Source organism: Spirosoma humi (genome assembly GCF_054776575.1).
This window is the reverse complement of sequence record NZ_BAAHBR010000003.1, coordinates 1-56248: the sequence shown is the minus strand read 5'-3', so window position 1 is coordinate 56248 and position 56248 is coordinate 1. Positions and strand designations below refer to the sequence as shown.

The 56248-nt window shown below is 50.9% G+C and carries 57 protein-coding genes (1 of these 57 cut by a window edge); 21 read left to right on the top strand and 36 right to left on the bottom strand.

Annotated features, from left to right (window positions below):
* From ACYU8Y_RS03865 to ACYU8Y_RS03850, 4 genes are all read left to right on the top strand, one after another.
* On the top strand, window positions 1–319 hold the 3' end of the coding sequence (locus ACYU8Y_RS03865) for an ROK family protein (RefSeq protein ID WP_460934388.1). It extends 602 nt beyond the left edge of the window; only the last 319 of its 921 coding nucleotides appear in the window; its start codon lies beyond the left edge, outside the window; the stop codon is at window positions 317–319.
* A 180-nt stretch (window positions 320–499) separates the two neighbouring features.
* Window positions 500–745: a hypothetical protein gene (locus ACYU8Y_RS03860; protein WP_460934386.1), complete on the top strand. Its 246-nt coding sequence runs from the start codon at window positions 500–502 to the stop codon at window positions 743–745.
* Window positions 746–832: 87 nt separating this feature from the next.
* Window positions 833–2275 carry an amino acid permease gene (locus ACYU8Y_RS03855; protein WP_460934384.1) on the top strand — a complete coding sequence of 481 codons (1443 nt, stop codon included), beginning with the start codon at window positions 833–835 and terminating at the stop codon, window positions 2273–2275.
* A gap of 148 nt (window positions 2276–2423) precedes the next feature.
* Window positions 2424–4124, top strand: a complete 1701-nt coding sequence (locus tag ACYU8Y_RS03850) for a M28 family metallopeptidase (protein WP_460934382.1) — start codon at window positions 2424–2426, stop codon at window positions 4122–4124.
* A 283-nt stretch (window positions 4125–4407) separates the two neighbouring features.
* Here the strand turns inward: ACYU8Y_RS03850 and ACYU8Y_RS03845 are convergent, their stop codons facing one another.
* From ACYU8Y_RS03845 to ACYU8Y_RS03835, 3 genes are all read right to left on the bottom strand, one after another.
* Entirely contained in the window at window positions 4408–5205 is a 798-nt protein-coding gene (locus ACYU8Y_RS03845) for a hypothetical protein (protein ID WP_460934380.1), read from the bottom strand.
* Between the two features lie 363 nt (window positions 5206–5568).
* Window positions 5569–8217 carry a TonB-dependent receptor gene (locus tag ACYU8Y_RS03840; RefSeq protein ID WP_460934378.1) on the bottom strand — a complete coding sequence of 883 codons (2649 nt, stop codon included), beginning with the start codon at window positions 8215–8217 and terminating at the stop codon, window positions 5569–5571.
* Window positions 8218–8373: 156 nt separating this feature from the next.
* Window positions 8374–9117 carry an SOS response-associated peptidase gene (locus ACYU8Y_RS03835; protein WP_460934376.1) on the bottom strand — a complete coding sequence of 248 codons (744 nt, stop codon included), beginning with the start codon at window positions 9115–9117 and terminating at the stop codon, window positions 8374–8376.
* 199 nt (window positions 9118–9316) lie between these two features.
* Between ACYU8Y_RS03835 and ACYU8Y_RS03830 the strand changes: the two genes are divergently transcribed.
* Window positions 9317–9955 carry a pyridoxamine 5'-phosphate oxidase family protein gene (locus tag ACYU8Y_RS03830; RefSeq protein WP_460934374.1) on the top strand — a complete coding sequence of 213 codons (639 nt, stop codon included), beginning with the start codon at window positions 9317–9319 and terminating at the stop codon, window positions 9953–9955.
* 351 nt (window positions 9956–10306) lie between these two features.
* The gene (locus ACYU8Y_RS03825; RefSeq protein ID WP_460934372.1) at window positions 10307–10807 is read left to right on the top strand and encodes a DUF4385 domain-containing protein; all 501 of its coding nucleotides are present in this window, start codon (window positions 10307–10309) and stop codon (window positions 10805–10807) included.
* On the opposite strand, the gene ACYU8Y_RS03820 is transcribed toward ACYU8Y_RS03825, so the two are convergent.
* Window positions 10804–11259 (bottom strand): VOC family protein, encoded by a 456-nt coding sequence (locus tag ACYU8Y_RS03820; RefSeq protein WP_460934370.1) that lies wholly within the window; start codon window positions 11257–11259, stop codon window positions 10804–10806. The genes ACYU8Y_RS03825 and ACYU8Y_RS03820 overlap by 4 nt on opposite strands.
* Window positions 11260–11293: 34 nt before the next feature.
* The gene (locus ACYU8Y_RS03815) at window positions 11294–11905 is read right to left on the bottom strand and encodes a DUF6624 domain-containing protein (RefSeq protein ID WP_460934368.1); all 612 of its coding nucleotides are present in this window, start codon (window positions 11903–11905) and stop codon (window positions 11294–11296) included.
* Between the two features lie 252 nt (window positions 11906–12157).
* Between ACYU8Y_RS03815 and ACYU8Y_RS03810 the strand changes: the two genes are divergently transcribed.
* Window positions 12158–13036 (top strand): bifunctional 5,10-methylenetetrahydrofolate dehydrogenase/5,10-methenyltetrahydrofolate cyclohydrolase, encoded by an 879-nt coding sequence (locus ACYU8Y_RS03810; protein ID WP_460934366.1) that lies wholly within the window; start codon window positions 12158–12160, stop codon window positions 13034–13036.
* A gap of 59 nt (window positions 13037–13095) precedes the next feature.
* Here ACYU8Y_RS03810 and ACYU8Y_RS03805 read toward each other — a convergent pair whose 3' ends face one another.
* The gene (locus ACYU8Y_RS03805; protein ID WP_460934364.1) at window positions 13096–13251 is read right to left on the bottom strand and encodes a hypothetical protein; all 156 of its coding nucleotides are present in this window, start codon (window positions 13249–13251) and stop codon (window positions 13096–13098) included.
* A gap of 4 nt (window positions 13252–13255) precedes the next feature.
* On the opposite strand from ACYU8Y_RS03805, the gene ACYU8Y_RS03800 reads away from it, so the two are divergent.
* Window positions 13256–16210 carry a glycosyltransferase family 117 protein gene (locus ACYU8Y_RS03800; protein WP_460934362.1) on the top strand — a complete coding sequence of 985 codons (2955 nt, stop codon included), beginning with the start codon at window positions 13256–13258 and terminating at the stop codon, window positions 16208–16210.
* Between the two features lie 67 nt (window positions 16211–16277).
* On the opposite strand, the gene ACYU8Y_RS03795 is transcribed toward ACYU8Y_RS03800, so the two are convergent.
* From ACYU8Y_RS03795 to ACYU8Y_RS03785, 3 genes are all read right to left on the bottom strand, one after another.
* Entirely contained in the window at window positions 16278–17876 is a 1599-nt protein-coding gene (locus tag ACYU8Y_RS03795) for a Na+/H+ antiporter (RefSeq protein WP_460934360.1), read from the bottom strand.
* A 221-nt stretch (window positions 17877–18097) separates the two neighbouring features.
* Window positions 18098–19267, bottom strand: a complete 1170-nt coding sequence (gene dnaJ / locus ACYU8Y_RS03790) for a molecular chaperone DnaJ (RefSeq protein WP_460934358.1) — start codon at window positions 19265–19267, stop codon at window positions 18098–18100.
* A 99-nt stretch (window positions 19268–19366) separates the two neighbouring features.
* Entirely contained in the window at window positions 19367–19987 is a 621-nt protein-coding gene (locus ACYU8Y_RS03785) for a nucleotide exchange factor GrpE (RefSeq protein ID WP_460934356.1), read from the bottom strand.
* A 198-nt stretch (window positions 19988–20185) separates the two neighbouring features.
* On the opposite strand from ACYU8Y_RS03785, the gene queG reads away from it, so the two are divergent.
* Window positions 20186–21142 (top strand): tRNA epoxyqueuosine(34) reductase QueG, encoded by a 957-nt coding sequence (gene queG, locus ACYU8Y_RS03780; protein ID WP_460934354.1) that lies wholly within the window; start codon window positions 20186–20188, stop codon window positions 21140–21142.
* Window positions 21143–21210: 68 nt separating this feature from the next.
* On the opposite strand, the gene kynU is transcribed toward queG, so the two are convergent.
* Complete coding sequence (gene kynU / locus ACYU8Y_RS03775) at window positions 21211–22497, bottom strand: kynureninase (RefSeq protein WP_460934352.1); 1287 nt, start codon at window positions 22495–22497, stop codon at window positions 21211–21213.
* Between the two features lie 32 nt (window positions 22498–22529).
* On the bottom strand, window positions 22530–22751 hold the full coding sequence (locus tag ACYU8Y_RS03770; RefSeq protein WP_460934350.1) for a hypothetical protein: 222 nt from the start codon (window positions 22749–22751) through the stop codon (window positions 22530–22532).
* Window positions 22752–22854: 103 nt separating this feature from the next.
* On the opposite strand from ACYU8Y_RS03770, the gene ACYU8Y_RS03765 reads away from it, so the two are divergent.
* Window positions 22855–23973 carry an alpha/beta hydrolase gene (locus ACYU8Y_RS03765; protein ID WP_460934348.1) on the top strand — a complete coding sequence of 373 codons (1119 nt, stop codon included), beginning with the start codon at window positions 22855–22857 and terminating at the stop codon, window positions 23971–23973.
* 73 nt (window positions 23974–24046) lie between these two features.
* Here the strand turns inward: ACYU8Y_RS03765 and ACYU8Y_RS03760 are convergent, their stop codons facing one another.
* From ACYU8Y_RS03760 to ACYU8Y_RS03715, 10 genes are all read right to left on the bottom strand, one after another.
* Complete coding sequence (locus tag ACYU8Y_RS03760) at window positions 24047–24412, bottom strand: heavy-metal-associated domain-containing protein (RefSeq protein WP_460934346.1); 366 nt, start codon at window positions 24410–24412, stop codon at window positions 24047–24049.
* 92 nt (window positions 24413–24504) lie between these two features.
* On the bottom strand, window positions 24505–26046 hold the full coding sequence (locus ACYU8Y_RS03755) for a hypothetical protein (RefSeq protein WP_460934344.1): 1542 nt from the start codon (window positions 26044–26046) through the stop codon (window positions 24505–24507).
* A gap of 142 nt (window positions 26047–26188) precedes the next feature.
* Window positions 26189–26545: a four-helix bundle copper-binding protein gene (locus ACYU8Y_RS03750; protein WP_460934342.1), complete on the bottom strand. Its 357-nt coding sequence runs from the start codon at window positions 26543–26545 to the stop codon at window positions 26189–26191.
* Window positions 26546–26744: 199 nt separating this feature from the next.
* On the bottom strand, window positions 26745–27884 hold the full coding sequence (locus tag ACYU8Y_RS03745) for a glycosyltransferase family 61 protein (RefSeq protein ID WP_460934340.1): 1140 nt from the start codon (window positions 27882–27884) through the stop codon (window positions 26745–26747).
* Window positions 27885–28050: 166 nt separating this feature from the next.
* Window positions 28051–28617 (bottom strand): AraC family transcriptional regulator, encoded by a 567-nt coding sequence (locus ACYU8Y_RS03740; RefSeq protein WP_460934338.1) that lies wholly within the window; start codon window positions 28615–28617, stop codon window positions 28051–28053.
* Entirely contained in the window at window positions 28617–30953 is a 2337-nt protein-coding gene (locus tag ACYU8Y_RS03735; RefSeq protein WP_460934336.1) for a TonB-dependent receptor, read from the bottom strand. The genes ACYU8Y_RS03740 and ACYU8Y_RS03735 overlap by 1 nt, the downstream gene beginning before the upstream one ends.
* A gap of 78 nt (window positions 30954–31031) precedes the next feature.
* Entirely contained in the window at window positions 31032–31478 is a 447-nt protein-coding gene (locus ACYU8Y_RS03730; RefSeq protein WP_460934334.1) for an HYC_CC_PP family protein, read from the bottom strand.
* Between the two features lie 115 nt (window positions 31479–31593).
* Window positions 31594–32112: a DUF4494 domain-containing protein gene (locus ACYU8Y_RS03725; RefSeq protein WP_460934332.1), complete on the bottom strand. Its 519-nt coding sequence runs from the start codon at window positions 32110–32112 to the stop codon at window positions 31594–31596.
* 144 nt (window positions 32113–32256) lie between these two features.
* Window positions 32257–33150, bottom strand: a complete 894-nt coding sequence (locus ACYU8Y_RS03720; protein ID WP_460934330.1) for an SDR family oxidoreductase — start codon at window positions 33148–33150, stop codon at window positions 32257–32259.
* Window positions 33151–33253: 103 nt separating this feature from the next.
* Entirely contained in the window at window positions 33254–34093 is an 840-nt protein-coding gene (locus tag ACYU8Y_RS03715; RefSeq protein WP_460934328.1) for a crotonase/enoyl-CoA hydratase family protein, read from the bottom strand.
* 210 nt (window positions 34094–34303) lie between these two features.
* Between ACYU8Y_RS03715 and ACYU8Y_RS03710 the strand changes: the two genes are divergently transcribed.
* The gene (locus ACYU8Y_RS03710) at window positions 34304–35422 is read left to right on the top strand and encodes a trans-sulfuration enzyme family protein (RefSeq protein WP_460934326.1); all 1119 of its coding nucleotides are present in this window, start codon (window positions 34304–34306) and stop codon (window positions 35420–35422) included.
* 50 nt (window positions 35423–35472) lie between these two features.
* Here ACYU8Y_RS03710 and ACYU8Y_RS03705 read toward each other — a convergent pair whose 3' ends face one another.
* Window positions 35473–35820 (bottom strand): hypothetical protein, encoded by a 348-nt coding sequence (locus tag ACYU8Y_RS03705; protein ID WP_460934324.1) that lies wholly within the window; start codon window positions 35818–35820, stop codon window positions 35473–35475.
* A gap of 142 nt (window positions 35821–35962) precedes the next feature.
* Here ACYU8Y_RS03705 and ACYU8Y_RS03700 point away from each other — a divergent pair, with 142 nt between their 5' ends.
* Both ACYU8Y_RS03700 and ACYU8Y_RS03695 read left to right on the top strand, forming a co-directional pair.
* Entirely contained in the window at window positions 35963–36559 is a 597-nt protein-coding gene (locus tag ACYU8Y_RS03700; RefSeq protein ID WP_460934322.1) for an NAD(P)H-dependent oxidoreductase, read from the top strand.
* A 94-nt stretch (window positions 36560–36653) separates the two neighbouring features.
* On the top strand, window positions 36654–37058 hold the full coding sequence (locus ACYU8Y_RS03695) for a VOC family protein (protein WP_460934320.1): 405 nt from the start codon (window positions 36654–36656) through the stop codon (window positions 37056–37058).
* A gap of 178 nt (window positions 37059–37236) precedes the next feature.
* Here ACYU8Y_RS03695 and ACYU8Y_RS03690 read toward each other — a convergent pair whose 3' ends face one another.
* Window positions 37237–38415, bottom strand: coding sequence for a cysteine desulfurase family protein (locus ACYU8Y_RS03690; protein ID WP_460935179.1), 1179 nt, complete (start codon window positions 38413–38415; stop codon window positions 37237–37239).
* 104 nt (window positions 38416–38519) lie between these two features.
* Between ACYU8Y_RS03690 and ACYU8Y_RS03685 the strand changes: the two genes are divergently transcribed.
* Entirely contained in the window at window positions 38520–39389 is an 870-nt protein-coding gene (locus ACYU8Y_RS03685; RefSeq protein ID WP_460934318.1) for a mechanosensitive ion channel family protein, read from the top strand.
* A 359-nt stretch (window positions 39390–39748) separates the two neighbouring features.
* Window positions 39749–40585, top strand: coding sequence for a nuclear transport factor 2 family protein (locus ACYU8Y_RS03680; RefSeq protein ID WP_460934316.1), 837 nt, complete (start codon window positions 39749–39751; stop codon window positions 40583–40585).
* A gap of 75 nt (window positions 40586–40660) precedes the next feature.
* On the opposite strand, the gene fucP is transcribed toward ACYU8Y_RS03680, so the two are convergent.
* The 4 genes from fucP to ACYU8Y_RS03660 form a co-directional block, all read right to left on the bottom strand.
* Complete coding sequence (gene fucP, locus ACYU8Y_RS03675) at window positions 40661–41908, bottom strand: L-fucose:H+ symporter permease (protein ID WP_460934314.1); 1248 nt, start codon at window positions 41906–41908, stop codon at window positions 40661–40663.
* A 199-nt stretch (window positions 41909–42107) separates the two neighbouring features.
* Window positions 42108–42647 carry a transposase gene (locus tag ACYU8Y_RS03670; protein ID WP_460934312.1) on the bottom strand — a complete coding sequence of 180 codons (540 nt, stop codon included), beginning with the start codon at window positions 42645–42647 and terminating at the stop codon, window positions 42108–42110.
* 92 nt (window positions 42648–42739) lie between these two features.
* The gene (locus tag ACYU8Y_RS03665) at window positions 42740–44281 is read right to left on the bottom strand and encodes an RtcB family protein (RefSeq protein WP_460934310.1); all 1542 of its coding nucleotides are present in this window, start codon (window positions 44279–44281) and stop codon (window positions 42740–42742) included.
* Between the two features lie 139 nt (window positions 44282–44420).
* Window positions 44421–44543, bottom strand: a complete 123-nt coding sequence (locus tag ACYU8Y_RS03660; protein ID WP_460934308.1) for a hypothetical protein — start codon at window positions 44541–44543, stop codon at window positions 44421–44423.
* Window positions 44544–44901: 358 nt separating this feature from the next.
* On the opposite strand from ACYU8Y_RS03660, the gene ACYU8Y_RS03655 reads away from it, so the two are divergent.
* From ACYU8Y_RS03655 to ACYU8Y_RS03635, 5 genes are all read left to right on the top strand, one after another.
* Complete coding sequence (locus tag ACYU8Y_RS03655; RefSeq protein WP_460934306.1) at window positions 44902–45930, top strand: helix-turn-helix transcriptional regulator; 1029 nt, start codon at window positions 44902–44904, stop codon at window positions 45928–45930.
* Between the two features lie 175 nt (window positions 45931–46105).
* Window positions 46106–46708, top strand: a complete 603-nt coding sequence (locus ACYU8Y_RS03650) for a TetR/AcrR family transcriptional regulator (protein WP_460934304.1) — start codon at window positions 46106–46108, stop codon at window positions 46706–46708.
* A gap of 124 nt (window positions 46709–46832) precedes the next feature.
* Window positions 46833–47366 carry a YceI family protein gene (locus ACYU8Y_RS03645; protein WP_460934302.1) on the top strand — a complete coding sequence of 178 codons (534 nt, stop codon included), beginning with the start codon at window positions 46833–46835 and terminating at the stop codon, window positions 47364–47366.
* A gap of 11 nt (window positions 47367–47377) precedes the next feature.
* A complete protein-coding gene (locus tag ACYU8Y_RS03640) occupies window positions 47378–48082 on the top strand; it encodes a DsbA family oxidoreductase (protein WP_460934300.1) in 705 nt (234 codons plus the stop codon).
* A gap of 28 nt (window positions 48083–48110) precedes the next feature.
* Window positions 48111–48743, top strand: coding sequence for an NAD(P)H-dependent oxidoreductase (locus ACYU8Y_RS03635; protein WP_460934298.1), 633 nt, complete (start codon window positions 48111–48113; stop codon window positions 48741–48743).
* 172 nt (window positions 48744–48915) lie between these two features.
* Here the strand turns inward: ACYU8Y_RS03635 and ACYU8Y_RS03630 are convergent, their stop codons facing one another.
* Entirely contained in the window at window positions 48916–49704 is a 789-nt protein-coding gene (locus tag ACYU8Y_RS03630) for a GDSL-type esterase/lipase family protein (RefSeq protein WP_460934296.1), read from the bottom strand.
* A gap of 167 nt (window positions 49705–49871) precedes the next feature.
* Here ACYU8Y_RS03630 and ACYU8Y_RS03625 point away from each other — a divergent pair, with 167 nt between their 5' ends.
* A complete protein-coding gene (locus tag ACYU8Y_RS03625; RefSeq protein WP_460934294.1) occupies window positions 49872–50327 on the top strand; it encodes a response regulator in 456 nt (151 codons plus the stop codon).
* A 57-nt stretch (window positions 50328–50384) separates the two neighbouring features.
* Here the strand turns inward: ACYU8Y_RS03625 and ACYU8Y_RS03620 are convergent, their stop codons facing one another.
* The 8 genes from ACYU8Y_RS03620 to ACYU8Y_RS03585 all read right to left on the bottom strand — a co-directional run.
* A complete protein-coding gene (locus ACYU8Y_RS03620) occupies window positions 50385–51263 on the bottom strand; it encodes an NmrA family NAD(P)-binding protein (protein WP_460934292.1) in 879 nt (292 codons plus the stop codon).
* Between the two features lie 106 nt (window positions 51264–51369).
* Entirely contained in the window at window positions 51370–52284 is a 915-nt protein-coding gene (locus ACYU8Y_RS03615) for a helix-turn-helix domain-containing protein (RefSeq protein WP_460934290.1), read from the bottom strand.
* Between the two features lie 86 nt (window positions 52285–52370).
* Window positions 52371–53126 (bottom strand): CPBP family glutamic-type intramembrane protease, encoded by a 756-nt coding sequence (locus tag ACYU8Y_RS03610; protein ID WP_460934289.1) that lies wholly within the window; start codon window positions 53124–53126, stop codon window positions 52371–52373.
* A 5-nt stretch (window positions 53127–53131) separates the two neighbouring features.
* Window positions 53132–53530, bottom strand: coding sequence for a thiol-disulfide oxidoreductase DCC family protein (locus ACYU8Y_RS03605; RefSeq protein WP_460934288.1), 399 nt, complete (start codon window positions 53528–53530; stop codon window positions 53132–53134).
* 50 nt (window positions 53531–53580) lie between these two features.
* On the bottom strand, window positions 53581–54549 hold the full coding sequence (locus tag ACYU8Y_RS03600; RefSeq protein WP_460934287.1) for a sporulation-delaying protein SdpB family protein: 969 nt from the start codon (window positions 54547–54549) through the stop codon (window positions 53581–53583).
* Complete coding sequence (locus ACYU8Y_RS03595; RefSeq protein ID WP_460934286.1) at window positions 54537–55079, bottom strand: SdpA family antimicrobial peptide system protein; 543 nt, start codon at window positions 55077–55079, stop codon at window positions 54537–54539. Before ACYU8Y_RS03595 ends, ACYU8Y_RS03600 begins: the two co-directional genes overlap by 13 nt.
* Window positions 55080–55295: 216 nt before the next feature.
* A complete protein-coding gene (locus ACYU8Y_RS03590) occupies window positions 55296–55910 on the bottom strand; it encodes a hypothetical protein (protein WP_460934284.1) in 615 nt (204 codons plus the stop codon).
* Window positions 55911–55922: 12 nt separating this feature from the next.
* The coding region (locus ACYU8Y_RS03585) for a hypothetical protein (RefSeq protein ID WP_460934282.1) at window positions 55923–56248 on the bottom strand (326 nt) is incomplete at its 5' end.

Below are 56248 nucleotides of genomic sequence, written 5' to 3'. Positions count from 1 at the left end.
CTATTACAAGCAGCTGAGCGGAGAGGAACGGACAATGCAGGAGATTATGGATCGTTATCAGGAAGGAAATGATCTACTGGCCAGCCAGACCGTGAACCGGATGCTGGAGTATTTTGGCCGTGCGGTATCCGTCATTATCAATATTCTTGATCCGGATGCTATCGTTCTGGGAGGTGGAGTTGGCAATGTGGACTTGTTGTATACTGAGGGCGTCGAACGAGCCAAGAAATATGTTTTCAATAGCCGGGAGATCAACACCAAGTTCCTGAAACCCAAACTGGGGGATAGTGCCGGTGTTTTTGGGGCTGCGTTGTTGTAGGTTATGTGCTATTCGGCGAACGATGAGCCGAAAAACACATAATCATTTGAAATCTGGGTAAGGGTCAGTAGCTTTGTCCTCAATCCGCCCTCTCACCGGGGGCGGATTACTTATTCTCAGACAAACTATTAAATCTATAGGGTTATAGTAATTGGTTTTCATTTTAAAACGAGCTATCCAATGACAGTAAAGATCAGCAACAAACGAGTCAAGATTCGCTCTTTTTCCATAAATACGCATCCCCTGGCCGTAGTGAATCCGACTTCCCGGCAATTGGGTAAGGTACGTCAACGATCGCTTACAGAGCCTGCGTTTTTAGCCGAAGAATCGGACGATATAGCGCTCAACCCGTATTCGAGAGCGTTCTTTGTGCTTTGGTTAGTCGCGTCGCTGGTGGCTATCGGTGGGCATTACATTCCGCTTTAACCACCGATTTCTTACTGGCCCTTTTGCTCATGAGCTGCCCTCTTTGCACGCTTGCAGTACGGGTCGTGCCTTCTTCATCAATTTCTAATGCGTATAAAATCTCTTGACCTGCTACGGCAGGAAGCCGACGAAAGCGGTAAGTCAGCCCTGAAGCGTTCGCTTGGTGCGTTTAACCTGGTAGCCCTGGGTATTGGGGTCATTATTGGAGCGGGCTTATTTTCACTCACGGGCATTGCAGCCGCAAATCATGCCGGCCCGGCGGTTACGCTCTCGTTCGTTGTCGCGGCCATTGGCTGCGCATTCAGTGCGTTGTGTTATGCCGAATTTGCCGCCATGGTTCCTGTGGCCGGGAGCGCCTATACCTATGCCTATGCGACCTTGGGTGAGTTGTTTGCCTGGATCATCGGCTGGGATCTGGTTCTTGAATATTCCGTAGGAGCCGCCACCGTTGCCATCAGCTGGTCACAGTACCTGACGCGCTTTCTGGCCAAATACGATATTCACCTTCCCCCGCAGTTAGTGCAGTCCCCGTTCGAAACGTTGACGATGCCCGACGGTTCGGTGATTAGCGGATTCATAAACCTACCCGCCGTTCTGGTCGTAGTGGCCGTTTCAGTCATCATCATCCGGGGTACGCAGGGCTCCGCCCTGTTCAATGCCATTGTCGTAAGCCTGAAAGTACTGGTGGTCCTGGTGTTCATCGCCCTGGGATGGCAATACATTGACCCAGCCAACTATTCGCCCTATATTCCGCCCAATACGGGTGTATTTGGTGAGTTTGGTATCAGTGGCGTTTTACGGGGGGCCGGGGTCGTTTTCTTCGTATTTATTGGCTTCGACATTGTGGCCACTATGGCACAGGAAACTAAAAATCCGCAGCGCAACATGCCCATTGGTATTCTGGGCTCTTTGATTGTGTGCACCATCCTGTTCGTTTTGTTCGGTTATGTCATGACGGGGCTGGCCAATTATACCGAGTTTAAGAATAGCGCAGCCCCGGTAGCCATAGCCATCGAAAAAACGCCCTATGAGTGGCTCAGCCAGGCCATCATCCTGGCGATTCTAATCGGCTACACCTCCGTTATTTTAGTGGATTTACTGGGGCAGTCACGGGTGTTTTTCTCGATGAGCCGCGATGGGTTGTTACCGCGCGCCTTTTCCGACATTCACCCTCGCTTTCAAACGCCCTGGCGATCGAATATCTTGCTTTGCGTTTTCATCAGCCTTTTTGCTGGCCTTGTGCCGATACGGGTTGTGGGCGAAATGACGAGCATCGGCACGTTGCTGGCCTTCATTATGGTTTGCCTGGGAATATTGATTCTGCGCAAACGACAACCGGACGCCCCCCGTGCCTTCCGAACACCCTGGGTGCCGGTAGTACCCATTCTGGGCATTCTAACCTGCGCCCTCATGATGCTGTCTCTTCCTGCCGACACCTGGCTTCGGCTGGTGGTCTGGCTGGCCGTTGGTCTGGTGATTTATTTCACGTACGGCAAAAAGCGGAGTAAATTACAATCCCCACCTGCCTGAACCTGCTCAACCCTTCTTCTTATCGACATGGCCAATTGGCCAGGCGATAGAATATGCGTTTATCCAGCCGAAAGATAACCGATTCGGTTAATTTCGCGTTAGACGTCGTCGCGGGCGTGGCCATCAACGAACTCTGATCTTGCGTACAATGAAACGATTTATGTTTTTACCAGTAGCCGTACTGGCCGTTGTTACAGCATCGGCCCAATCTCCGGCCCCTTTACCCACTATCCCTGCTGAAGCCCAGAAAGTCGCCCGGAGCGTTCGCCCGGAAGCTATTGAAGCCCACATGCGCTACCTTGCCGACGACAAACTTGAGGGGCGCAAGCCCGGCACGAAAGGCTTTGAACTGGCCGCTCAGTATGTCGAAACGCAGTTTAAACAACTTGGCTTTCGCCCGGCGGGCCAGAAGGGTACGTACCGTCAGGCCGTCCCCCTCCGGCGGGCACAGGTACGCGAAGAAGGCAGTTCAATGGTGTTTATTCAGGATGGTAAAGAGCAGCCCTTGACCTACGGCAAGAACTTTATTCTTACGCCTAATTTTGGGATGGCTGTCAGTGACGTTTCAGCGCCGGTCGTTTTTGTCGGTTTTGGCGTATCGGCCCCCGAACTGGGCTACGATAATTATAAAGACATCGACGTGCGCGGTAAAATTGTAGCCTGTTTCAACGGTGCACCCGCTACTTTTCCATCAAACCAACGAGCGTATAGTGGGTCGGCAAAAGCTGAACTAGCGGCTTCGCGCGGTGCCGTTGGCCTGATCACATTCAGTCTGCCGACCGACGTACGGGCCCGCATCGAGTCGAACTCCCCCCGAAACCGGCAGCCGATCTATCGGTGGACGGATGCCAAAGGCCAGGCACAGCGTACATTTCCGCAGCTACGGGTTATTGCTTCCCTGGGAGATTCCACCGCCCGATCCATCTTCACCGGAGCCAGCAAAACATTTGAGGAAGCCCGGAAAGCCGCTAACCAAAGCCAGCCACAGGCATTTCCGTTAACCATTTCCGTTCGTGCCCATACCCAGACGGAGCTGAGCGACGGGCTGGTGGGCGAAAATCTGGTTGGTTTACTGCCCGGCTCCGACCCAAAGCTGAACGACGAATACGTCGTCTATGTCTCCCACCTGGATCACCTGGGTATCACCAGACCCATCAAAGGCGCATCCACGTCGGTCGAATCCACGCCGGGAGACTCTATTAACAACGGTGCCCATGACAACGCATCAGGCGTGGCTATCAATCTGGAAGCGGCCCGACTGTTTTCTACCTTGCCCAAAGCGCCCCGGCGTTCCATTCTGTTCGTCGCCGTTACGGGCGAAGAAATGGGCTTGCTCGGTTCCGATTATTTTGCCAGCAACCCGACCGTACCTAAAGACAAGATTGTGGCCAACCTCTGCCTGGACATGCCTTTTTTCTTCCACCCCTTGCTCGACATCGTTCCGTATGGATCGGAGCATTCGAGTATGAAGGGGGCTGTCGATGCAGCCGCGCAATTTGTGGGAGTGACCATTGTCAAAGACCCGATTCCGGAGCAGGCCGTCTTCATGCGCTCCGACCATTTTAGCTTCGTTCGGCAGGGAATTCCCGCTATTTACATTAAGAGCGGCTCGACAACTGGCGATGACCGCGACGGAACCAAGCTCAACCTCGACTGGCGGGCTACAGTGTACCACACCCCCAAGGACGATATGAATCAGCCGTTCGACTGGACAGCGGCTGCCCGGCACGTGCAGTTGCAGTTTCTGATTGGCTACCTCACCGCGCAGAATACCGATCGGCCGGTCTGGAATGCGAATGACTTTTTTGGCACCAAGTTCAGCTCGTCAACGGCGACCAAACGCAAATAAAGGGTTGGCCGACATGAAGTTCACTGCCTGAAAACAGGTAGTGAACTTCATGTCGGTACTTGGTTCGTGACTCCGGTTACAGAACGCCGGAGCCACTAGACTTAGGCAAAGAGGCTACGCCAGGATAGCCCTCTCACCTGCCAGACCGGGCGGACATGGGCCACCGGGAAGCGCTTCGGAAGCAAACCAGTCAGCCGCCCTATCACCTGCCGGCTACTTTATTGGGGTCATTCACCGATCCTAATCCGGATAGCAGACTATTCGTTATTCCGGTAATCTTAATTTAATAGGCTTCATACTCGTAGGTATATACGACCCCATCCGCAGCAATAACCTTCGACAACAATCCATTCGTATCATACAAATATTGCTTATCATTTGTCATCACATTGTTTTTGTTAAGGGCGATAAAGGCATCATTCCTTTTTTCCCCGGTAAGTAATCCATAAAAAGGATTGGGTTTGTTATCATATTGATACGTTGTCGTGGCCGACTGGTTGTCACTGCTTTCTACGTTGACAATATTATCTCCGCTATAGGTATACCGCTCGGTCCATTGATGGTTATTGGATGTGGTAGTATGTATGACTTTCACGGGAAACTTAGTACCATCATACTCGAACTGTAAGACCTCAAGTAAATTTGGGCTTTGGGATCGATCCTGTGTTATTGCAAATAATTTCATGACCGTAATGTTCCCATTCCCATCATACGCATAGGTTGTGTTGAATGAAGGACGCCACAAATAAACTACGCCAGAAGCCGTATTGACTAAACCCCGACCTTCCGTAAATATGTTTTCTATTCTTCCCTGCCCATCATAATTTATGACCGTTCTGGACGAATCCCCAATCGGAACAACGGGCTTCGTTTCCGTTCCGGACACGTATTGGATTAAACGCCCTTTGCTATCATAGTTATACGTTTCAGTCGTAAGGCGAGTGTCATCCAGACCAGGAATTATCGTTCTGACTGTCTTGATTCTCAACCGTTGTACAGAGGGAATGCGGTGATCTTCACAGGCGGTGAATAACAGCAACAGCCCGTACATACTAATCCAGTTAATAAAGTTGGGTTTCATTAGAAACATGTTTAAGAAGTAAAATAAGTGTTTGACTAAGCAAGGACTATCAGCAAGCGTATTCACACATTTATGCATGCATTGCCTGTGCTCTTTACGCGGGTTAATAAGCGTAAGGAAGAAAAGGTAAGTGGTCAGGATAATAATTTTTGGTCATTCGGCCAACGCATACACCGCCAATCGGGGAATACTTAACACAGGTAGGTTGGCGCGTTAGTACCTCTTATCAGCAATAGCAATATCGTTTCAGGGTAAAATATCGTTTGCTACGGCTAGACGGTAGCCAATAGCAAATCGGCGCTGGAAACCAGAATTTTCTGATTTTCCAGCGCCGATTTAAAGCGCTACACTGTCCGTTTTTCCCTAGCGGGGTCGGCGAGCGCCACCACCCGCCGGTGCTGGCTGCGGCTGCTGATCGCCACCACCTTCGCCCCCTTTTATGTCGTCGTTGTTGACCGATTTTTTCTGCCGTTGGGGGGCATCAAAGCTGAGTTTGCCCAACTTGTAGCTGAAGTTAACCCGCACCCCGGCGTTGTACAGATTTGTTGTACTGCTCTGGGCAAAAATGGGCGATGACGACTCCGAATTAACCGTAAAGGGGTGATTGAAAAAATTTTCAGCGGCAATACCGAAACTACCCCGTTTGTCTTTCAAATCTTTTTTCAGACCGATGCTGTAGAAAGCAAACCCGCCCTGATACCCCTGTAACTGAATTTGCCGTCCCCGAATGAACCCAAACCCCTGCACGCCCCAACCATTCTTAAGCGTCAGGTTGGTAAAGAAGCGGCCTGTGGTAACCCATCCCGAATTGGTTGCGTTGTACACCGAACCCGCGTTGTTGTTGGTCAGGTAAGAATAATACAGATCGAAACCTCCACCAATCTGCCATTTCGAGAAAAAGGTGGCGTTACCAAAAACGTTCGTTCCGTAAGCCGATTCGCGGCCAATATTCAGGTACGTCGTCTGGATAGCCTGCGCCAGAGTTGGGTTGGTTACCTGGCCGGCACCTGTTGTAATCGTATCGCGAACGCTGGTGATGGAGTTGTTCGTCTGGCGGGCAAACAAGGCTACGTTCAGATACACACTTTTGATGTATGCACTCGTGCTGAATTCAAGATTATCCGTCAACTCCGGCGACAGCAGAGGGTTACCTTTGGTGATGTTGGTTGGGTTCGAGGTGTTTACGTTTGGGTTAAGAAACTGAATACCTGGCCGTTGTAAACGACGGTTATAAGCCAGCTTGATCGTTTTGCCCCCTTTCAGCGCCTTCGAAATATTGAAACTCGGCACCAGATTGCTATAGCTTGGAATACCCAGGTCCTGCCCGGCAGCTCCCCCCTGCTCACCCGGCTGATTCTGGCTGTAGTTGGCATTAATGACCGTGTGTTCGTAACGCGTGCCCGCCTTGATGGTGTATTTATTCTTCGTGGTCAGGGTATACGATACATAACCGGCACCGATGCTCTGGTCATAGTTGAGGGTATTGCCGGGACGTGTCGGATCGGTTAGCAGTTCGCCCGTTCCGCCACCAAGCCGATAGCTGAATGCGCTTTCGACCTGCCGAAAAATGCCTTTACCACCGAATTCCAGCAGTTGGTTTTTGCCAATCGGCGTCTGGTAATCACCCTGAATCGTCGACTCCTGGTTAAAGCTGTTATTGAGGTTCTGCTGACGAGCCGTAATGGTCGAGAAGTCCGTTGTGTTTAAGATGTCGGCGGTAAAATCGTTGTTGCGGTTGTTGCGGCTGAATTGTGCCGACACACTTAACTCCTGCTGTGGTTTGGCAAACGTGCGGGTGTAATCGATGTTCGCATCGACCGTTCCGGACAGATCTTTGGTCAGTACATTCCGGTCCGATACGATTGGAAAATACGAATTCGGTGAGATTGTGCGCGTAAAGAAATTGTCCTGATTCTGGTAGTTGTTCCGCGCGCCGTAACGCAGACTGGCCGTAATCGAACTGGTCTTGCTGATGTCGTAATCCCAGCCCAGGGTATACTGTCCAAAGATCCCGTGGTTGCGAGTATCCGCGCTTTGGTCGGTTGTGGTCGTACCCGTACTCCCGAACGTTCTCTGGGTATTGGCGAAATTCCCGATTACGTTGTAGTTGGCTCGTCCGAAACCACTCAGACTGAAACCCATTTTACCCGTCCGCAGGTTGCCATTCAGGCCCAGGTTACTTCCCCGATTGCCTACCCCGGAGTCGATATTAAGCGTAAATCCCTGTAAGGTTGTTTTCTTGGTGATGATGTTGATAATCCCCGCTGACCCCTCGGCATCGTATTTTGCCGATGGGCTGGTAATAACCTCAACAGTTTTGATCATGTCGGCCGGAATCTGCTTCAACGCGTCCGCAACGCTACTGGCGACAATAGTAGACGGTTTGTTGTTGATCAGTACCCGAACATTGCTACTGCCCCGCAGGCTAACGTTCCCGTCCAGATCGACCGACAGAAGCGGCACTTTACGCATGACATCGGTTGCGTCGCCCCCTTTGGCCGTGATGTCTTTATCCGCGTTATAAACCAGCCGGTCGACTTTTTCTTCAACCAAAGAGGCCTGCCCAACCACTTCAACCTCTTTCAGCGTGCGCACATCGGCGGCCAGCTTGATGCTTCCCAGGTTAATATCTCCTTTACGGTCAAGTTTAACGCTCGAAATGGTTTTGTTGCGGTACCCAACGAAAGAGATGAGCAGTTGAAAGTCGCCCTGTGGCAATTTGGTCAGCGTGAACTTACCCTTATCATCGGCTACTGTTCCATCAACTGGCTTCTTCGTTTCGGCGTTGATCAGGGCGATACTGGCAAACTCGACGGGCTTACCTGTCGTCGAATCCGTTACGGTGCCGGTAAGCTTTGCGTTGCCACGGGGCGATGTATCGCTCGACGTACCGGGAATGGCGGCCGCTGGTTGCGGGCTGCCACCCGGCATCGTGGGAAACTGGGCCCAAACGATGCCGGGAGCCGTCAACAGGGCAGTACCAACGCATACAGAAAGTATTATTTTTTTCATAGTCAGGTTAAAATCAATAATAAAGATAACATGCCTTGCAAGACCCGGCAAGGCGATTACAAAGACAACTTAGTTGACCAAAATTCGGCACAAATTCTCTGATAACCGCTTATTCTACACAAGCGGATGGCAACCTGGACAGGCGGGTGAGGTTACTTAGCTGAACAGTTGAGTACTATTGCTCAGCTCCGGATAATCGGCCGGTGCCAGAACTTCCGGGACGTCACTTGGCTCCGTTCGGGACGTGATGCGTTTGCTGATGCTGTAGCTGTGCATTTTGTTCGCAGGATACGGATGAGCCAGCAATTCCAGCGCTTCTTTTTCGCTCAGGTCGGCGTGTAGCCAGGCCTGTTCGGCATCGGGTGTCAGCACACAGGGCATTCGCTTTTTGGTGTTGTGAATCGCAGCCAGCAGCGGGTTCGCTTCGGTTGTCAGCAACGTGTAGGTTGGCATTAACTCACCCGTTTCAGGATCCAGCCATTCATCCCACAACCCAGCGATGGACGCGATTTTCTGGTCGCTGGTACTGATGTAAAAGGGAAATTTCTTACTCTTTTCGGTGTACCACTCGAAAAAGCCCGTTACAGGAATCAGGCAGCGCCTGCCCGCCTGGGCGGCTGCTCGAAACGATGGCTTTTCGTAAATCGTTTCGGAGCGGGCATTGATCGTTTTGGTGCGAATGTCCTCGGCGGCATCCTGACTTCGGGTCCAGGTTGGAATAAGCCCCCAATGAATAAGTTGCAGCTTTCCCGGCTCCTGCCTTGTTACAATGGGCCAAGTCGGTAAATTATAGGCGTTGGCGTGGTATATAGGCTGAAAATCAGCCGAAGGCGGCAGCGCAGCCTGATAACGAGCCTCCAATTCTGAGGCATTGACATTGAGTGACTTATGAAAACACATGAGCGAAATGAAGGCGTCGCTAGACAGTCTATTGATATACTAGATAAACCAGCAAACACCTGTATCGGTTATTCAATTTCAGGGATTGATTAAAAAAATCGGTTCATCCAGATCAGCCGATTCGGCCAACCCGAACAATTGACGTCTACGGCTCGTTAATCACCCTTACGAACGCTGCTGTTTATTTATTTTCTTACGAATGCCTGTTCCTGAAACCTCCGTTTTTCCTGATCCTTCTCTTACCTTGCCCACCCTCGAACAACGTAGCTGGCAACAGCTGGCAACTGTACTCGACAGCAAACCAGACGAGCCAGCCGCTCCCGGCTTCAAAACAATGATTGTTGCCTCCCGCACGGCCACCGGTGCCGATGCCCGAACGGTGGTACTTCGAAAAGTGGATGCCGATCGAAAGTATGTCTGGTTTCATACCGATGTACGGGCGGCAAAGGTGATGCAGTTCGAAGCCTTTCCTGACTGCACCTTGGTATTCTGGGACGAAAAATCGCAGGTGCAACTGCGCTTAACGGTTGAAACGCATCTGCACTCGGATGATTATGTGGCTGATGAGCATTGGCAAACCATAGGCGCTGGCACACGAAAAAACTACCTGTCGGAATACCAGCCGGGTAGCGAGCAACCCGCTCCTTACCCCGGTTTTCCGGCTCACTTAGGCGCTAATTTGCCCTCGGCTGAAGAAAGCGAAGCGGGACGACCCAATTTTGCGGTCATTGAATGCCGGGTGCTTGCTATGGATTATCTGCAATTAAATCGGAGCGGACAGGTAAGAGCCCTGTTTCAATACGAACCCGACTCAAAACTGGTCTGGCTGGCCCCATAAATATTTTGTATATGATGCATTATTTCATTCTCGTCGGGTAGATTGATTTGTATTGATAAGCACCGAATAATTTTTTTATTAGCCCCCGGTTTCAACCGGGGAAACCGCCGACAAATACCCGTGTTTCATCAACCGTTTCAACGGTTTAAGCATCCGACAAACCGTTGAAACGGTTGATGAAACACGATTTATTTTGTAAACCCACCGCTAAAGCGATGGGCTGATAAAGGGTCGATTCGGCGCTTGTTTACGTTAAACCAATTAACCCGGCGGGAATAAAACAACGAGATCTTTTTTCGTCGGTTACTTAATTAATTGTTGTACCGAATAGCCCCTTACTCGTTCTGATCGATGGCTACTAACGACCGCGCTTTCAATTACGACCTCGACTATCGGATCCTAAACCTCCGGGAACAACCCGAACTTTACCGCGTGGGGAAGGGCGAAATGGGCGTACTGCTGGTCAGGCCGTATAAAGACGAAATTCTGCCCTACTGGCGATTCAAAACCCCCGAAATAGCCCGTGAGTCGTCCGAGAAAATCTACCAGTTGTTCCTCGATTACAAACAGAACGGAGACTTCATCGGCATGGACATGGCCCGCAAGTTTTTACAGATGGGGTACACCCGATCCCGTCGGTACGCCAATCATAAAACTGGTCAGAAATACGACGGGGCCGTACCCGATGATAAGAAAGGCCAATCGGGTGCCCACGGGCGGGAACAGCTCCCCCGCAACGAAGACCCCGTTAAAGCGGAATCAGCACGTATTTTTTACGGGAAATACCTGGAAGCCCGCGAAGACGCCGAATACAAAAAACTAAAGAAGGAATGGCAGGAGAAATATGGCTAATTCTCTACCTTTTGCGCCACTTCAGCCGTGATGGTAACCATCCAGCTTATGCCAAATTGGTCAGTTACCATCCCAAACGTATCGCCCCAAAACTGCTTCATGAGCGGAGCTGTGATCTGACCATTTTCTGAAAGTTTTTCAAAGTAGCCTGTTAATACTGTCTTCTCAAAACCTTCCAATGACAAACCGAATTGCCCTGTATTTTTAGCTTCGGTATTGTGAGGATTGTCACTTGCCAAAAGGACAATATCACCATCTAGTTTGGCGTACATTATCTTCGACTTCATTTCCTCACTGTTAGCTTTAGGGTCTTTATGGGCTTCAGGAGGCCCTTCCGAAAAAGGAGTCAGAACTAAATTTCCTCCAAAAACATGTTTGTAGAACTCCATGGCTTCCCGACAGTTGCCACCGAAGAAAAGATGCGGATTAAGTTTGACGATTACCTGTGACATGTTGCTTCGTAATTAATGATAAAATCAGATTCTGTTACGTAACAATCCACCCAACTTTTTTGCGCCAGGCGTCATACTCCGCCTGCTCCGATTGTCTTTCGGCGGCTGTTGGTTGTTTTTCCCGCTCACCATTCGTCTGTGCAGTCAATTCGGCCAATCGCGCTTCCAGGGTATTGAGCCTCATCTGCTGGCGACGTTGATTGACCTGATCGATCGAGCCATCAAGCTGGTAAGGCACCAGCTTGCCTTGATCGTCGTTGACAAACTGCGTGCCATACGATTGGGGGCGATTCTCAAACAGGGCAATCCGGTCTGACAGAAAAGCCAGATTGACGGGGTCTATTGTTCTCGTTTTTTGCTGTGCCTTCATCAACGCAAGGGCACCTTTCATGAATGAAGGCAAACTGATGGCATGTTGGACAATCAACCAGGCAGCCTGACTGGCTTCCTCGCCAACCTGTTCCTGAGCTGGCCAGCCAATCTGATCAATGATCGTCTGAAGTCGTCGGGCATTAGCCAGATGCACTTCTTCCATGTCCGGGTTATAGCCCCGAAACAGCCTTCCTTCCTCAATTAATCGTTGCCTAACGTCAAGGTCGTGCCTGCGTCGTTCGATCAACTCATGGGCAATGTCAGGATATTCCATCTAAATCATCTTGATAGGATAAGTGGTTGACAGGCCCGCTTTTCTTCCCTCACAGGAATCGCTTTTAACACCAATCAATCGGGCCATGCTAAATACAGGCAGAAAACTATTCAATATCTAACTCAAGATGGTACTTTCGCAACTGATTACAAACCGTATTGATGGACGAGTTAATATAAAGCGTTCCGTAACCGGACCTTATGGCACTCGAATCAACCCTAATTCACTGTAGATCAGCGACAAATTATTTATATGCAACTCCTTGACGGTAAATTCCTTTCGGCACAAATCAAACTGGAAATCGCGGCAGAGGTCGCCCAGATCAGGCAGCAGGGCGGCAAAATTCCGCACCTGGTAGCCATTCTGGTTGGCAACAAAGGGGCGTCCGAAACCTACGTAGCCTCTAAAATGAAGAACTGCGAAGAGGTAGGCATGCACTCGACACTCATTCGGTTCGACCCATCCGTAACCGAAGCCGAACTGCTCGACAAGGTTCGGGAGGTGAATAATAACCCCGATATGGATGGACTGATCGTGCAGCTTCCCCTCCCCGATCACATCAACCCCGACCGGGTCATGGAAACCATTGACCCGGCGAAAGACGTGGACGGCTTTCACCCCATCAACATCGGTCGTATGGCCAAAGGGTTACCGGCTTACATATCGGCCACTCCACAGGGCGTTCTGGAAATGATTAAACGCTACGATATCGAAACGGCCGGCAAGCACTGCGTGGTGGTGGGCCGGAGTCAGATTGTGGGCTTGCCCATGTCCATTCTGATGCAGCGGAATACCTATCCGGGCAACTGCACCGTTACGATTACCCACAGCCGCACCCAGAACCTGGCCGAAATATGCCGCTCCGCCGACATTCTGGTGGCGGCACTCGGTAAACCGGAGTTCGTCACGGCCGACATGGTCAAAGAGGGTGCCGTTGTCATCGACGTTGGCCTAGAGCGGGTGCCCGACGCCAGCAAGAAAAGTGGTTTCTCGCTAAAGGGCGACGTGAAGTTCGATGAGGTAGCACCCAAAACAAGCTTCATTACGCCCGTTCCCGGCGGTGTGGGCCTGATGACGATTTGCTCCCTGATGCAGAATACCTTGAAAGCAGCCCGTGGGGAGATTTATTAGTTCGGCAATAAATCTATTCAGCTTATCAAAGGCGCTATTTACGAATTTATAGTCTCAATTTATTCGGCATCGACCCGCTTAACAAACTTTAACAGCCCGTCCTGCCTCGGACGGGCTTCTTTTTGCGTAATTTTGACCTGGCCAATGCAGGCCGGACCTGGATTGGGCCCGGCCTGAATTTGGCCCTTACACAAAGCAGTCCGTTTAATCTTCATTTGTATGCAGTCATTCAAACGCCTGAACACCCTGACAGGCTGGTTCGCTTTCGCCGTCGCGCTGATTACTTTTGCGATGACCGTCGAACGAACAGCCAGTTTCTGGGACTGTGGCGAGTTCATTGCGTGTTCCTTCAAGCTCCAGGTTCCACACCCGCCCGGTGCTCCCTTCTTTCTGTTGTTGGGCCGGATTTTTTCGATGTTTTCCTTCGGGAATCTGACCAACGTGGCCTATTGGGTCAATATGGCCTCTGTTTTAGCCAGCGCCTTTACGATCCTCTTCCTGTTCTGGACCATCACGATGCTGGCCCAGAAGCTGCTCAACAAACCAGAAAGTGAGTATACGACGGCCGACACCCTGCTGGTCATCGGTACGGGTGCCGTGGGTGCTTTGGCGTACACGTTCTCCGATACATTCTGGTTTTCGGCGGTCGAAGCGGAGGTGTATGGGATGTCGTCGTTTTTTACGGCCATCGTGGTGTGGGCTGCGTTCAGATGGGAACGCATCGAAGACGAAGCTGCGGCTAACCGCTGGCTTATTTTCATTGCTTACCTGACGGGCTTATCCATCGGCGTCCACTTACTGAACCTGGTTACCCTACCCGCGCTGGCCCTGATTTATTATTTTAAGAAGTACCCCAAACCGACCTTCTGGGGCGGCACAATGGCGTTCGGTATTGGATTGGTTATTCTGGCTATTATCAACTCGGGTATCATTCCGGGTCTGCCGGGCATGGCGTTCGCCGTCGAGCGGTTTTTTGTGAATATCCTCGGCCTCCCTTTCACCTCGGGTGTCATTTTCTTTACGGTCGTATTCATCAGTGCTATTGTGTATGGCATTATCTGGTCGGCGCGCCAGAAACGGGTTGTTTTAAATACGGCCTTGCTGGCCCTGGCGTTTGTGCTGATCGGTTATGCCTCATACATGCAGGTGCTGGTCCGGGCTGATTTCAATCCGCCTATCAACGAAAACGATCCGAGCGATGAGCTGAACTTCCTGTCGTACCTGCGCCGGGAGCAGTATGGCAGCCGCTCGTTATTATACGGCCCCGTTTTCACGGCCCGCCCTATCGACCAGAAGCAAGGGGCCGCTATGTGGAAAAAGGAAGGAAACAAGTATGTTGTCTTCGATCACCAACCCGAGTACGTTTACGCTCCCGGCGACGAGATGCTGTTTCCGCGGGTGTATAGCAGCCAGCAAAATCACCCCGCTTTGTACCGACAGATGCTGGGCTTGGCCGAAGGGCAAAAACCCACCATGGGCGACAACCTGAAGTTTCTGTTCAGTTACCAGTTGGGCCACATGTGGTGGCGTTACCTGATGTGGAACTTCGCGGGTCGGGAAAGCGACGAAGAAGGGGCTGGCTACCTCCTGCCCTGGTCAACGGATCAGAATGCCCCCGATATGCTGGTCCACAACAAAGCGCGCGACAATTTCTATATGCTGCCGTTTATTCTGGGCCTGTTCGGTATTACATTTCAGTATTTCCGCCGTCGGCGTGATTTCCTGATTGTTGGATTACTCTTTCTGTTTACCGGAATTGCGCTGCAAGTCTTCCTGAATTCGCCCCCATCCGAGCCCCGCGAACGGGATTATATCTATGTGGGTTCGTTCTATTTCTTTGCCATCTGGCTGGGATTGGGCGTCATGGCCATTGCCGAAGGTTTGCGCAATACATTGAAATCCGACGTAGCCCGCAATGGCCTGGTGGCTGGTCTTTGTTTGTTGGTACCCGTGATGATGGGTGCCAAAAGCTGGGATAACCACAACCGCGACAAGCGTTATCAATCGGTCGATTTTGCCAAGAATTTGCTAAACTCCTGTGCGCCGAACGCGATCCTCTTTACGGGTGGCGATAACGACACATTCCCGCTTTGGTACGTACAGGAAGTGGAAGGATTTCGGCGTGATGTTCGGGTGTGTAATCTGAGCCTGCTGGGTACCGAATGGTACATTCAGCAGATGAAGCGCAAGACGTATGAATCGGACGCGCTGCCCATCTCGCTCGAATTCGACAACTTCAACAAAGGCAAAAACGACATTGTGCCGTTCTATGAAGTACCGGGCGTGAAAAGCGGAATTGACCTCAAGCAATACATCAGCCTGATCAAGACCAACAGCCCAGCGGTTCAGGTGCCGCTCACGAATGGCGACATGACAAGTATCCTGCCTTCGTCGGTGCTGTTCCTACCTATCGACAAAGCCGCTGTCGATAATGCGAAATTTGTACCCGCTGCGCTGCGCCCGCTTATGAAGGACACCCTGCAGTGGACAATTGGCAAGAAAGACCTGTATAAGCCTGACCTGATCATGCTCGACATGATTGCGACCAATAACTGGAAGCGGCCTATCTATTTTTCGAGCACCCTGGCGAGTGATAATTACCTGAGCCTGAAAAACTACATGCAACTGGAAGGCTATGCGTATCGGCTGATGCCGGTAGCCGTACCGGGCGCAACGGATGGCTATGTCAACTCCGACATCATGTATACCAACATGACCAAGAAGACATTCTGGCGTGAGTTCGATAATCCGGATGTGTATTACGATGATACCTACAAAGGACCTCCTGTTATTTCGGCGCGCATCGCGTTCTTCCGTCTGGCCGATCAGTTTATTCGGGAGGGCCGCAAGGACAAAGCCCTCGAGGTACTCAATTACTCGCTGAAGGTTATTCCTGACAAGTCAATTCCTTACGACCAGATTTCGTCAAACTACGTGCGATTCCTGTTTGAGGTGGGCGACAACAAGAAGGCCCTTGAAATTGCCGACATCATGGCCACGCGTGCTGACCAGGCGCTGACGTATGATAAGAGCGGCAACGGACGCTTCGGCAATCCTGATTCAGATCTCTACATTCTTCAAACGATTGTAGAAGCCTGTAAGGAAGCCAAGCAAACGGCAGCCGCTAACAAGTACGAAGCGATCTTCCAGAAGCACATCAACGCCTTCGGTTGATAAAAGCAAGAACAAAAAAAAGCCCGGACCACTCAGCATGGTCCGGGCTTTTTTTGTCGTGTCAGGCCTAGTGAATGGGGTGATTTATCTTCTCTTCTTCCAGGTCAAGGCGAGCCTCTTCCTGCCGGATCACCTCATCATCAAACTCGTCGAGACTGCGAAAATACAGTAGTGCATTGCGTTTGGCCAGAATGATGTCGGTCAGAATTTTATTATACTGATCGACCTGCTCCCCGTCGCGCTCCAGTGAATCCAGGTGTTTCGTAATGGAGTTCAAGTCGTTCTCCATCCGATTTCTCAGGTTGCTCACCAGGTCGTTATCGATGGCTTCGGTGGCGTATTTCTCGTCTACTTCTTTCAACGCAACTTTTAATAATTTCAGCCGGATTGCCGATACTTGCTGATCCTCGGGAGCCCGATGATCGGGGTCATCGTAATTTACCTTTCGGATAACCATTGGCAACGTAAGTCCCTGAAAAACAAGCGTAAACAGAATAACGACGAACGTGATAAACAAAATCAGATTTCGATGCGGAAACGGCTCGCCATTGTCCAGGGTCATCGGAATAGAGAGTGCCGATGCCAGCGACACGACTCCGCGCATACCGGCCCAGCTCACAATGATGGGGCCGCGCCATCCTGGGCTACGGTCGGCCACGGAAATTACCCGGCCAATAATCCGGGTAAAAACAGAGGAGAACAGAACAACAGCAATCCGGGTAACAATAATTAAAAAGGTGATCAGCAACGCGTATAAAATTGCCTCTACTTTTGAATACCCTTCCAACCCGTTGATGATGACGGGTAACTCAAGGCCAATCAGCATAAAGACCAGTCCGTTCAACGCAAACACAACCGTCGACCACATACCTGTCCCCTGAATTCGGGCGCTGTGGTTTAGAATCTGGTGGCTGTGATTCGACAGAAACAGCCCGCCACTCACCACGGCCATCACCCCCGAATAGTGAAACTCCTCGGCGGTGAGGTACATGATATAGGGCGCCATAAACGTCAGCAGAATGCTGATTCGGGTCGTGGTAGGGAGCCATCGGTGAATAACGTAAAACACGAACGCTACCGCCAGACCAATGACAATGCCCATGAGTGTAACCATGACAAAACCAGTCGCGGCTTTTTGCCAGACAAATGAACCGGATAACACAGCCGCCAACGCAAACCGAAACACCACCAGACTGGACGCATCATTTACGAGACTTTCGCCTTCCAGAATGCTGATTACCCGCTTGGGCACCTTGATGTTTCTCAACACAGATGTGGCCGCAACAGCATCAGGTGGCGAAATGATACCACCCAGCAGGAAGCCCAAAGCCAGCGTGAATCCCGGTATGACGGCACTTGACATATAGGCAACGGCAAAGGCCGTAAAGACAACCAGACCGAAAGCCAGGACGATGATAATGCGTCTCCACCGCCAGAACTCTTTCCAGGACGTAAACCAGGCCGCTTCGTAGAGTAAGGGAGGTAAAAAAATCAGAAAAATAAGCTCCGGATCAACGACAATACGGGGAACACCCGGAATCAGGCTAACAACCAGCCCACTGATAACCAAAAAGATAGGAGGAGAAATTCGTAACCGCTGTCCCAGCATGACGAACAGAGAGATCGCCAGCATCAGAGACACACAAAGCAGTAATGTTTGGTGCATATTCGTGTAGGAAAGGTGGGAGACGAAAATAGCACAACCCAGGCATTATGCGCCCATATAGTCCCAGATTCTTAGACCTGACCGTGCCCGTCGCACGCGAATCTGCTAACAAGCACAGGTAACGCATGACCGGCACACAAGCTGCGATCCACAAAAAAGCCCCTATTCGGGGCTCGTTTGTCATGTTACTTTAGGAGGGTTAACCCACTATGGATGGTTGATCAACCGTGAAAGAAATCCTTCATCTTGTCGAAGAAGCCTTTCTCATTCTTGTTAGGCTTTGGCTGGAAGTTCGGCGAGTTGCGTAGTTTTTCTAGAATACCGCGCTCTTCGGACGATAGCATCTTGGGCGTCCAGACGTTGACATGTACCAATTCGTCGCCCCGTCCGTAGCCGTTCAGTTCCTTAATACCCTTTCCTTTCAGACGGAGAATTTTGCCGCTTTGCGTACCCGGTTCGAGCGTGATGCGGGCTTTTCCGTCAATGGTCGGCACTTCGACACTGGTACCAATGGCCGCATCGACAAAGTTGACGTATAAATCGAACACAACGTTGTTGCCATCGCGTTTGAGATCAGCGTCTTCCTCTTCTTCGATCACAATCAGCAGGTCGCCGGCAACACCGCCCCGTGGAGGAACGTTACCTTTGCCACCAACCGACAACTGGATGCCTTCGGCAACGCCAGCCGGAATTTTGATTGGAATAACATCTTCCTGCAATACGCGTCCTTCACCAAAACAAACATCGCAACGGTCAGTGACAAGTTTACCTTCACCATTACAGGTTGGACATGTGCTGGTCGAGACCATTTGACCGAGCATCGTATTCACCACTTTGCGCGTCTGGCCCGTCCCGCTACAGGTCGAACAGGTCTGTACCGCCGTTCCATTTTTTGACCCGTTTCCACCACAGGTGTTGCAGGTAACGTGCCGCTTCACTTTTATCTTTTTCTCAACCCCGTTGGCAACTTCCTGCAAGTTCAGCTTCAGTTTGATGCGCAGATCGGAGCCACGGCGAACGCGCTGCCGACCACCACCGCCACCACCCTGCGCTCCCCGGAAGAAACTACCGAACGGCGAATCGTCGCCAAAGACATCGCCGAACTGGCTGAAAATGTCTTCCATTGATGGGCCGCCAGCGCCGTATCCGCCCCCGGCCGCACCGCCCATACCAGCATGACCGAACTGATCATACCGCGCCTTTTTCTGAGGATCGTTCAAGACATCGTAAGCCTCAGCCGCTTCCTTGAATTTCTCTTCGGCGGTCGGGTCGTCTGGATTCTTGTCGGGGTGATACTTGATAGCCATCTTACGATAGGCTTTCTTGAGGTCTTCCGTCGAGACGTTTTTATCAACGCCCAGTATTTCGTAATAGTCGCGCTTCGTTGCCATATCTTTTAAAGAGTGAAAGAATGAATGAGCGAAAGAGCGCTCAGTACGTTACCTTTCGCCCCGTCTAATGCACTCTTTCATTCTTTCACTCTTTCACTTTTAGCTTCCTACAATCACTTTTGCAAATCGAATGACCTTGTCATTCAGGTAGTACCCTTTTTCTATTTCTTCGATAACTTTCCCTTTCAGGTCGTCGCTGGGAGCCGGGAACTGCGTAACGGACTCGTGCAGATCAGCATCGAAGGTTTCGCCCTTCGAAACCATGGGCTTCAGGCCTTTTCCTTCGAGCGTCTTGAACAGCTTGTGGTATATTAACGAAACGCCTTCTTTCAAAGCGGCCACGTCGTTTGTATTTTCGATGGATTGCATGGCCCGTTCGAAATCATCAACAACCGGGATCAGAGCTTTCAATACGCCTTCATTGGCATTGTTGATCAACTCCAGTTTTTCCTTTGCGGTACGCCGACGGAAGTTCTCAAAATCAGCGTATAAACGGAGATATTTATCTTTCAGTTCGGCCACTTCACCGCCATTCTTTTCGGGTTCCGGTGCAGCAGCTGCGGTTACGAAGCCTTCGGTCGACGTTGTTTCATCAGCTTCGGTGGGCTCGCCACCGTTTACTGTTACAGCCTCTTCACGGTCCGCCGTTGCGGTTGTCAGGTTGTCAGGTTGTTGCGTATCGCTGGATGCCTGATCATCCAAAATGTCTTTATTTTCCATTACTGAGCTTCTATTTCTCTTCCAGAAATTCATAAACAAAGATGGGCAAAAGAACGGCCAAAACCGCATTTCCTGCCAACTTGACACATCGTATCCAGATTTGTATCGTTTGGATTTGGTTGGTTTGTCGGATTTATATTCGGCTCAGGTGTGTTTCTGTTTTATCATTCCAGCTTTCTTCGATTTACGCTACCTCATATGCACTCGTCTGCCAGTCACTACACGCAACTCATCAAAGCGAAAGCCACTGAGCTGGGCTTCGACTTTTGTGGGATAGCTAAAGCGGATTTTCTGGAAGACGAAGCGCCACGGCTGGAAAACTGGCTGAAAAATGGAATGCACGGCCAGATGAATTACATGGCCAACCACTTCGATAAACGACTGGACCCGCGGTTACTGGTCGATGATGCCAAATCCGTGATAACGGTGTTACTCAACTATTATCCGGAGCAAAAATTGCCCGAACATGACGACGATCTGAAATTATCGAAATATGCCTACGGAACAGATTATCACTTTGTTATCAAGGATAAACTAAAGGATTTGCTATCCTTTATTCACACTGAAATTGGCGAGGTAGGTGGCCGGGCTTTTGTCGATTCGGCCCCGGTCATGGATAAAGCCTGGGCCAAACGTGCCGGGCTGGGCTGGGTGGGCAAACACACGAACCTGATTAATCGGGAGATTGGTTCGTTCTTCTTTATTGGCGAGCTGATTCTCGACCTGGAGCTGGAACCCGACGGCCCGATCACCGATTACTGCGGCACCTGTACACGCTGCATCGACGCCTGCCCGACCGATGCCATCGTTGGTCCTTACGTCGTTGATGGCAGCAAATGTATTTCCTATTTCACCATTGAACTGAAAGAAGCCATTCCAACCGAAGTCCGGGGAAAATTCAACAACTGGATGTTTGGCTGTGATATTTGCCAGGATGTGTGTCCCTGGAACCGCTTCGCCCGACCCCACAAAACGCCCGCTTTCGATCCCCATCCCGACTTATCCCAGTTAACTAAAAGCGACTGGAAGGAAATTACGGAAGACGTGTTCCGGGAAATCTTCCGCCGATCGGCTGTCAAGCGCACTAAACTGGAAGGCCTGAAACGCAACATTGCCTTCGTTTCCTCGACGGATAGCCCATCCGAAAACGAGTAAGGGGGCTAATCCTTGTGACCCGAACAGGATAGCCGCCGTGTGGTAAGCGCACCTGATGTGTAGTCCGGCTACTGTTCTGCGTAGTAAGCCGTCAATGCCTCGCCGACACGCCATACCTCCTCAAACGTGTTGTACAAAGGGGTTGGTGACAGCCGGATACAATCCGGCTCACGCCAGTCGCCAATGATGCCTTGTTCTGTCAGGTAGTTGAATAAACCTTTGCCGTTTTTGCGGACCAGCAGCGATAGTTGACACCCTCGCTGGTTCAGATCATCGGGAGTAAGGAGAATCACTTCCTGCAATTGATTGAGTATAAATTCCAGAAAACCCGTCAACTGTTCACTTTTTTGCCGGAGGGCTACCATACCGGCTTCAGCCGTGATAGCAATGGCCGCCCGGTGCAGCGATAATGCCAGGATGTTGGGCGTACTGACCTGCCAGCCATCGGCACCGGGAGCGGGCAAAAATCCGGGCGTCATCTCGAATCGTTTGTCTTCCCGATACCCCCACCAGCCAGCCAGTCGAGGGAGGTTCTGAGCATGGTGTTTTTCATGCACAAACACCCCCGATACAGCCCCAGGGCCACCGTTAAGGTATTTGTACGAACACCAGGTAGCAAAATCAACGCCCCAGTCGTGCAGTTGAAGCGGGACATTGCCAATGGCATGAGCAAGGTCGAGTCCAATGGGTATACAGTGCGTTCGCGCCGTTTCGGCAATAGCGGCCATGTTGTAAACCTGACCGGTGTAATAATTGAGACCGCTCATCCAGATCAACGCCAGTGAGTCGGCATGTTCGGCAATAGCGGCCTGGATATCCGTCGTATGAATTAGTTGATCATCGGGTCGCGGAGCCACTTCGATGATCGCATCAGAGGCCTGGAAATTATGCCGTTTCACGTGCGTTTCCAGCGCGTATTGATCCGAAGGGAAATCCCCTTTAATGGTAAGAATCTTGTATTTTTTAACGCCGGGGCTGGACTCACCAGGCCGGTAAAAGGAAGCCAACAGCAGATGGAGGTTTACCGTAAGGGCATTCATCGGGCAGACTTCGCCGGGCTGTGCTCCAACAATCTGAGCCAGGGCAGCCTTACAGGTTTCGTGATAGCGTAACCATGGCTGTTCGGCGGCTTCCGGTTTATCAAACCAACCATCAACACCCAGATTTTGCCAGGTCGTAAGCTCCTGTTCCAGAGCCGCCCGAGCCGTTTTCGGCTGCAATCCAAGCGAATTTCCGCAGAGATAAATCAAATCCTTCCCATTGCGCCGGGGAATGTAAAAGCGGTCACGATACGAGCGAAGCGGATCGGCCTGGTCGAGTTGCCGGGCAAAATCGAGGGTATTTTTGTAAATCATGGATGAAGTCTGCAAATTTTTAGTGCCGCAATCTACTCAGGCTGCTTTGGCAACCACGAATGGTGAGCATTATTTTCGTACACATACTGAATGCGGTGGCCTTCTTTTTCGAGTCGGGCAAATTTTACCCTACTCTGACAGGCATCTAACCGTTTTACCAATCGCTCTGTTTCGCCGATTGGAATTACGCAGCCGCTATACAGGGACTCTGTGTCCGCAAATTTATCAAGAGCAGCAAACAACGGGGTATGCATGAGGAGGAAATACTACCAGTTAACAAATTAACTAACCGAATAAAATATCTACTAAAACAGTAGAGTTAATTGTGAGTTGTTCCACTAAAGCAAACAACGTTTTATGAAACATCTTTCAGTAACAAAGACAGCCCTACGTCAGGTTTTACAGTGCGCATTACTGGCCTTATTCGCCACATTCTCCTTAACTGCCTGTCAGGACCACCGCTTGCCACAGCCCGGCCAGAGCATTCAATCCAACAGTCCTAAACCCGATTGGGGACCAACCATCACCCCACAGATGCTTGCGGTTATTGAGGAGTTAGGCCGCCTGGCTCCTACTCCACTCAACCAGCTTTCGCCACAGGATGCCCGCAAACAACCCTCCTTCAAGGATGCGGTCAACTCGTTGCTTGACAAAAACAATATCCCTCGCCCAAAAGCTAACGTTACGATCAGCGAACGAATGATTACGGGAGCAGATAACGCTCAGATACGCGTTAAGCTGTACACACCCAACGCGGTACCGGGACCAAAGCCGGTTATTGTGTATTACCACGGCGGAGGCTGGGTGATTGGCAGTCCGGAAGTATATGAATATTCGACGCTGGCTCTGGCCGAGGAAACGGGTGCAATCGTCATGTCCGTTGATTACCGGCTGGCACCTGAATTTAAATTTCCAACAGCGCACGAAGACGCGTACCGGGCTTATGAGTGGGCCAAAAATAACGCAGCGACCATCAACGGCAATCCGGCCAAAGTAGCCGTTGCAGGCGAGAGTGCCGGTGGTAATATGGCCATTACGGTTGCCATGATGGCCCGCGACCGCGGTTTGGCGCTCCCGGTTCATATTCTGTCGGTGTTCCCGGTAGCGAACAACGATCTGTCAACGGATTCATACAACCGTTACGCCAATGCCAAGCCGCTAAACCGACCTTTGATCCAATACTTTACAGACAACTATTTCCGCACGCCTACCGATGGCGATAGTCCACTGATTTCGTTGGTCGATTTAGCTAACCTCAGCGGCCTGCCACCCACAACCATTATTGCGGCTGAAATTGACCCGCTGCAAACCGAAGGCATGCTACTTCGCGACAAACTCAGATCGGTAGGTGTACCGGTCACGTACCAGTTGTATGCTGGTGTAACGCATGAATTTTTTGGCATGTACGCCATTGTTCCTGAAGCGCAACAGGCCCAAACCCTGGCGGCTACCCAACTGATCGATGCGTTCAAATAAGGAGGATGCAGCTAAAAAGCAAATCGCCCCACACCTATATGGTGTGGGGCGATTTGCTTTTTAGCTGCTGCGTTTATTGATGGTCTAGGCCGCTATCTTTTTTGCAGCAGCTTGGGAGTTTGTTGTACCCTGCCTGGTCGGCCACCACTTCTTCAGCATCGTAGCCTGTTTTGCTGATGTTCGCTTTTAATTTGGATACGTCCGTTTTGGCCGGATTGTATTTGATCGTAACAACCTTGGTTTTCACGTCGAGATCGGCTTCTTTAACGCCTTTTTCATAGGACAGATTCCGTTCGATACGGGATTTGCACATGCCGCAAATGGCCGATGTCTTGATTTTTATTTCTTTTTCCTTGTCGTCGCGGGTTGGTGCGCTGGCGAACAGGTTGCCCAAAAGCAGCAAAGATGTCAGGGTGGTTAGAAACAGGTTACGCAGCATAGCAGTATGTGATTTGTAGTAGATTGATAACGAACATTTATGAAAAATGGTGCCTCATCTGGCGTAGCTTACTGAACACACCAAATGGTTGCCTAATGACTCATTCCCTTCATTTGCCGATGACCCGAATGATGCATGTTTTTCATGGTCATCAGACTGGGTGTCAGTCGCAGGTAAATCTCGCCCGAAACAGGCATCTTTCCGTAGAGAGACTGCAGAAAGTGATCGGGCATACTGGCCGTTGCCTGGGCTCCCACGACTAGATCCGTACTGCGCTGCTGAACGATTCGGTAGTTCATGCCGAGCGTGAGGTTGTTAATGAGAAACGATTGATCATTGGTAATTTTTCCAATCTCACCCGATGAGGCCGGCTGGAAAATACCCAGTTCCTCCGCCGACTTCTTAACGTTTTCGTACCGGCCGTAAAAAGCGAATTTATCCATTTGCAGACTACTTTCTGCCAGATAGGAATTCTCCCCAGCCCCGTCGTGGCTATTACGGCCCCAAACAAAGGCCGATGTTACGTAACTGCCAGGCCCTACTCCTTTGCTGTGCAATACGGATGCCGTTGTTCGGGTGACGTTTTCTTCGGGATGCGCTTCTTCCGGACTGTGTAGAAATCCCTGGGAGAATTGTAGGGCAAACGAAGGCGATGGATTGACGGATAAACGATAGGAGTAACTGTCAAACGTAGGCGTATCGAAGTTATAGCGGTTCTCGTCAGGTTCCCGCCCTTTAAAAGTCGATGCCTCCAGCTTGACCCATTTGTAGCGAAAACCTGCCGTAGCAACGCCAAACAAAATATGGGTAGCATCCTGCCAATGATGGCTCAGGGGCGCATCAGGATTATTGAACGCCGAAATCCGGTGCATAAAAGCAGGCGGACCAAGAGCAGGTTCGCCCGGATAGCCAACATAGCCGTACAAATCTACGTCTTTGCTGAAGGCATGGCTGTAACTGACGGATAGCTCCGACACCAGATCGTGCGGGTGCTGCCGGTCGATCAGCGGCTGCCCTTTGTAGGTTTCGCCCGTTTGAAACAGCAGTGGATACCCGCCATTCCCAACCGTCAGCGGATCGAGCGACAGCATGGCACGCACCTGAAACAGCCCCCGCTGCCCGACCTTACGCTGTGCCATGCCCATAAACCAGTTCGGCGCTCCCAATTGCTGTCCCCGCCCCCGGCTATCCCGATTGTTGCCATTCTGACTTGTGTACCGCAGGTAGATGGCGTAGTGCAGCATATAGCTCCAGCCTTTCGGCGTTGGCTGGCTCATATAGGCATACATTGGCGTATTGTCGGGGTGCCACGATGTTCCGGACCCATTCCGGTTCATGGACAAATTTCGCGATAACGAGTGGGTCATTCCCATTGTCGTGTCCATCGTCAGGCCATGATTCAGCATTTTCATATCGCCCATTGAGCCTGTCTCATCCATCTCCCTGTGCTTCGCCATACCATTATGTCTGGAATGATCCATCGGTTTAGTGGTATCGGCGTTCATTTTGCCGGACGCTTTTTCGTTCGCAGGCGTCTTCTGAGCAGGCATTTTCATACCTTCCTGGTGCTGATGCTGCGCCCTGGCCGTAATGGACAGGGCGATGAGCCAGAGGAAAAGGAGCGTTCTATTCATAAGGTCGTTGTGGATACAGCCTCGATCGGAACAAAGGGCTACCGGTTATGGCGCACGTTGATTAGCTACGTTCGACATTGATTAGTAGTCGTTTCCGAACTACTAATCAATGTGAGGAGTTTATCTTGTACGAAAGCTGATTTTATGCATTCGCCGACATCGACCGGCATTCTTCGGCACACTTGCGGCAGGCTTCGGCGCAGGCTTTGCAATGGGCAACATGATCGGCGTGTTTCTCACATTCGTCCGCACAGGCTTCGCACACTTCAGCGCACAACGCCATGAAATCGCGGGAAAATTCTGATCCGCGGGCATCTAACCGGCCGCAGAGTGTACAAATATCCGCGCAATCCCGGCAGAGTTTAATGCAGTCCGTCATGTCGTGGCCTTTGCCATCTTTATCGCCCATTTCCAGGCAGGCAGTAACACACCGCTCGCAGGCTTCCGCGCAGCTAAAACATGTATCGGTGTGGCTGTGGTTGTGTTGCATAGCTTCCATAATCGTTGTCGTTTGATTGACCACCGTTGGTCTGACAAAGTAACTACGCTTTCCCGATAGAGTTTTTACATAATTGTAGCCCGACTTTATGAAACCAGGGGTTTCGTTGCCCGATCGCTAGCTGCGATTCGCTCTCGACGGCCAGTTGCGTACAGGTTGAACGGTGACACAGTTCATAGCCTCGCGAAGGCGTAACACGTTATACCTGCACGAATAACAAGTCGAGACTTTTCTCCAGATCGGCAATAGAGACAAACACGTCTTCCTCGATATGATGCTTCGTCTGCCCCATTTTAATGACATGGCTGTAGGCCGAGTAGCGCATGTCCATAACCTGGGACAGATACGCAAAATGATCGACAATCATATTGGCGGGAAATAGCTCGAAAAGATGCGTTCTGGGCTCGCACCAGATTATGTTCGTGAACGAAGCGCCGTGCGGCCCCATAATAAACGAGGCATTTTTATAGATCTCGACCTGTTCAGCCACCGACCGGGGTTTATCGTCGATAATGGTGAAGTCATATTTTTCCAGCAGTTTAAGTAAGGCTGCTTCATTCACCACCTTCCGACGCGTGGACCGGCTTACATAAATTCGGCTTCGGTTTGTTCGCTTGATCGTCAGTTTGGCCTCTACGAGTTCTTTCAACGCAAAGATATCGGCAGGGTCCGGGTAAAACCAGTGCCCGCTATTGGCCAGAATACACCGGTCAAACCGAATATCGTACGCGACACTATCGAAAATATGGTCCGGCGCAATCCCAATTAAGGCCAGATACTCCTGCTCGTAGGTCGTCTTGAAAAGCGGATACGCCAGAGCGGCCTGGGCGAAGACCTGCTCCGGCAACGCAGCTTTCATCCGACTCAGTTTGGCCGCCACCAGGATGACAAAGTCATAGTAGCCCCCAAAGACAACGATATCCAGGTAATGACTAAAAGGGGCAATGAGCGTATCATACGTCAAAATGGTGCGCCGGCTAAACCCCCGCCAGTTCTTCACCAAATGGTAGCTCTCAAAATCCAGACACAACACCTTACCTTCGGCCAGTATACCTCCATACGGCAGTTGAACCGCTTTTTTTGTTCCTCGTTCGTAACGCCAGACAAATGACTGATGGGTGACGGCCCGGACGGGTGAAAAGATGAGTTTTGTCAACTCACCCTGGTTTTGCACGCCGGGGATAAAAACCTGTTTCTCCGGGCTACGCGCTAGTTGATAGCGACCCAGAAAGGCTTCGGTTTCCGGTTTCGACAGAGGTTCAACGCTACACATCTTCAGAACTACCTTAAGTAAGGCCCTGAGAAAAGCCTTAACTGATGCCAATAGAGGATATGTCATAGTATGGTTAGGTTACGCTTCTTTAGACTGATTTCTTTTGAAATCAGATACATACCCACCCATATGTTCAGCGCGATTTTAACGTACTATATCTCCTGCCTGGCATAGGCAGAAACTACAGGCTGGCTAGCCGTTAACTAGCTAGCCGACAACCAATTAATTATTTCTAGATAGCATCCAGATTGCGTCGGTTGGCATGAGCGGCCTTTCTAAACTGCCCCGGTGTTTGGCCGGTCACCTGCCGAAATTGACTGGAGAGGTGCTGGACGCTGCTGTAACTCAAGCGCCAGGCAATTTCGCTCAACGTCAGTTCGGCGTATTGCAGCCACTCCTTCACCTTTTCGATCTTGAGGGCAATGATGTACTTCTCCAGAGTCTGGCCTTCACTAGTCGAAAACAGGCCGCTCAAATACGAGTATTCATAGCCTAGTTTCCGTTCCAGAAACGTCGAGTAGTTCTCAGTCGGCAGGCGCTCGGCTTTCAGGTACTGCACTTCGTTAATAAGCAACACTTTGATGTGTTCTACGAGCGATTGCTTTTTGTCGTCGATCAAATCGAATCCGTTTTGCTGCAACGTATGGCGAATAGCGTCGAGCGTGTGGGCAGACGGTGGGGTATCGAGATCAACTTCGCCCAGCTCAACCCGTTTAACCGTCAAGCCCATTCGTTCGAGTTCATCCCGGACGACGCGCTTGCAGCGGTCACACACCATATTTCGGACGGTTAATATCATTAGTTTACTGGTTTAAAGCGGAACCCTACATACACCATACGCCCCGTTACCGGTCCCCACGCCCGACTGGCGGCATCGAAGTCAGGACCGTAGGGGTCATTGGCCGCGAAAATGGGATTCGACTGCCGGAAGCCCGTCAGGTTTTCACCACCCAGGTAAATTTCCCAGCCGCTCCTGAACCCACGACTTAGCTGTGCATTCAGGTTGGCGAATCCCGGCGAGTAGTCGGTCGGCGAATTCTGGTTGCTGGCATGCACATAGCCTTCACGCAGGTAATGAATCCGGCGGGGTCCATTCCATTGTAGGGTTGCATCAAATTTCCATTTGTCGTACGGAAGGGCGTAGCCCACATTAAGCAAAAATCGCTCGCGGGGCACCATCATTTTAGGGAGCAGCACCGTATCGCCCGCTGGCATGGCTGTACTCTGCTGGGTGTCGAAAAGCCGGTAAGCCACTTTCACATCGAACCGCCGGGTAGGCTGTACGTTCAATTCAGCCTGAAAACTATTGGCAAATGAACGGCCGTGGTGCGTTGCATCGCGCAAGTTATAAAAATACAGGAGCGACGAATTCTCTACATTGACGACTAACTGGTTCTGAAAATCAGTTCGGTAGTAATCCAGCACCAACGACGCTTTCTTCCCGAGTATTGTCAGCTCTTTTGTTAAGCTAAGGCCATAATTCCAGGAAACTTCGGGCTTTAATGGCGTCAGGTTCCAGTTGACATAGGGACCAGCATTTCTATTTTGGTACATAAACACCGCCCGTGAGCTAACCAGAAACCCCATGTTTTCGCTAATCGGGTTGGGCACCCGAAAACCACGCCCGGCCGAAGCACGCAGCGCCAAACTCGGGCTAATGGTATACTTCACATGCGCACGGGGCGTCCATTGCGGACCAAACAGATTGTGGTAGTCAAACCGCCCTCCGAGCACGACCGTCATCTTTTCGGGGTAGGTGTACGTGTATTCAGCAAAAACTCCCGGCACCGACTCAGTACGACTGGTGGCCAATGACGCCAGATCTTCTTTATAATCATCCAGCAAATAGCTCAGTCCCGCCTTATAGGTGTGGTTGGTATTGCCAATGATGTTCTGATAGATCAAATTCGCGTAGATCGTTCGCTGCTGGCCGTTGTAAGGCCTGAAACCAATAATAGCGGTCTGGTCATGATGGACACCATTTAGGATCAAGCCCAGGCCTTTATACGGTTTATCGGGGAAGAGAATGGCCGTTTTTGCGAAAAACTCCAGTCGTTGCGTTGTGTTTCCGAATTGATACCGGGCAATACCCGCTGGTGAACGAAACGTTGACAGTTGCCCTCCATCGCGATCTTCGTAAAGCGCTTTCACGCCAAACTGCGCCATAAATCGCTCGCTACTGTACTTATACCGATTGATGGCGTTGAGCTGTGTGTACAACGGTAAATCACGAAAACCGTCGTTATTCTGGTCAATTTCTTTCCGGAGCGTACTGGCATGTCCCAATACGCCTACACTCCACTTTTTGTTGAGTGAATGCGACCAGTTCACGTTTCCCTCCATTCGCCCAAAGCTGTTTGCGTAACCGTTTAAAAACAGCTTGTTTTTATCATCCGGCTTCTGCAGTTCGATGTTCATCTGGCCGCTCATGGATTCGTAGCCGTTCACAACGGAACCGGCCCCTTTACCAACATCGATGCTGGTAATCCAGGTACCAGGAATGTAGTTTAACCCAAACGTAGTGGCCAGTCCGCGTACTGTCGGAATATTTTCGACATTCGTCTGAACGTACTGGCCGCCCAGGCCCAGAAACTGGATTTGTTTTGCGCCGGTAACGGCATCGCTATACGACACACTAACGGAGGCATTGGTCTCGAAACTCTCCGACAGGTTGCAGCAGGCGGCTTTGGCGAGGGTACGCTGTGTAATAAGCTCCGTTTGAATGGGATTGATACGGTCGATCTGCCCCGGCGCGCCCGACACGGTTACCTCCTGCAATGTGCGTGTTACGCGCAGGGTCACCGTCAGTTCGGCTGATGGGTCGGTAACCGTCAATGTATCTGACTGGTAACCAACATAGCTGACAATCAACCGTTTCTGGTTTGGAGGCAGCGGTAGTTGAAAAATTCCGTTTGCATCCGTGGTAGTGCCTATCGTCGTTTCCGCCCAGATGACCGTTGCGCCGACCAGAGGCACGTGCTGCCCATTGGTATTTTCGCCGACGCTTCCCCGGACCAGTATGCTTTTTTCGATGAGGGTAGTATCCGATTGCGCCTGCGCGGGGGTCATCCTGGCGGATAAGCCAACCCCTAGCCCGCTGATAAGCAGGACAATCCGTAAAGAAAGAAATGGCATGAGTTCGCTGATTAATAAGTAGGTAAAACAAGCCCATGATTAACTCATCGGCCAGCACAACTTAATCTAATCAGCGTATCAAAGAAGGAGAGTCTGAACGAACGTCAGAATGTCGCGCCCGGAAAGCGAAGGGGGCGACGAAAAGGTTGAAACAGTCGTTGATTTTCCGGCAAAAACGACCTCAATAATCCAGGCCATAACGGCCACAAAGCCGGTTATAACCGCTTCGGTAACAGTCTTAACAAACTTGGCAACAAACTGGCTCAGCGACGACGAGATATCAACATTTTCGTAGCGTTGATCGTCCTGGCAACATTCGGTTTTCTTGATAACCGTTTGCTGCTCCGGCATGGGCTGTTTACTAGTCGCACAATCCGATGATTTCACTTCGCTGAAGGCGACGACCATCGTCTTTTTCTTGCCACGCATCTGACACGAATGCTCCACCAAACCAAAGCCAGTGCTGCTAAGCAGCACGACGCAGGCCATGAGTAGGTTAAAGAATTGGAACAGGTTACGTTTCATGATGGGACAAATATCAGCACGGAACAAATTCAACGCAAGTCTTGGCGGCTGAAAGCCAGGAATTTCGTAAAAAAAGAATGCCATTCTATAAAAGGATGGCATTCGTTGAAGGACGTTAGATGGTTTCCGGCTCGGGACTAAGCACTTCGCTGAGTGGGCGAAGATTTCGCTTTTCCTCTTCATTGTACGGAAATATTTCCAGAATCTTAGTTGTATTTACGTCCGTTATCTCGAATGGATCGAGGGCACTTTTCAGGCTAATTTCAACCTGTTCGTAAGCTTGTTTCGGTGTTTCGGCATTGACGAGCATTACACTGGGCGTTTTCTTTTGTTTGCCCGTTTTCTCATCGTCGGTAATGAACATAGCCTTCACCTTATACCAGATTTCGCCCCCATCTTCGATGTGAAATACGTCGGCCAGTTTCATGCGCGAAATGTTCGTAATCTCAAAGTCGGGTGTATTGGCGGCAATCTCCTGATAAAGACGAGCCTCGGCATCGGTATAGCTAACGGCATCGACCAGGTAGGCTTCCGTTACGGTTTTTTGCTTGATAAATTCTTCATTCCGGCTGCCGACATTCGAGTCGTCAATGGGCTGCTGATAGCGGATTTTTCCGAGAAACCAGTTGGGCATTTTAAAAGGTTTTGATACGTAAGTAGAACAAAAATATGAGGGCAAAGGTGCCGAATAAAGGTGAAAGAGCGAAAGGTTGAAAGAGCGAATTTGCCAGATGGTTTTCGCCATTTCATTCTTTTGCTCCGCTTCGGTGGTCCGATTTCACTCTTTTTTCGGCCGGTTGGCCTGCCGAATGGTCTGCTCAATCATATCCCATTGCTCGGTGGTGACCTTATCGAGGTGGCTAAACTCGCCCGCCATCAGTACTTCGCCCCCATCAATGGTGATACTTTCGCCGGTAATGTAGCCCGAGTAGTCTGACAGCAGGAATGCCGCCAGGTTCGCCAGTTCGCCATGCTCGCCAACCCGGTGGAGTGGAATGCGGCTCGTGGGATCCATCATGCTGGCCAGCGGTTCGGGAAAAAGTCGATCCCATGCCCCTTTGGTCGGAAAGGGGCCAGGCGCAATGGCGTTGAGCCGGATACCATATTTGCCCCATTCGGCGGCCAGCGATTTGGTCATGATCAGCGCGCCCCCTTTGGCAACGGCCGAAGGCACTACATAGCCCGAACCCGTTGTGGCGTAGGTCGTCGAAATATTCAGGACAGTGCCCGGAATTTTATTGGCGATCCAGTACTTGCCCACCGCCAGTGTAAAGTAATAGGTGCCGCGCAGAACGATGTCGACAATGGTGTCGAATGCTTTATAAGATAGCCGCTCGGTAGGGCTGATGAAGTTCCCAGCGGAGTTGTTGAGCAAGCCGTTCAACTGGCCAAATCGCTCAATCGTCTTCTGAATGACATTCTCGATTTCGTCTGTATTACGCACATCGCAGGCAACAGCCAGCACAGCGCCCGATCCACCGCTCTGCGTTATTTCGTCCATCAGTTCGTTCGCGGTTTCGTCAAGAACGGCCTGCCGTCGACTGCAGATCGTCACATTAGCGCCCAGTTGTACCAGGTAGCGGGTCACCGATTTACCAAGTCCCGTGCCGCCACCGGTCACAATAATTGTCTTACCCTTTAGCGCATCATCGCGCAGCATGCCAGTTGTCATGATTAGTGTCGAATGATAGAATGATTGAGTGATAGAATGACTGGACAATGAGTGAGTTGAGAATTATTCATTCATTCCATCACTCAATCATTCTATTATTGACTCAATATCCCCGGTTTATCTTTTTGTTAAATTCGGCCTTGCGCTTTTCGAGCGTGGCCTGCATGGCTTCGCCAAAATCCACGGATGGCATCTGACTGGAATTCCAGACGGCAACGTATTGTAAGCCGTCTTCGATGGATTTGTTGATGCTGTAGTTGAGTACTTCTTTGGCTCCCTGTACAGCTGCGGCCGGATTGTCGGCAATTTGGCGGGCCAGCGTGTTAGCCGCTTCGAATAAGGCATCGGGTGTGTCATACACATGATTGACCAATCCGACGCGCTCGGCAAAAGCAGCATCGTAGTCACCGCCCGTAAAGGCCATCTCGCGGGTAAACCCCTGACCGATCAAGTGGGGTAAAAACTGCAAGCCGCCAATATCGGGCGTAATAGCCAGCTTAGCTTCCCGCAGGCTGAATTTAGCGTCGCGGGAGCACAGCCGAATATCGGCCGCGGCAATCATATTTACCCCTCCCCCGATGCACCAGCCATGAACTGCCGCAATAACGGGTTTGGCCGACTCGTGTATCTTCACAAAACCGGATTGCATGAACCGAATCTGAGCCATCAACTTCCGACGCTCATTGGCCATTGGGTTTCCGGTAGCCATGCTGGCAATACGCGGCATCATCCGGGCCACATCGAGTCCGTAACTAAAGTGATCGCCACTACCCCGAAAGATAATGCACCGCACATCGGGCATCGCGCTAATTTCATCCATTGCGATGGGTAGTTCCTCCCAAAACTCCGGCCCCATGGCGTTTCCTTTGCCGGGACCAAGCAGCGAAACGGTCATTACGCCATTGGCTAACGCAAAGGATACTGACTGATATGTTTGATTCATAACCTATAGTATGCTTGCATACGAATTTCTAAAAGTAGTACACGAACTGTTATTACTAACAGTATCAAAAAAATATTCGCGGCCCTAAGCGGTTGCGCTGCGGGCAGGATCGGGACGCTCGTGCCATCCGCATTACAGAACTCAACTTTCTTTCTGTTCCTGCTGTTTCGATGTCGGGTCTATTATAGACTAGTCCTTACTGACCATCTTATGCATTTCGATACCCTTGCTCTTCGCGCTACTCATCAGCCAGATACAACTACTGGAGCCGTTGTTTCGCCTATCCATTTATCAACCACGTTTGCCCGCAATGAGGCCAATGAGCTGCCCGCAAATTATGTATATGCCCGCCCCAACAACCCAACCCGCGAATCGCTCGAAAAAGCAATTGCCGTACTCGAAGGGGGAGCTGTCGGGATGGCGTTTGGATCAGGGCAGGCGGCTGCGATGACTCTTTTTCAGGCCCTTCGTCCGGGCGACCACGTGCTGCTTTCTGCCGATGCTTACTACGGCACTCCCGCCCTGCTCGAACAGGTTTTCCATCCCTGGGGGCTGACCTACACACGGGTAGACATGAGCGATTTGGACGCTGTCGAGTCGTCGCTGCACGAAAATACCCGGATGGTGTGGTGCGAAACGCCCTCCAACCCAATGCTGTCCATAACCGATTTACTGACCGTAAGCCGACTGGCGCACGAAGCGGGAGCCATTTGCGTGTGCGACAACACCTGGGCAACCCCCGTCCTTCAGCGCCCTATTGACTTCAACGTCGATGTGGTGATGCACTCAACGACCAAATATTTCAGTGGGCACTCCGATGTGCTGGGGGGCGCGCTGGTGTTTAAGCAGGATAACGAGTTTACTCAACGGGTTCGGCTCTTGCAGGGATTGTCCGGCGCAGTTCCCTCTCCGTTTGATTGCTGGCTGGTAAGCCGGGGCATCAAAACGCTGGGGGTTCGGGTGCGGGCACAAAGCCTGACCGCTCAGGCCATCGCCGACTTTCTGGATGGTCATCCGGCCGTTGAGAACGTCCATTATCCGGGCCTGGCCAATCACCCCGACCGGGCGTTGATTCAGCAACAAATGAATGGACCGGGTGCGATGCTATCCGTTCAGGTAAAAGGCGATGCCGCCGACGCGATCCAGTTCATTGGTCGCTTGAAACTATTCACACGGGCAACCAGCCTCGGCGGTGTCGAGAGCCTGATCGAGCATCGGGCCAGCGTTGAGGGCACAACCTCGACAACCCCCAAGAATTTATTACGTTTATCCATCGGGCTGGAACATGCCGATGATTTAATTGCCGATCTGGCTCAGGCATTAAACTAGTGGACCAGAGCCGCAGGGCAGACGTCAATCGTTAGGCTTCTGCTCTGCGGCTACTCATGCTTCTTCGGCGTTAGCTGCGGAAAGGACTTCGGGAACAGAGTTGGCGGATCGAGCAGTGTTTTCGGGTGTCTGTTTGCTCCAGGCATGGTATACATCATGGACGTATCCGGCACTTTTACGGGCATGTTATCCAGCGTAGCCCGCACAACACCAGGTCCGTCCTTCGGATCACGATAAAAGGAATTAGTTGGCCGCACAGCAGGCATTGGGCTGGGTACGTTTATATCTGGCAGGAACCGTTTACGTTCCTCCGGAATGGAATCGTTCCGAATGGATTTAACGGGGGCTTGCGCCAATGCACAACCCGAAATCAACAGCAGGTACAAGAGCTTGTTCATCGGTACAGTTTAGGTTAAGTCATACAATAGGATACAAAGACCCGCTCGGTTTCATCAGTGTTGCATGACCAACTCTGCTTTATTCCTGGAAACTAAAGCGATACCCCCGTGGTTTGATAGGCATATTCCCTGAATCGACCGCATGAAAATTACGCTAATTTCTACCTCATCGCGCAAAAACAGCAATTCGCTACGCTTCGTTAACTACGTTCGGCACCTTCTCACGGCCGAGGGTCAACATGAGGTATCCATTGTCACATTTGAGCAGTACGATATTCCATTTGTCGGTCAGGGGTCGGTCAAGCCCGATCAGCTGACGCCTTTTCAGCAGGAGTTGACCAGGGCGTGGGAAGCCGCCGACCTGGTTCTGTTTGCGATGCCGGAGTACAACTGGACGGCTCCGCCACAGGCAACCAACGCGATTCATCAACTGGGCGGCCCATCGTTCAAGCACCTGTTCGACAACAAAGTCTTTGCGATGGTAGGCATCTCGAATGGACGAGGTGGCCGCCAGCCTGCCCTGGATATGACTACGGTGATGAACAAGATCATCAGCTTTACCAACAGCTATTCAATCGTTTCGCCAAAGTTGTACGAGTCGCACGAGACGGATAAAAATCTGGACGAGAACGGCCAATTCATCGGCCATGACGTGTACGAACGAACGGTCAACGCCTTTTTGACTTACACGTTGAATGTGGCTAATCGCTGGTTAGCGCCCACGCTGGTGGAGAAATAATTGGCCTTTATCACCCGTCATGAAAAAGCACGAAGACCGTTCAGATCTTCGTGCTTTTTCATTAATCCGAAATCAGTTACTAAACTCCTTTAACATGAAACAACGAATTGCTCAAATTGCGCTGGTTGTCGATAATTATGACGATGCCATTGCCTTTTATACCCAAAAACTAAACTTCACACTGGTTGAGGATACGGCATTAAGCGAAACAAAGCGCTGGGTCCGCATAGCGCCACCTGGCGCTTCAGACTTTTGCCTTTTGCTCGCCCAAGCCGCTAATGAGGAACAGAAAAGCCGGGTCGGGAATCAGACAGGTGGGCGAGTTTTCCTGTTTCTGTATACGGATGATTTCTGGCGGGACTATACCAACATGGTTGCCAACAACGTAACGTTTGTTCGCCCACCGTCCGAAGAGGAATACGGAACGGTTGCCGTATTCGAAGATTTGTATGGCAACTTATGGGACATGATTGAGCCAAAAACAGCCTTAACCTCTTGAGCTAGTGGTGTCAGTTTCGTCAAACTGACATGCACGGTTTCTCAAAACCGCGCGTTGCCAGCTTATCGGTAGGTTTTAAAAAACCTGCCCGCGTCGGGTTGAAGAACCCGACACCACAGGAAAATCTAAGCTCAATCGTCAAGTCAGGAGAATGCAGTACTGATTAGTAGCTATCAACTTACTTCACCAGTTCCTTATTATACAGACCGACCAGCGTATCGACGGCATAATCAATCTCATCGGCGGTATTGTATTTTCCGAATGAGAACCGCACATAGCCCCGATCGGCATCCAGGCCCGGCAAAGCGCCCAGCACATGAGAACCAATGCTCGATCCACTCGAACAGGCCGAGCCCCCCGAGGCCGAAATACGGGCGATGTCCAGGCTGAACAGCAGCATATCACTAATGTCCGACGCGGGCAAGCTGACGTTCAGCACGGTATACAGGCTATTGTCAACATCGGCCGAATCGCCATTGAACTGCACCTCCGGCATTTGAGGCCGTAACCGCTCAATCATCCGGCTTTTCAGCGACGTGATGTGCTGCCGATGTTCGTCCATGTCGCGGTAGGCAATTTCGAGGGCTTTGGCCAGGCCAACGATACCGTATACGTTTTCGGTACCACCCCGCATGTTGCGTTCCTGCGCGCCCCCATAGACAAACGGATTGATTTTCACCCGGTCAGCATTGACGTACAGAAACCCGACACCCTTGGGGCCGTGAAATTTGTGGCCAGCCCCCACAATGAAATCGACCGGTAGCTGTTGCAGATTATGCCGAAAGTGGCCCATCGTCTGTACCGTATCGGAATGGAAAATCGCATCGTACGAACGGCATAACTCCCCCACCCGATTCAGATCCAGCAGGTTGCCGATCTCGTTATTGCCATGCATGAGCGAAACCAGTGAGCGAATCGCCCCAGCACGCTGATTTTGCCGTAGAAGTTCTTCCAGATGAGCCAGATCGATATGCCCTTTCTGGTCTATGTTTACCAGGCTGAGTTGAATAACGCCCTGTTTGGCCAGGTGTTCCAGAGTATGCAGTACGGCGTGGTGCTCCAGTGGCGAAGTGATCGCATGGGTCAAACCATATGTCTCAATGCTACTGCGAATGGCCGTATTGTCGGCCTCGGTGCCGCCCGACGTAAAGAAGATTTCGGCGGGTGATGTATTCAGTAACATCGCCACCGTTTTCCGCGCTTTTTCAACGGCCGTTCGCACCGCCCGACCATGACTGTGAATGGACGAAGGGTTGCCAAACTGCTCCGTCATGAGTGGCAGCATGGCGTCCAGAACTTCAGGATCGAGCCGGGTGGTAGCGGCATTATCGAGATAAATGGCAGCGGTTGGTTTCATCATCAATCAGTTATATTCGTCCGCAAAGGTACGGGGAATGCACTTACCATTGAAACAGTAAGTGAACGCGCGTCGTTCTCGGTTTACACGATTACCTTTGCTCAATGGATTTTTCTCAGGCTACCGGCCTTATTTACGCCGAACTTTCTCTCTGGATACGTAACACCATCCGATTTTTGCCCGAACTGGCCGTGGCGATCATCGTCTTTGTTTTGTTTACCTTTTTATCGCGTTGGGTAAGCCAGGGAATGGTGGGTGGGCTACGCCGGGTCAGCGCCAACCAATCGCTCGTCAACCTGACGGGGGCACTGGTCAGGGTCATGGTTATTGCCGTGGGGCTCTTTGTGGCGCTGGGTGTATTGGGCCTCGACAAAACGGTAACCTCGTTGCTGGCTGGTGCCGGTGTCATTGCCCTGGCGGTCGGTTTTGCGTTTCAGGATTTGACCGCCAATTTCATTTCGGGAACGATGATTGCCCTGGCCCGACCAATTCAGGTAGGCGATACGGTCGAAACCAATGGGTACACGGGCAAAGTGCTCGACATCAAACTGCGCTCCGTTGTGATGGATAACGGACAGGGCCAGACCGTCGAGATTCCGTCCAAAGATGTCTTTCAGAAACCAATCACCAATTTTTCGCGGATCGGCATTCGCCGAATCGAGCTGGCAGCCGGTGTTTCGTACATCGACGATCTGGCGAAGGCCCAGCAGGTTGCCAAAACCGCCGTTGCCAGCCTCCCATTTGTCCTGAAAGGTCATCCCGTCGAGTTGCATTACCGAAATTTTGCCGATGCCAACGTGCAGTTTGTGTTGTGGTTCTGGATCAATCCGTCCACGACGAACGCCCAGGCAGCCTTGAGCGAAGCGATTATTGCCGTAAAACGAGCCTTCGATGAACACCATATCCTGATTGTTTTTGCGGCACAAACGTTTGATCTGAAACAGAAACTGGCGAATTCCCAGCCGGGAAGCTGATCTATTATTACCAGGCTATTACTATAAAAACTTTTAACCACGGAAAAAATTTTAACCACGGAGGCACCAAGAACACAGAGCACGAACGGGCTAATTATGTCCTTCACAGCCTCGGTGTTCTTGGTGCCTCCGTGGTTAAAATTCTTTACCACTATGCTAAAAATCTTTTTCAGAATAAAATCAATACCTTTATCGCTACGAATCGCACGATCACATACCGCTAACCTAGTCTGAAACTGCCCACCGAAAACAGGTTGGGTGTTTTCTGCTGTGCTGCCCGGCTACCTGCAGCGGCAAACCCATGTCTACGGCTTGCCAGACAGTATAGGTCATTTCCTCCAGTATTAAATTTTCACATCATGAAATTTCACGATTTCACCACGGGCATGCTGTGCTTCTTGGCAGTCCTGTCTCTATCGTGTACCAAACCGCTGTCCAGACGGACGGCCAACTCATCATCGATCATGCAGAAAGAAACACGACATAAATCACTCATACGCGATTTTTACCGGCGGGCTGTAGCCCAGGGCGACGTTGCCTTTGCCGAGCAGCTTATTGCCGATAACTACATCCAGCACAGTACAGCCCTGAAGCCCGGCAAAGCCGGCGTTCTTGACGCGCTGAATCTGATGAAGCAGATGCCCAAACCAACCTCTTCGAAAGCCCCGTTCATGCGGCTTATTGCGGAAGATGAATACGTGATCACAAACCTGAGTTTTGACTGGGGAGGTAACCAGAAAATAGTCGTCGACCTATTCCGGTTTGAGAACGACCAGGTAGCCGAACATTGGGACGCGGTTCAGGACCAGCCCGAGAAAACGGCCAACGGGAACGCCCTGATGGACGGGCCACTACCGATTGAGGATGCAACCTTGACCGCTACCAATACAACGATGGCGGTTGAGTTTTACCAGCGTGTCTTCATTGACAAGCAGGTACAGGCTTTGTCCGAATTTGTGGCCGATGACCTCATCCAGCACAACCCTGACATTGCCAACGGGCTTACGGGGTTGCGTACTTATCTACAGGCTGCCACCCTGGCTATGTCAACGATTCACCGAACAATCAGTGAAGGCGACTTCGTGGTCATTCAGGCAGAAGGCCAATTAGCGGGTAAGCCTACGATGGTTTATGAGATTTTTCGCTTCGACCAGGGAAAAATAGTCGAACAATGGACGGTAAAAGGTAGGGCATAGGCTATAAGACAGCCAGCCATTAGTGACTGCAATCGAGTCGACTCACGGCTGGCTGTCTTTCAAATCAGCACCCAATCAGTTCACCTTGTAGAATTTGGCTCCGAACAGGAAGATAACGGCGTAACAGATAATAGGCAGGTAATAGGCCGATGCCACATCGTGTTCGGCCGCCATGCCCATCAAAAAGGGAAAAACAGCTCCCCCAACGACCCCCATCGAAATAAAGGAAGATGCCTGCTGCGTATGCGAGCCCAGGTTTTTCAAGCCCAGACTGAATATGGTTGGGAACATGATGCTGAAAAAGAAATTAAGCATCAACAGCGCAATGAACGAGGGCCAGCCCAAACTTTGAGTGATGATAAGGCACATCACGATGTTGCACAAAGCAAAAATAGCCAGTAACGAGTGGGGCGCGATCACCCGCATCAGGAACGTGCCCACAAAACGTCCAGCCAGCATGAGTCCCATGAATAGCACCATGTAGTTGCCCGCCGTAGCGTCGGAAAAACCCATTTTCTCGTGACCATAGTTAATGAAGAATGCCCAGGTTCCGCCCTGTGCAGCCACATTGAAAAACTGAGCAATAACCGCCCAGATGAAGTGCTTGTGCTCGAAAAGTGTTTTTCCGGGAGCGGTGTCCACATTGGCAGCCTCAGGGTCGGCCACAACGGCGTGCGGATCGGTCAGGGCAGGCACTTTCACAAAAGAGAACAGGATGGCAATGGTCGCAATAACGCTACCGATCACAATGTATAATACCTTAACCGATGTCAGGTCGGTACTTCCTTCGGTATTGTTCCGTAGCAGAAAATAAGAGCCGATAGCCGGTCCGATGATGGCGCCTAAGGCGTTGAACGCCTGCGCAAAATTAATGCGCTGATCGCTGGTCCGCTGGTCACCCAGAGAAGCCACAAACGGGTGAGCAACTGTTTCGAGGGTTGAAATCCCGCATCCCAGGATAAAGAGGGCAATGCCAAAATACGTGAAAGACGCAGCCGCAGCCGCCGGAACGAACAAGAACGAACCCAGCGCAAACAGGGACAGCCCTAACAGCACGCCATTTTTATATCCAAATCGCTTCATGAACAGCCCGGCGGGAATGCCCATCACAAAGTAGGCCCCAAAAATAGCAAACTGGACAAAAGCCGATTGTGTCTTGGTGAGACTCAAAACGTGTTGAAAATGCTTGTTTAACACATCGCCCATCGTGATGGCGATGCCCCAGAACATGAAAAGCGACGTAACAAAAATTAGGGTAATGAGGTATTTATTTTCGGTAAAAGCGGCTGGTTTTGGCTGGCCCGCTGCGGTGGTTGCCTGCATTAGTTCGTTAGGGTTAAAGCTGATTAGGTAGTCGCATGTCCGGAGGCTTCGTTTATCGTAGTGAAGCCGTTGAACAGGCGAAATTAACCTTATTCGCGTTGAATTTACATGTAGAGACGCATATTTGCGTCTCCCTGCCCGGATGGCTTTAGCTAACGCATGAGAAACCATCCGGATAAGGAGACGCAAGTATGCGTCTCTACATGTATAAACCTTCTAGATTGCTATGGTCATCCGCCCATTTGGTTGGATTATTTTCGATATACGTACGGATGCGATCTAGTTCATTCTGATTTCGGACAACACGATCGTAATAACGAGGTTGCCAGCCGAATTCGATCTGATTTAGCTTTGTCTGTTTTGTTACGCCCGCTTTGAAGCCTCGTATGACAGCCGCCAGATTTTCCTGTTGTGGTCCAAACTGGTTAGGCTGTCCGTAAATCTGTTCTGTTTCTGGTTTACAAATCGCCAGAATACCGTGCAAGTGATTAGGCATCACCTGAAACGTGTCCAGCTCAATAAATGGAAAGTAATTTGGAATAGATAGCCAGCAGTCAATAGCAATCCGCCCAATCGCTGACGGACACAAGATGGCAGGATCCGGCTCAATCTCCCCAAAATATAGATATTTATTACGAGCACAGATCGTTACAAAATACATCCCATTAGACCCATAATCGTATTCTGTTAGGCGGGCGGAATCTATTCGGTATTTGTCTTGGTATAAGTTTCCCATCATCCAGCGAATTGTAGAGACGCAAGTATGCGTCTCTACTTCTTGCGTCAGCCATTAGACGGAAATGCTCATACAAGGCCATAAAGGATAGACTACTAGTCCTCCCGCCCCTCTTTCCGGTTTGCGTCGGCCATCCGAACAATTTTAGGCGTGAAGGTAGCCAGCACCGAGACCAGATCCCGTTGCGCGTTGATGACGGTATCGATGTTTTTATACACCATCGGTGCTTCATCCAAATCGCCACCAACAAGCTGAACGCCAGCGGCCTGTAGAGACTTGTTCCACTGAGAGCGGGTCAATGTATTGAACGCCTGACTTCTGGACATAAGCCGCCCGGCCCCGTGCGACGCCGAGTTGATGGATTCGGCATTGCCCCGCCCCTGCACCACGAAACCCGGCTGGGTCATCGAGCCCGGAATAATGCCCAACACACCGGCTCCGGCGGGTGTGGCACCTTTGCGGTGAACGATGACGTGACGACCGTCGGCTAATTGCTCTTTCCAGGCAAAATTGTGGTGGTTCTCCACCATCACCAGAGGCTTTTGCCCTATTGCTCTGGCCAGCTTGTTATGGATTTCGTGGTGATTAGCCGAGGCATAGTCACCCGCCAAACTCATACCGATCCAGTACGCCTGCCCTTCTTCGGTGTTCAGGTCGAGCCAAGCCAGATGAGCCGCCTGTTTGGGAAGTCTGGTTTTCTGCATAGCCAGTTTTGAATAGGTGTTGGCTATGGCGGCACCGAATCCGCGCGAGCCCGAATGCGATAGCAGAGCCAGGTATTCGCTCGGTGGTAGGTTCAGTCCTGAAGGCTCGGCTGGGGTTTCCGTCTCCGGAACCGCTATAATTCCCCACTCCACAAAGTGATTTCCCGTACCGGAGCTTCCCAACTGGCGGTAAGCCTTATCTTTCAAATCGCGAATCACTTTAGTAGCCTGCCAATCGGGTAAATCCATAACGCTCTCATCGATTTTTTTACGGGTTTCGCCCCCCATTCCAAACTTGGTCTCTTCCACCAGCGACTTTTTGAGCAGATGCGGTTCACGAGCCAGAAAGGCGGGTGGCAAATCGAATACGGACAGGCACATGCGACAGGCAATATCGACGCCAACGGCATAGGGAATTACCGTATGCTCATCGGTAGCCAACACCCCGCCAATGGGAAGACCATAGCCCTGGTGAGCGTCGGGCATGAGCGCCCCGGCCACCGAAATGGGTAAACTAGCCGCCGTTTGCATTTGCGTCAGTGCCCCTTCTTCAATTTGCTCCCGGCCAAATACGGCATACGGCAAAGGGTCCGTACGCAGTCCAAACTCAATTTCCGGTTGTTTTTCCTGGTTCACCAACACGGACGGTGCTACCTCGCGTGGCAGCAAAGTTAGACCCGTTTCGCTGAGTGGGACAGCAACTCCCTGCTTATTCAGGTCATAAATGGAGCGGGCCAGATTCGTGACTTTGTTCTTGGAAAAGGCAAACTTTTTTGGATTGTGAAGCATCTGCGCCAGCAACCCCATGGCTTTCTCTTTAGGGTAGTCGGCACGTTGGATGAGCCCATTGGCTACCCGTAGAAAATCAGGTTGTAAGTGAGCGGGAATGGGGGCCAATACTAAAATATCGTCAAGTGAGACAGTCGTTTCCATGTGTTGTATCTTTATGAGTTACCTTAATCTTCTGACTAACAATGCATTATATACTATATGTGTAGTCAGATCCTTAAATCTGACCTGGTGAGGTTTGAGAACTTGCCCGCACGAACTGTATGGTTTCGTGCTACTATTATTACTGGGATTGGCCACGAACGAAAAGCTGTTTCAACTGATCGATCATCGAGCCATCGCTGGGCACTGAAATCGAGCTGATTTTATCCGCGATTTTTTCTACGTATTCCATCTCTTTCAGCATTTTCTTTCAGGTGAGCTTTTTAGAAGTGCCCTTCTTCTTCCACCCAATGAATCAACGTGTTAGGTTGACAGCAGGGATTCGACCCTGCACTTTATCGACAGAACCAACGCACAATCAACAGCATATCACGATCAGCCAGCGGCTGCGATACTAGGAGGCTGTACAGAAACCCGCATCCGGTTTGATCATGTTCGTTTCTGTCGCAACGGCGAACCGCGCAACGGCGAACTGCGCAACGGCACATCATCGCTGGCGAACCGTCGCGACAAATGTTTATAGGTCCTGCGCAGTGTTTTTGCGCAGGACAATTTTTTTTCTCATTTTTCTAAAATTTCGTCCTTACCTCTGCCCTCGACCCATGCCCGCCAATCGTAATGCTCTTATTCGTTACAAAACCATTGATGCCTGCCTGCGCAACAGACAACGTAAGTGGACGCTCGACGACCTGATCGAAAAAGTGTCTGCATCGCTGTATGAATACAAAGGCATCGACAAGGGCATTAGTCGGCGCACGATTCAGGCTGATCTTCAATTAATGCGAAGCGAGAAGCTGGGCTACTTCGCCCCTATTCTGGTGGTCGATAAAAAATATTACACCTACGAAGACCCGACCTACAGCATCACCAATATTCCCCTGTCGGATAGCGATCTGTCCCGAATGAATGAGGCCGTTGACGTACTCCGGCAATTCAAAGGCTTTACCCATTTCACGGCGCTGAATGAAGTGGTTCAGAAACTGGAAGATCATGTGTATTCAACTGCCCGTAAGTCGGTGTCCGTTATTGACTTCGAGAAAAATGAAAGTCTGAAAGGGCTTCATTTCCTGGACGATCTGTACCAGGCCATTATTCATAACCGGGTGCTCCGGATTCAGTACCAGTCATTCTCGGCTCGACTTCCGCAACTAGTTACGTTTCATGCGTGGTGGCTGAAAGAATTCAAGAATCGCTGGTTTGTCGTTGGTGTACGCGATGGTAAAGGTTTTCCCATAAATCTGGCGCTGGACCGGATTGCCACGATAGCGACTGCGTCCGATATTGCTTACATTCCCAACCAGAACTTCGACCCAGACTTGTTTTACCGGGACGTCATCGGTGTATCCGTGGGCCTTAATGTTCGGCCGCTCAAGGCAAAACTATTTGTAAGCCGTTTACACGCACCTTATGTAGAAACAAAGCCGCTTCACCAGTCGCAGCAAGTACTGGAGCGAAGGCATGATGGTATTGTTATTCAATTAACCGTACAGCACAATTTCGAGCTGGAAAAAGAAATTCTGGGGTTTGGCGATGGAATGCGTGTTCTCGAACCCGAGCGACTTCGTCATAACATTCAGAAACGCTTACAAGCCGGGGCGGATAGTTACAAGCAAGCGGCTGACCTCAAGTAACCCGTAGCTGATATGCCCTCTGTTTCTTGAAATTGACGCGATCGACTTCTTATACCCGCCATTTTAGGGGAATAACGTCTATTTACATAGGTCAGTTAAAATAATATCAGACAACCGGAAACTTTTACAGCCCCTAGATTAGTTAACACCGTTATAAAGCATAACACCACCCAAAATGGGAATCCTGGAACGTCGGTTACGGCAAAAGGAAGAAGTGAAAACCAGCATCTTGCAGGCGGCCTGGCAGCTCGTTCTGGAAGAAGGCTGGCAGGCGCTCTCGATCCGTAAAATCGCCGACGCCATCGAATACAGTGTTCCTGTCATTTACACTCATTTCGAAAATAAGGACGCTATCCTGCAGGAGTTCACCAAAGAAGGCTTTCGCCTATTGACGGAAGTCATTATCCAGCAACGGGATAGCCAACCAGACCCCAGTCAGCAATTGGTAGCTATTGCACAAGGGTATTGGGATTTCGCTATTGCCCATAAAGAGTACTACCAGGTTATGTTTGGGCTGGGTATCCCCCGTTGCGAACAGGTGAATCAGGTGGCTGAGATAAAGCAGTTTTCGGAGTTACTCATCCATGTTATCCAGCATGCGATCAACAACAGTCAGCAGCCCGAAGTCAATGCCTTCCTGAAGTTTCATACGTATTGGTCCATTTTACATGGGCTAGTATCCATCCAACTCATTGACCAGCAACCCAATGAAAACCCGTGGAGCCAGTTGGTTCTGAAAGACGCCGTCGATGGTTTTATCAAGGCATTGAACGGTTAATTTTTTTGCCTTATCACTAACACTGTTAGTTTTTATACCATCACTAGAAAAGCCACTACGCAACACCACGCACGATTACGAAATATAGCAAACGCAATAACCAATCAAATCAGTACATACAATCATGGCAACAACAAAATGGGTCGTTGACCCTATGCACTCCGAAATCCAATTTAAGGTAAAGCACCTGGTCATCTCAACGGTAACTGGTACATTCCGGAATTTCGAAGGGGGCGCCACCACCGAGCACGATGATTTTGACAATGCCGAAGTTCATTTTTCACTGGACGTAGACAGCGTTGACACCAATCAGGAAATGCGCGATACCCACCTGAAAGCAGCCGACTTTTTCGATGCGGCCACCTATCCAAAAATCGTGTTCAAATCGACTTCCTTCAAAAAAGTTGACGACGACGAATATGAAATGACTGGCGACCTGACCATTAAAGGCATTACCAAACCCGTCACCCTGAAAGCAGAGTACGGTGGAACGGCCAAAGATGGCTATGGCAATCAGAAATTTGGTTTCGAGGTTACAGGAAAAGTAAATCGGAAGGAGTTTGGCTTGACCTACAACGCCTTAACGGAAACGGGTGGCCTGGCCCTTGGCGAAGACATCAAACTATCGGCTAACATTCAGCTGGCCAAAGCGGCTTAATCAGGAAACCAATGGACGTTGAAATCTGGAGTGACATCATGTGCCCTTTCTGCTACATCGGCAAGCGAAAGTTTGAGCACGCCTTGGGCCAGTTTGCGCACAAAGATCAGGTAAACATTGTCTGGAAGAGTTTTCAGCTTAACCCGGACATGAAAACGGAGCCCGACAAAACGATTAATCAGTACCTGGCTGAAGTAAAAGGCTGGAGCCTGGCCGAAGCGAAGCAAATGAACGACCGCGTAACGGCAATGGCCCGCGAAGTGGGTTTGTCGTACGACTTCGACAAGGCCGTTGTTGCCAACTCGTGGGATGCGCACCGACTCATCCAACTGGCAAAACAACATGGCCTGGGTGATGCCGCCGAAGAACGTCTGTTTAAAGCCTACTTCACCGAAGGCCGCGACACATCCGATCACGCAACGCTGCTTGAACTGGGTCTGGAAATTGGCCTGGATAAGGTCGCTGTTGAGCAACTCCTGAGTAGCCATCAGTTTGCCGAAGCTGTCAAACAGGATGTATACGAAGCCCAGCAAGTTGGTGCCCGTGGTGTCCCGTTCTTTGTTCTGAATCGGCGATATGCCGTTTCGGGAGCCCAGCAGCCCGAAACGTTTTTGGGTGCGCTCGAAACCGCCTGGGCTGAGTGGGAAAAATCCAGACCTGTCCTCACGGAATTATCGACCGATGGCCCAGCCTGTGCGCCCGGCGAAGCTTGTTAACCAGTAACGATATAAAAAACAACCTACCATGGAATTACTTGAAGCAATGAACTGGCGGTATGCCGCAAAAAAAATGAACGGCCAGAAAGTACCAGCCGAAAAAGTGGACACGATTCTGGAATCCATCCGCTTGTCGGCGTCATCGGTCGGATTACAGCCTTATAATGTGATTGTGATCGACAATCATGAATTGAAAGGAAAAATTCATGAAAAGGCTTGTCCACAACCACAAATCGTGGAAGGCTCGCATTTGCTGGTTTTCGCCTATTGGACAACTATAGAGGCATCTCAGATTGATACCTACATCAAATTAATTGCCGACACCCGGCAGGTTCCGGTTGAGTCACTGACTCCTTTTTCTGACTCGATAAAAGGTGGTCTTTTGTCTAAAACGCCGGAGGAGCTGGCGGTCTGGGCCTCTCGCCAGGCTTACATCGGTTTAGGTTCAGCGCTGATTGCAGCCGCCACCGAACATGTTGATGCTACACCTATAGAAGGCTTCAATCCGGCAGCCCTCGACGAGCTTCTGGATCTACCAGCCAAAGGCTTACGAAGCGTGGCGCTGGTTGCACTCGGCTACCGCGATGAAGAAAAGGATTTTCTGGCAAAAGCGCCGAAAGTGCGTCGCGCCAAAGAAGAATTTTTTATCGAACTGGCTTAGTTTTCGTTAAATAGAACAACCCCGTCATCACTTCTTCGGGAGGGGATGCCGGGGTTGTTCTATTTTCATTTCCACGGTCCGTGTCCTCACGGACCGCTTATCCGATGGCAGCTTGGCTGACGCACGAACGGTCCGTGAGGACACGGACCGTGGAAATACCATAAACAGCTTTTCAATCGAAAGGCTTATATTTTCGTAGAAATTTCAGCCGGTGGCTTACTTGCTTAATCCACTCTCGCGCCATAAGTTCGTGGGCCGATACGGTTGGATGAATACCATCCCATACCCAGTATTCAGCGTTTTTTCGGGCAATTGCCTTATCCAGCACGGCCGGGTAATCGACCAGAACCGCATCAAATTCGGTGGCCAGTTTTCGGATAACGACCTGACGGGCAGCCGTATCAGCCCGCCACTGTTCCCAGTTTTCGCTGCGCTTACCCACTGGATACACAAAGGGAATACCTAACACAAGGAGCATATCGGGCTTCCTCTGCCTGCTTTCTTCCAGTAAGCTGCGGTAGATTGTTTCAAACTGCACCATTGTAATTGCTTCATTGGATTTATCGATCGTTGCCGCCGTGTCGTTGATGCCAATGAGGATACTGAGTACATCGGGTTTGAGGTCCAGCGTATCGGTTGGCCAGCGTTTTTGCAGATCCGTCAATTTGTTTCCACTAATCCCCCGATTATAAAAAACAAAATCCCGGTCGGGAAAGTCGGCGCCAATTCTGCTGGCTATCGAGAAGGCATATCCGTGACCCATGATGTGGTTCGGATCGGTGGAACGGCCTCGGTTCCCATCTGTAATGGAGTCGCCCTGGAACAGAAAAACAAGTCCCGTGTCTTTGTCGGAACCACCTATCAATCGATCGGTCAGGGTTGGCGCCGGCCCTAATGTGGGAACCAGTCCAGCCAACGCTGACGACTTAAGAAACGTCCGCCGGGAAGATTTATGAAACATATTTGTTAGAAGTTGTTTTTCGTTTTCCTATACCCAGGCCAACAACTACTCTTTGTTGACGATCAGCGAAACCGAAGCAGATTCCTGACACCTATTTACAAAAAAACGAAACCTTATACCCTAGTCAATAGGTTGAGTAGGATTACAAGCTGTAATCACCCGTTTCAATGCCCTATAGTTATCCCATTCTTTTAGTCGATGATGATCCCAGTATAGCCGACCTGCTCACTCGTTCGGCGAAACAGATCTTCCCCGAAGCTACCTTTACGCACGTTAGCAGCTATGCAGAAGCGGCTCAATACATGAGTGACCTGACCGGTAAAGGGCCCCGTTTAATTTTGCTGGATGTCAATTTACAGGTCGGTTTGAGTGGACTCGAATTTCTGAAACTCATCCGAAGCCACCCTCAGGGACGTTTTCTGCCCGTGGTCATGCTGTCTTCGAGCCGCGAAGATGTTGATACGATAGCGGCCTATATGGCGGGAGCGAGCGCCTATACACAGAAACCAGACAGTTACGCGGGGTGGAAGGCCTACGTCGGCAAGCTACGCGCCTACTGGTACGAAACGGTGACGGTTCCCCAACTATGGTTCGAGCGGAACGAGGATGAGACGGACTTCTAGAAACGAAGAAAGAGGTTGCCTTTTTTGAGGCAACCTCTTCAGAAAAAGCAGGGAGTATTAAAAAGAAGCGGCAAACTCGTTCGCAAAATCAGCCAGCTTTACGTTACCCATAACGGCTGGCTTGTGCAGGTCATAGTCCTCCCGCAAGGCACCACTGTGAATACTAGCCCCCAGCTCGACAAAGCCAGCCACAAAAGCGGGCGGTAGCCCGGCCTTCGTCATCGCATCTGTCACCTGTTCATCACTGAAAACAACCCACTTCAGGTCAGGCTTGCCAATGGCGGCTCCCAGGATATGAGCTACTTCGCTGGCGACAAGGTCATCACTGGCTATGTAGCGCACGTTGATTCCCGTAGCGGGCGCTGCGAGTTCTTCGGCAGCCACCGCGGCAATATCGCTCGGGGCAACCATCACCAGCCGATCATCACCCCCATAATTTGTCCCGATAAAGCCCTGTTCTTTAATCATCGAAACAAAGTTGTACAAATTGTAGTAGAAATAGCCGGGGCGCAAATGCGTGATGGCTACATCCGAAAGCGCATTCAGCATGCCTTCGGTATGGTGAGAACCGAGGATCAATCCGGTACCCTTGTCCAGGTGCGCACCGTAGCTGCTGAGATACACCACCCGTTGCACACCCGACTGCTGGATGGCCTGTATGTACTTACCGACGATTCTCCGGTAATAGGCTACCTGATCGGGTTCAGCATAGCTGGGTGGCACCATGGCATACACGGCATCGGCACCGGTGAAGGCCGCGACCAGAAAATCTACATCTTCCAGTGAGCCAATGGCGGCTGTAGCACCCAGCGCTTCAATGGCCGTCTGTTTTTCCGGCTTGCTGCTGATTACCGTAACGGTATGTCCTTTTTGCACCAACTCCGTTGCCAGCGGTTGGCCGATATGTCCTAACGAACCGGTCACTACGATTTTCATAACACGTTGTTTTGGTTTACCAGACAAAGGTCGATACCTCAACAAGCAGGGTTGTAGTTGAATCGTTGATTGTTGTAGCCGTTTCTTTACTAATCGCCGAGCCTGATCAATTGAACGAATGGCGGAAGTCTAAAGGCGAGAGATTGGTTTTGCTTTTGAATAATTTACTGAACGACTGCGAATGCTCAAACCCTAGTTCGTAGGCTATTTCACTGACCGATAAAGCCGTCGTCGTTAATTTCTCTTTGGCTTTTTCGATCAGTTTATCGTGTATGTGCTGCTGGGTACTTTGGCCGGTCAACATGTTCAGCAACACACTGAGGTAATTGGGCGATACGTTCAGGGCATCGGCGATGTATTGAACCGTTGGCAACCCCTTCTCAACCAGATCATTGCTAGCGAAATACGCATCAAGGATAGCTTCCAGCCGGGTCAGAAGCTTATGATTCGTGATTTTCCGGGTAATAAACTGGCGATGGTAGAACCGGTCGGCGTAGGTCAGCAATAAATCAAGCTGGGCAATGATTACGTTCTGGCTGAATGTATCGATGGGTGAATGATACTCCTGCGCGATACTTTGCATGATACCGGCGAGCAGGGCTTCTTCTTTCTCCGAGAGGTGCAGGGCTTCATGCACCGAATAGCTAAAATAATCGTATTGCTTTATGGCTTTGGCCAGCGATGTATTCCAGAAATAATCGGGATGGACCAGCAGCATCCATCCCGTGTGTTTTAGATCCCCCTCGACCTCAATGGAAAAAACCTGCCCAGGCGCCATAAAAAGCAGTATCCCCTCGTCGAAGTCATACGCCTGCTGACCATATTTCAGCTTGCCATTGAAATTTCGCTTGAGCGCAATGGAATAAAAGTTATTAATGAGGTTCGTGGGCCCATCGCCCGACTGGCGTTTGATCATCTCAAAGTTAAGTACACTGATTAACGGATGCTCCGGTTTGGGCAGCCCCATCAGTTGATGATACTCACTTATCGTATTGACCCGAAAAGGTTGTGTGCTTTTCATGCTGCAATGATTAAGTACTGTCGGCTGTATGGGTTTATTGACGGGTTCGGCTCGTCCGTAACACGAACTGTTCCCGAAAGAATCCGCTATTGACCAAGTACTAGCTCACTGGCTAGTAAGAGCACATGCGCTGTCGCGTGAGCAATCATGGCAAACACAAGGCCATGTCGCCAGTACACCCAGCCGAAAACAACACCGGCCAGGGTATTGGCCAGTATGATATACAAGACCAGCATAGACGACGGCTGCGCCACCATGAGCCGCATGGCCGGCAAGTGACCAGCGCCAAACAGCAAGGCCGCTCCTACAATGGCAATCCAGTAAACGAGCCCACTCAGCGAGCGAAACACCTTACTCAGCAACCACACAAACAAGGTCATCAGACCAAACCGCACAAGGATTTCTTCCGTAACGCCCCCGTACATAAAGCGAGCCAGGGGCGTCAAATCGGTATCCTTGCCAAGCATAGCTAATTCACCGGGAATCAGTTGACGGAACAGCAGAACGACGCCGATGATCAGTAAACCCGCCACTACACCTGGCACCAGGCCGTTGAAAAAAATAGTGCCTGCGACGACGTTCGGACGAACATCAGCCCGGCGCAGGATAAACAACTCAACGCGTCGGTACAGTAGCGACCCAACGAGCACACTGACAATCAGCAGCAGCAACGGATTGACCAGCATCAGCAGGCGTAGCTGATCGGGCGAAAACTGCTCAAGTACCTGTTTCGGCAGGTTGGTTGTTGGAAACTGAACCGTCAATAAGGAAGCAACACCGAGCAATCCGGCAAGAAATAGCGTTAGCCCGGTGCGCGTTGGCGATGGGACAGATTGAGTCATGGTGATCATTGGTTATCGGCGATTAATATACGATTTTGTTGATCAGGCGTTAGCAACCGACAGCTTGTTGCGCTCCCAAAACGATACCGGTTCCGGGCAAATTTGTCGTAGAACGCGTCGAGCGGGGCGCGCGGCAGCCAGCGGAACCACCATATCCAGCGCCAGTAGCCCGTCAGCCGACGCGCAATGCGTATGACAGCCTCCGACTTTAGAGACACGCTGTTCCCTTCGATCAGCATAATGCTATCGGCGGATACATCTCCTACGGTTTTGCGTAGTTGCTGCCCCCGTATCGACTGGGCCGAAACAAACGAGAAGTAGCCCGCCGGATCACGCTGAATCACAAACTGAACGTAGGCATTGCAGACACCACAGGCCCCGTCGAAAATAATTGTTGCGTTCATAATCAGCACTGGCTGGGCGGAGCAAATCGCTCCGCCCATTGGGGTTTAGGTTAGACTTGTGCAGGCGATACGTTTGCGGATTTAAAGGTCGGCAGCCGGGGCACCCATCTCGGCAAACGACCTACCACGGGCAGCAAATTGAACGGCTGATAATAGGGGCGCAGGAAGATAATCAACGCGGCTGTCATGGCCATAAAAAAGGTGGGTAGGCCATGAATCAGGATAATCATGAAATGAAAACCTATCCCCGCCCAGAGCATATACCGGCGGTATTTCGGTTCGAGCGTAAGGCCCAGAAACAGCCCTCCCTCCAGAAAGAGCACACTCCAGGTCAGCAGAACAATGCACCAGCGATTGGCCAGAATAGGCAACAACAGGCTGTGTACTTCGGGAGACAGGCCAAACGTAGGATTCGAGAACCAGTAATAGATAGCGGTTCCATCGGCCCATTCCGCTACTTTGAACTTACCCACGCAGGCTTCGAAATAAATCAGGGCTACCTGAAGCCGCAACAGCGAATACGATGTGAGGGCAATGAGTTTGCGAAACCGGAACGCGTAGGTGTCGGGCTCAGAAATTGGCTCGGTCGACCAGTGCCAGGTGCGCGGATCGGTAAGAGCCAGCGGCAACAACAGAAAGCTCAGCACCAACGTTACCTGATCCCCCCCATCGACCAGCACCGCCGTCGACATAAAACTAAATCCGACATAGACGTGCAGCAGCGCCGTAAAACGAGGATAAATGCCAATCAGAACCAGCAGGAGAATACCCACGCAAACCCAGCGGGCAGTTTCGATATCGCCTAGCCAACAGAACAAGCTGTACTGAGCCAGCCCCACGCAGGCCGGGCAGTCAGTTTGGCCCGCAATGGGCCGGAAGAGCGTGCCCATGTCGTTCAGAAGCAGGGTACAAAGTGTGCCTAAGGCAAGCAGCGAGCGTACAAAACCATACACATTGGTCCAGGGATTACGCGCCATCAAGGTGTTCAGGTGCCGGTCAAGTGTAGTTAGCGTTTGCATACAACAGTGAGTTTTAAGATGGAACAGGGAAGGGTAATATGGTCGGCCTGTGAGGCCCAGGCCCAGGGAACGATACCTTTCTGAATGAGGTAATACGTACCCGCCAGAAAAGGCCGTGGGGTGTTGTTTTCCACGCGAACGTTGGTCAGTTTGTGCGTGCGGATATACGATTCGGGATCGTTTTCGCAACGCACCCAATTTTCGGCGGCTACGTTATAAAGCAGGTAAGCATATTCCACACTCATGGCACGCGATGCCCGCCTGAAACCCATCAGGTTAGCAAACGTCGCCTGACGTTGCCCGTCCACCAGGGTCAACTGATTGTTTTCCCAGCGGTACAACTGGATTGTTTCATCGCGGGGACTTTTCGTAAAAAAAGCCCAGCCCTGCGGGAATAGCGTTCGCAAATTATGCTGAAACGCATAGCTGAATCGGATGGGGTTGTCTTTGACGTAGGTCAGCAGGGAGAAAAAGGCCAGCCCAGCCCAGACCAGACTGATCCCAACAAACGTGATTCGGGTTGCTTTCATAGCCGTATGGGGTTTAGTGGTTGCGTTTTTTGTTGTCAGCCAAACCGATCCGTCGTCCGATTCTGTTTGGTGTCTGAAAGTTGCGAACCGTGCCGTTGCCCCTCAATTTTATTATACGACCACCTGTATTCTCCTTACGAAGTGGCGTATTCGCCATAAAAAAACAGCCGACTTTCTCACTCGAAAGTCGGCTGTTTTGTGATACATAAAGGCGGATTACGCAATCGATCGGGTAGCCGAACAGATGGAGAATGCAATCTGCTCGATCAGCAATGGCGATGCTTTCTGAGTCGTCGCGATTTGTTCATCTTCGAAGATGGTTGCCGAGCAAAGTATGTAAATAACGTCGACGCAGGCAACCACATTAGCCACCACAATAACCGCTCCCTGGCCTGAGTTCGCCACTTTCGTCAATTGGTAGCCATTCCCCTGGCTCGCTGGCGTACTGTAAAGCGTTTTCAGGGATTGGGCCGTACGCTCCGAAGCGGTTCGAAGTTGCTGCTGAACGACCAGTACGTTCTGGCTCATTAAAGCGGTTTTGAACCGGGTAAAGAAAGCCGCATCGGTTTGTTTCAGCTGGTCGATCAGTTGCCGACGTACGGTTTCGACCTGAGGCCCCGTGGGCTGCGAGGGAGCATAGGCCGCTTTGAGCGACTGAATTTCGGGAATCAGTCTGGCAAATTCTCCTTCGGCAAAAAAGATACCCCGGTACATTTCTTCCCCCGTAAACGGCCGACTCTTTCCTGTAGAGCCGAATCCAGCCAGCGGACTAAAGCCAGCCAATAGCGCGAAACTCATCTGTTTCAGGGCATTGCGTCGTGATGTTTTCATAAGAGAAGGGGCTTAAGCGATTTGGGGAGCTACGGCACAGATCGAAGCCACCAGTTGTTCGTGCATCAGTGAATGCCCGTTTGAAGCACCGTTTACGCTGATTTCTTCCTCGACGGCGACTACGACCACAACCCAGAGAATAATCGCGACAGCCACGATAGTCACCAGACAGGTGCCGTTATTGGCATCCACCGCCTTGCCCTTCTGCATCTGACCCACCAGCTTCTCGATGGTCTGCGCATCCAGCTTGCCCCCCTGACCGGCCGCAGCTGCCTGCGCCTTGGCCTGCCACTGACCCAACTCCGCCTTGTCCAGCTTGTACAAGCCATCCAGCGCCT

Coding starts and splice junctions, on each gene's coding strand:
- ACYU8Y_RS03860 (WP_460934386.1), top strand. CDS start 500: ATGACAGTAAAGATCAGCAACAAACGAGTCAAGATTCGCTCTTTTTCC.
- ACYU8Y_RS03855 (WP_460934384.1), top strand. CDS start 833: ATGCGTATAAAATCTCTTGACCTGCTACGGCAGGAAGCCGACGAAAGC.
- ACYU8Y_RS03850 (WP_460934382.1), top strand. CDS start 2,424: ATGAAACGATTTATGTTTTTACCAGTAGCCGTACTGGCCGTTGTTACA.
- ACYU8Y_RS03845 (WP_460934380.1), bottom strand. CDS start 5,205: ATGAAACCCAACTTTATTAACTGGATTAGTATGTACGGGCTGTTGCTG.
- ACYU8Y_RS03840 (WP_460934378.1), bottom strand. CDS start 8,217: ATGAAAAAAATAATACTTTCTGTATGCGTTGGTACTGCCCTGTTGACG.
- ACYU8Y_RS03835 (WP_460934376.1), bottom strand. CDS start 9,117: ATGTGTTTTCATAAGTCACTCAATGTCAATGCCTCAGAATTGGAGGCT.
- ACYU8Y_RS03830 (WP_460934374.1), top strand. CDS start 9,317: ATGCCTGTTCCTGAAACCTCCGTTTTTCCTGATCCTTCTCTTACCTTG.
- ACYU8Y_RS03825 (WP_460934372.1), top strand. CDS start 10,307: ATGGCTACTAACGACCGCGCTTTCAATTACGACCTCGACTATCGGATC.
- ACYU8Y_RS03820 (WP_460934370.1), bottom strand. CDS start 11,259: ATGTCACAGGTAATCGTCAAACTTAATCCGCATCTTTTCTTCGGTGGC.
- ACYU8Y_RS03815 (WP_460934368.1), bottom strand. CDS start 11,905: ATGGAATATCCTGACATTGCCCATGAGTTGATCGAACGACGCAGGCAC.
- ACYU8Y_RS03810 (WP_460934366.1), top strand. CDS start 12,158: ATGCAACTCCTTGACGGTAAATTCCTTTCGGCACAAATCAAACTGGAA.
- ACYU8Y_RS03805 (WP_460934364.1), bottom strand. CDS start 13,251: ATGAAGATTAAACGGACTGCTTTGTGTAAGGGCCAAATTCAGGCCGGG.
- ACYU8Y_RS03800 (WP_460934362.1), top strand. CDS start 13,256: ATGCAGTCATTCAAACGCCTGAACACCCTGACAGGCTGGTTCGCTTTC.
- ACYU8Y_RS03795 (WP_460934360.1), bottom strand. CDS start 17,876: ATGCACCAAACATTACTGCTTTGTGTGTCTCTGATGCTGGCGATCTCT.
- dnaJ (WP_460934358.1), bottom strand. CDS start 19,267: ATGGCAACGAAGCGCGACTATTACGAAATACTGGGCGTTGATAAAAAC.
- ACYU8Y_RS03785 (WP_460934356.1), bottom strand. CDS start 19,987: ATGGAAAATAAAGACATTTTGGATGATCAGGCATCCAGCGATACGCAA.
- queG (WP_460934354.1), top strand. CDS start 20,186: ATGCACTCGTCTGCCAGTCACTACACGCAACTCATCAAAGCGAAAGCC.
- kynU (WP_460934352.1), bottom strand. CDS start 22,497: ATGATTTACAAAAATACCCTCGATTTTGCCCGGCAACTCGACCAGGCC.
- ACYU8Y_RS03770 (WP_460934350.1), bottom strand. CDS start 22,751: ATGCATACCCCGTTGTTTGCTGCTCTTGATAAATTTGCGGACACAGAG.
- ACYU8Y_RS03765 (WP_460934348.1), top strand. CDS start 22,855: ATGAAACATCTTTCAGTAACAAAGACAGCCCTACGTCAGGTTTTACAG.
- ACYU8Y_RS03760 (WP_460934346.1), bottom strand. CDS start 24,412: ATGCTGCGTAACCTGTTTCTAACCACCCTGACATCTTTGCTGCTTTTG.
- ACYU8Y_RS03755 (WP_460934344.1), bottom strand. CDS start 26,046: ATGAATAGAACGCTCCTTTTCCTCTGGCTCATCGCCCTGTCCATTACG.
- ACYU8Y_RS03750 (WP_460934342.1), bottom strand. CDS start 26,545: ATGGAAGCTATGCAACACAACCACAGCCACACCGATACATGTTTTAGC.
- ACYU8Y_RS03745 (WP_460934340.1), bottom strand. CDS start 27,884: ATGACATATCCTCTATTGGCATCAGTTAAGGCTTTTCTCAGGGCCTTA.
- ACYU8Y_RS03740 (WP_460934338.1), bottom strand. CDS start 28,617: ATGATATTAACCGTCCGAAATATGGTGTGTGACCGCTGCAAGCGCGTC.
- ACYU8Y_RS03735 (WP_460934336.1), bottom strand. CDS start 30,953: ATGCCATTTCTTTCTTTACGGATTGTCCTGCTTATCAGCGGGCTAGGG.
- ACYU8Y_RS03730 (WP_460934334.1), bottom strand. CDS start 31,478: ATGAAACGTAACCTGTTCCAATTCTTTAACCTACTCATGGCCTGCGTC.
- ACYU8Y_RS03725 (WP_460934332.1), bottom strand. CDS start 32,112: ATGCCCAACTGGTTTCTCGGAAAAATCCGCTATCAGCAGCCCATTGAC.
- ACYU8Y_RS03720 (WP_460934330.1), bottom strand. CDS start 33,150: ATGACAACTGGCATGCTGCGCGATGATGCGCTAAAGGGTAAGACAATT.
- ACYU8Y_RS03715 (WP_460934328.1), bottom strand. CDS start 34,093: ATGAATCAAACATATCAGTCAGTATCCTTTGCGTTAGCCAATGGCGTA.
- ACYU8Y_RS03710 (WP_460934326.1), top strand. CDS start 34,304: ATGCATTTCGATACCCTTGCTCTTCGCGCTACTCATCAGCCAGATACA.
- ACYU8Y_RS03705 (WP_460934324.1), bottom strand. CDS start 35,820: ATGAACAAGCTCTTGTACCTGCTGTTGATTTCGGGTTGTGCATTGGCG.
- ACYU8Y_RS03700 (WP_460934322.1), top strand. CDS start 35,963: ATGAAAATTACGCTAATTTCTACCTCATCGCGCAAAAACAGCAATTCG.
- ACYU8Y_RS03695 (WP_460934320.1), top strand. CDS start 36,654: ATGAAACAACGAATTGCTCAAATTGCGCTGGTTGTCGATAATTATGAC.
- ACYU8Y_RS03690 (WP_460935179.1), bottom strand. CDS start 38,415: ATGAAACCAACCGCTGCCATTTATCTCGATAATGCCGCTACCACCCGG.
- ACYU8Y_RS03685 (WP_460934318.1), top strand. CDS start 38,520: ATGGATTTTTCTCAGGCTACCGGCCTTATTTACGCCGAACTTTCTCTC.
- ACYU8Y_RS03680 (WP_460934316.1), top strand. CDS start 39,749: ATGAAATTTCACGATTTCACCACGGGCATGCTGTGCTTCTTGGCAGTC.
- fucP (WP_460934314.1), bottom strand. CDS start 41,908: ATGCAGGCAACCACCGCAGCGGGCCAGCCAAAACCAGCCGCTTTTACC.
- ACYU8Y_RS03670 (WP_460934312.1), bottom strand. CDS start 42,647: ATGATGGGAAACTTATACCAAGACAAATACCGAATAGATTCCGCCCGC.
- ACYU8Y_RS03665 (WP_460934310.1), bottom strand. CDS start 44,281: ATGGAAACGACTGTCTCACTTGACGATATTTTAGTATTGGCCCCCATT.
- ACYU8Y_RS03660 (WP_460934308.1), bottom strand. CDS start 44,543: ATGCTGAAAGAGATGGAATACGTAGAAAAAATCGCGGATAAAATCAGC.
- ACYU8Y_RS03655 (WP_460934306.1), top strand. CDS start 44,902: ATGCCCGCCAATCGTAATGCTCTTATTCGTTACAAAACCATTGATGCC.
- ACYU8Y_RS03650 (WP_460934304.1), top strand. CDS start 46,106: ATGGGAATCCTGGAACGTCGGTTACGGCAAAAGGAAGAAGTGAAAACC.
- ACYU8Y_RS03645 (WP_460934302.1), top strand. CDS start 46,833: ATGGCAACAACAAAATGGGTCGTTGACCCTATGCACTCCGAAATCCAA.
- ACYU8Y_RS03640 (WP_460934300.1), top strand. CDS start 47,378: ATGGACGTTGAAATCTGGAGTGACATCATGTGCCCTTTCTGCTACATC.
- ACYU8Y_RS03635 (WP_460934298.1), top strand. CDS start 48,111: ATGGAATTACTTGAAGCAATGAACTGGCGGTATGCCGCAAAAAAAATG.
- ACYU8Y_RS03630 (WP_460934296.1), bottom strand. CDS start 49,704: ATGTTTCATAAATCTTCCCGGCGGACGTTTCTTAAGTCGTCAGCGTTG.
- ACYU8Y_RS03625 (WP_460934294.1), top strand. CDS start 49,872: ATGCCCTATAGTTATCCCATTCTTTTAGTCGATGATGATCCCAGTATA.
- ACYU8Y_RS03620 (WP_460934292.1), bottom strand. CDS start 51,263: ATGAAAATCGTAGTGACCGGTTCGTTAGGACATATCGGCCAACCGCTG.
- ACYU8Y_RS03615 (WP_460934290.1), bottom strand. CDS start 52,284: ATGAAAAGCACACAACCTTTTCGGGTCAATACGATAAGTGAGTATCAT.
- ACYU8Y_RS03610 (WP_460934289.1), bottom strand. CDS start 53,126: ATGACTCAATCTGTCCCATCGCCAACGCGCACCGGGCTAACGCTATTT.
- ACYU8Y_RS03605 (WP_460934288.1), bottom strand. CDS start 53,530: ATGAACGCAACAATTATTTTCGACGGGGCCTGTGGTGTCTGCAATGCC.
- ACYU8Y_RS03600 (WP_460934287.1), bottom strand. CDS start 54,549: ATGCAAACGCTAACTACACTTGACCGGCACCTGAACACCTTGATGGCG.
- ACYU8Y_RS03595 (WP_460934286.1), bottom strand. CDS start 55,079: ATGAAAGCAACCCGAATCACGTTTGTTGGGATCAGTCTGGTCTGGGCT.
- ACYU8Y_RS03590 (WP_460934284.1), bottom strand. CDS start 55,910: ATGAAAACATCACGACGCAATGCCCTGAAACAGATGAGTTTCGCGCTA.